The sequence below is a fragment of the Pedobacter ginsengiterrae genome, assembly GCF_039537385.1.
Taxonomy (GTDB): Bacteria; Bacteroidota; Bacteroidia; order Sphingobacteriales; family Sphingobacteriaceae; genus Pedobacter; species Pedobacter ginsengiterrae.
In genome coordinates, this window is record NZ_BAABAK010000001.1 from 230687 (window position 1) to 288357 (window position 57671).

The window sequence follows — 57671 nt, forward strand, 5'->3', positions numbered from 1 at the left end:
ATCAATTACTTTTAAATTATTACCTCCAGGTAAGTTTACATCTATAATAATTAAACTTGGAGATTTTTCAACTTCGGTTAAAGCTTGCTCCATAGTGGAAGCGTTAAGAACCTGAACACCAGTCCAGTAGTCTGAAATAAGATTTTTCAAACCTCGGCGAATGATCTCATGATCATCAGCAATAAGTACAGAGAATGTACTTACAGTATTTTTTGTCTTCATTGTTTGGATATTGGGGATGAAATAGGCAATAGTTACATTATTACGACGCAGTAGTTTTCAATTTCGTAATCGGACTTTTTAGTTTCTTAAGTTTGTATTTGTAAATGTACATATATAATTAAATATGTTAAAAGCAATATCACTTTTTTAACATATAGAATATTAGAAAAGTTTTGACATTTGTCATAAAAAACAGCGTATAATCTATATCGAGATAGTCTCAGTTTTTGTAAAATCAAAGTAAGTTCTCTGATTATTTAAATTTCAATTGTAATATCGAGGATAACGCTAATATTTAGATTTATAAATGATTAATTCGCAATAAAAATCGTATTTACGATACTAAAACTCATATGCTCCGATTTTTAGAATAGCTTAAAAAGACAAAATGCAACAATTCTAACAAGATAGCCGATTAAAGAAAAAGAAGCTTACAGTTTAGCACGAATGCGACTTAAAGTTTCTAATCTTATAGCCAGAAAAGATGCAATATATTTTAAAGACACTCGATTGACCAAACCAGGAAAAGAAATTAAAAATCTTTTATACCTTTTCTCGGCAGAAGATATTCGACACAAATAAGCTCGTTCTTCAGCAGTTCTATAATATAATTCCATCATTTTACGCCCTACAATATTGGCCTCAGGGAAATTATCATACAAATAATCAGAAAGTGTATGTGGAATAGCAATTAAATCGACATCCTCTATTGCCTGAAGATATTCTTCTGATCCTCCTTCAAGCCACAAGTTTCGAATTGTACCTACAACCTCGTTCTCTTTGGCCATCCAGGTGGTGATTTCTGTTTTATCATCTTTAATATAGCTGCGCACAACACCTTTCACAATTAAAAAGAGATAATTATTACGATCGACGGGTGAAACAAGAAATTTATTTTTTTTAAAACTTACTGGAAAGGTCTGCTCGTTAATAAGACGTTCAATTTCTCGATTTAGGGGATGAAATTGTTTAAATATTGAAATTAGAGGAGAAAAATTATTATAGTCCTTCCATCGATTTTCATCAGATAAATTAACTAGAATCATATTATTAAAATAGGGAGTGATCTAAAGTATTACATGTAAATATACTTACAATGCAGAAATAACGAAATGTAAAATAATGATCTATAATATTTTTTCTACACCTAAACCAAAAAGGGCAAAATCATATTTTACTGGATCACTATTATCAAATGACTTTAGATTATTAGTTAATTCTATAGCCGTAAGCCAATCAGTTTGCTTGCGGTTAATTAAGCCGAGCAAACGGCCTACCCGATCTACATGCACATCGCAAGGACAAATTAAATCGGATGGTTTTAAAATATTCCAAATACCAAAATCAACGCCTTTATCATCGGCTCGAACCATCCACCGTAAAAACATATTTAAACGTTTGCAGGTAGATTTTTGCTGTGGAGATGAAATATGTTTTTTTGTACGATGTGGAAAATCTTCAAGAGCGAAAAAATATTGCCTAAAATGATTTAACGCCTGTTCGATAGTAAAACTAAACCCGGAAGACAAACAAACTTCAGAAGCAGCGACCATTGCATTAACACTCGAAGCAGACTCATAATAATCATTCAAAAAAACGCCGTTATTTGGAAGAAAGGCATTTTCCAAACTATCGTAATTTGTATAATGATATTTAAAAAAAGATATAAAGTACAGTAAATCTGTATCGTTAAAGGTTCTGTGTTTAAAATTCAATAACCGTTTTAAATCGTCATCTTTATGGTTCAGAACAAAATCGTAAGGTGCATTATCCATACGATTTAATAGCTCTTTACATTTATTAATGATGGTTTTACGCTGTCCCCAAGCTAAAATTGAAGCAAAGAAACCAGCTATTTCGATATCTTGTTTCTGGGTAAATAAATGTGGAATACAAATGGGATCGTTTTCAATAAAGTTGGGCTTATTATATTGCTCAACTTTAGCATCAAGAAAATTTTTAAGGTCTAAAAAGTCCATTTGTATTGAAAAAAATAATCCGATAATTAAACAGTAAAAACCATTTAATCATCGGATTTTAAGAAATTAATATTTTTATTTTAAAGCGTTTTCTAAATCTTCAAGCAAATCGTCGATATCTTCAACACCAACGCTTAAACGCAATAAGTTATCAGTAACACCAACTTTTTCACGTTCTTCTTTCGGAATAGAACCATGAGTCATTGTTGCGGGGTGATTAATTAACGACTCTACGCCACCTAAAGATTCGGCCAAAGTGAAAACTTTAAAATTTGATGAAATTCTAAAAGTTTCTTGTAAATCAGCTCCTTTTAAGGTAATCGAAATCATTCCACCGAAGCCACGCATTTGCTTTTTAGCAACATCGTGATTAGGGTGATCTTCAAAACCAGGCCAGTAAATTTTATCGACTTTTGGATGATTTTTTAAATAATGAGCTATTTTTTCTCCGTTTTCGCAATGTGCTTTCATACGAAGGTGCAATGTTTTAATACCTCTTAAAACCAAGAATGAATCTTGTGGCCCTGGCGTTGCGCCACACGCGTTGTAAATAAACCAAAGGTCTTTATACAATTGCTCATCGCTGGTAACTAAAGCACCCATAACCACGTCCGAATGCCCGCCAATGTATTTTGTAACCGAATGCATTACAATGTCTGCACCTAAATCTATAGGGTTTTGCAAATATGGAGAAGCAAAAGTATTATCAACGGTTAAAATTAAATTTTTCTCTTTTGTGATTTTAGCAATACCTTCTATATCAATAATCTGCATGGTTGGGTTTGTTGGGGTTTCAATCCAAACCAATTTAGTTTTATCATTGATATATGGAAGCATATTTTCGGGCTTAGATAAATCTAAGAAATGAAATTTTATGCCGTATTTCGTGAAGATTTTAGTAAAAATCCTGTAAGAACCTCCATATAAATCGTTTCCAGTAATTACTTCATCGCCAGGTTGCAATAATTTTAAAACCGCATCTGTAGCACCCATTCCACTAGAAAATGCTAAACCATATTTTGCATTTTCAAGAGCAGCCAAACAATCTTCTAACGCTTTACGAGTTGGGTTTGTACCTCTTGAATACTCATAACCTTTATTATCGCCTGGCGATTTTTGCCAATAAGTAGAAGTTTGATATATCGGTGTCATTACTGCACCAGTTGTTGGATCAGGTTCCTGACCCGCGTGTATAGCTTTTGTTGCAAATTTCATTTTAATAAAATCAATGTGTGAATGTCAAGTATCGAGATAAGATTTTAAATCCTTTACCTTATCTCGACCTTTTTACATTAATATTTCAATTTATAGATCTAAAAAAACCAGCTCTTTTTTAGCGAAAGATGGTTAAAAATTATACTAATGCTTTTCTAAAATCTAGTAAGCTCGGGCAAATAATACGCGTTGAATTGAAGGTTTACCTGAATAAATGCAAACACCATCTTCCAGTTTATTATCTAACGGAATACAACGAATGGTAGCCTTAGTTTCTTCTTTTATTTTTTGCTCGGTTTCTGGCGTTCCATCCCAATGGGCAGATATGAAACCTGCTTTTTCATCAAGCAAAGTTTTAAACTCTTCATAACTATTTGCCTCAGTGATATGTTCATCTCTATAAGCTAAAGCTTTATTAAACATCGCTGTTTGAATATCTTCCAACAATTTAACAATGTAAATATCCAATCCCTCTTGTGGTACGGTTTGTTTTAATTTTGTGTCTCTACGAGCTATTTCTACTGTTTTATTTTCTAAATCTCGGCCTCCAATAGCAATACGAACAGGAACACCTTTTAATTCATAATCTGCAAACTTAAATCCAGGGCGTTGTGTATCTCTATCATCATATTTAACCGAAACGCCTAAGCCTTTCAACCTCATCGTTAATTCGTTAACATAAGCTGTAATTTTGGCTAAATCCTCATCTCCTTTGTAAATAGGAACAATTACAACTTGTATTGGCGCTAATTTAGGTGGGATAATTAAACCAGAATCATCGCTGTGCGCCATAATTAAAGCCCCCATTAAACGAGTAGAAACGCCCCATGAAGAAGCCCAAACATGATCTAATTTTCCATCCTTACCTGTAAATTTAACATCAAATGCTTTAGCAAAATTTTGACCTAAAAAGTGTGAAGTTCCAGCTTGTAATGCTTTACCGTCTTGCATTAAAGCTTCAATACAATAAGTATCTAATGCACCAGCAAAACGTTCGTTAGCAGTTTTTTTACCGCGAATTACAGGAACTGCTAGCCAATTTTCGGCAAAATCTGCATAAATATGAAGCATACGTTCCGTTTCTTCAATAGCCTCTTGAGAGGTGGCATGGGCAGTATGTCCTTCCTGCCATAAAAACTCAGCAGTACGTAGAAATAATCGTGTACGCATTTCCCAACGAACAACATTAGCCCACTGATTAATTAAAATTGGCAAATCGCGATACGACTGAATCCACCCTCTATAAGTATTCCATATAATGGTTTCAGAAGTTGGACGAACAATTAGCTCTTCTTCCAATTTTGCAGCTTCATCAACAACAATATTACCATTTCCATCATTTTTTAAACGATAGTGTGTTACAACTGCACATTCTGTTGCAAAGCCCTCTACATGAGATGCTTCTTTAGAAAAAAATGACTTAGGGATGAACAAAGGAAAGTAAGCATTTTGATGACCAGTATCTTTAAACATTTTATCTAAAACGGCCTGCATTTTTTCCCATATTGCGTAACCATTCGGCTTTATAACCATACAACCACGTACGGCAGAATGCTCTGCTAAATCGGCCTTTATTACGATATCATTGTACCATTGTGAATAATCTGCTGCTCTGCTTGTAATTTCTTTGCTCATGTTATGTATTTGGAACGTAAATTGTATGTTAAATAATGTGAAATTAAGCCACAAATTTATAAATTTATGCCTACAAAACGATTATCAACTCAAGTCATTAATTTGAAAATGATAATTATTAAAGGTTTTAACATTTTTTGAAAATGTTTTTATTAAAATTTAACACACACAACTAATTATAAACACAATGAAACCAATTAAATTTTTACCCATCGTAATGATAGCAGCCGCTGGGTTGGTTGCTTCATGTTCGACATCAAAATTGGCTCAAAGCAATGCTAATGATGATGTTTACAACACTGTGGCTAAAGCAAGGGAAGTAGAATACCGTGCTCCTGCCCCACAGCAACAACAATATGCCCAAAACGACCAGGAATATGACGAATATTATGGAACCAGTAATCCATATTACGATATGGACTATTCTTCCAGGATAAGTCGCTTTTCTAATGGATATAGTTGGAGAGGGTATTACGATCCTTACTACGATAATTATTATTACGGCAATAGCTACGGAAATACAAACTTTTTAGGTTACGGCGCAGGTGGCTGGAATAACGGATACGGCTTAGGATGGAATAGTGGTTTTGGTTGGGGAGGTGGATTCGGTTGGGGCGGTGGCTTTGGCTATGGTAGCATCTGGAACAACCCATACAACTATGGATATTTTGGGTATAATCCTTGGTATTCTGGATGGGGAATAAATTCATACTACGACCGTTTTGGTTGGGGCGGTGGATTTTATGGTGGCGGTTATGGATACGGAGGTGGTTACTACGGTGGCGGCTTTGGTGGTTCATATACCAATAGAAACAGCAGACCAAGACCAAACAGAGATGGCGATAATCGTGGTTCTTATGGAAATAATGGATCCAGACCTTCTGGTATAAGTGGAAACTATGGAAGACCAGCAGTATCTACTAACAATTCTGGTAGACCAGAAAGATGGTCGAATGGTAATAATGGTGCTCCAGTTAATAATGGACAAGGCCGTGTAGGCGCAAGACCATCCAGAGATGATAGTTACAGACCACAACCTCAAACGCAACAGGTACAACCTTCTAGCAGACCTGATCGTGGTAGCTATAGCCCTCCTCCTCAATCATCAGGAAGTAGCGGTGGCGGTAGCTCTAGTGGCGGCGGAGGCGGCGGTGGAAGACCAACAAGAGGCGGCGGAAGATAATTTAGCACATACACACATTCTATAAAATGAAACTCAGATCAATTTTTATTGTGGCAGGGATAGTTCTTGCCAGCAATTCTTTATATGCCCAATATACCAGCGATGTATTACGTTTCTCGCAGCCTGAACAAGGAACAACAGCCCGTTTTAGAGGCTTAGGTGGGGCACAAACAGCATTAGGAGGAGATATTAGTTCTTTGTCTGGTAATCCTGCAGGATTAGGTTTTTTCACAAAATCTGAATTTACTTTTACGCCAGAATTCAACAACTTTAAAGTTGGATCTGAATATTTAGGCAACAGCTTATCTGATAAAAAAAGTAAAGCGGGCATAAACCAAGTTGGTGCCGTTTTTTATTCGCCAGTAAATAAAGCAAAGGGTTCTAACCTTAATGATGGATGGGTAAGCGTAAATTTTGGTATCGGTTATAACAAAACTAATAACTTTAACCAGAACATTACTTACGGAGGAAAAAATGCCAGCAGTTCGATGGCTGATTACTTTGCTAATATTGCAGGCAATACCGCGCCAGCTAATCTTATTCAAGGTTCGCTAGAAGATATGGCTTATAGCAATTTTTTGATAGAGTATGATCCTGCTGGTTATTTTCCTACGACCGCTACAAATAACTCTCAACAGAACACGATTACTCGTTCAGGATCTCAATCTGAAGTAAACATTGGTATGGCTGGCAATTATGGCAACAAATTATATCTTGGTGTTTCATTAGGGCTAACCAATATCAATTATACTTCTGATATTGCTTTTACTGAAAGTGGAAATAATAGAACTTTTCCAGCACAAGACCCTACTTTTTTAAATGGTACTTATAGTTTTGGCTATAACTCTATACAACAAACAAAAGGTAATGGTGTTAATGCTAAGCTTGGTTTAATCTATAAACCAGTTAACGAGTTGAGATTAGGATTAAATTTCACTACACCAACCTGGTATAGTTTAACTGATAATTTCTCTGAAAACTTAAATACTAAATTTAAAAGAGCAGATGGGACGAACATTCCTGAATACACCAACCCATTATCAAATTACAATTCAGAATATAGCCTAAGAACACCATACAAAGTGAGTGGCGGTGCAGCTTACATTTTGGGTAACAGTGGTTTAATTACGGCTGATGTTGAGTATGTAGATTACAGTAGTATTCATTTCTCGTCTAATTTTACGAGCGAGGAAACTAACACCAATCGCGATATTGCTGCTCTTTATAAAGGAAACTTTAACTACAGAGCTGGTTTGGAATTAAAGGTTGTAGATCAATTTATGGTTAGAGGTGGATATTCATATTCAGGTTCTCCATATAAAAATTTAGATTTTACTACACAATCATATAGTGGGGGTTTAGGCTACCGTTTTGATAATTATTCTTTGGATGTTACTTACAGACACACAAAGTGGGATTCTACAAATTCTCCTTATACCATTTCTTCAGATTATCCTGATTTTAATTTTACAGGTGCTGGACCAACAGCCAATTTAAAAAATAGCGCAGATAATGTGTTTTTAACTTTTGGTGTTAGGTTTTAAAGAAAATCATATTAGTAAAAAGCTCTGATGAAAATCAGAGCTTTTTTTATGGCTTTTTAATACTGATTGTCTTTTCTCCATAAACTACACCATTTCCTGAAATACCTTGTATAATTAGACTGAAATCACCTGTTAAATCTCCTGTGGTAAATTTTAAAGGAACTTTTTCTTTCTTGTTTATTTGAAATTGATAATTCCAATATACAGTTGCAAAGTTTATAGGTTCATTTTTATTCGTTAAATCTGAAACGTAAAATTCTTTTGGCACATTAATGTTTTTTAAAACAACAAAATTTGGTTTACTTTCAACTTCACTACAACCCGCATAAACAACCGTCCTTCCATTTGAAAAATAGCTTTTACCCTTAATGGGCATAGTTCCGATTCCGTGATTTTGACAATTTAATATATTAGCTACGCAAACATAATCTCCACATCGGTTAACACCAAAGGTTCCTTTTGCGAATCCAATATCATTATCCTTAGTTTTTTTAATTATTACTTCATTCAATTTTATGCCAGCCAAAGAATTAATGCCCTCCGAAATAGAAGGCATTACATTCATTTTAACCGAGTTTTCTTTATAACTCAGATTCTTTTGATATAATTTTATTTCTACTGAAGGATCATTTAACTTAACAGTATAATCGAGATAATTTTTCTCACCCACATTAAGCCAAATCTTAACTTTATCTTCAGTTAAAAGCGCATGTGCGGGTAATGAAAAATGTCCAACGCTGTCGGTTTCAAAAGAATTGATGTTATTTGCAGCAATGGTATTAATTGAAACTGCTTTATTTAAAAGCTTTTTATTTTTGCTGATCTGACCAGAATATTCGTATTCAGAAATTTGCCTTTCATAATCTGAATTTGAGTCCCTTTCTTCAGGCCATTTATATTTACGCCATCCTTTTATTAACAAAACATCTTCCAGGTAATTTACATCGCTATATTTTACGCCCAACAAATTTGGAGGCAGTGCATTTAATTCGTTTTCTAAAAACGTATAATCAATAATATTTCTTTTATTGACAAGCGTTAATCTATTTCCCTGCACCAACGCAATAGAAACTAGCCCATTAAACAGTTGGCCATCTTTTCCAAGAATCTTTAATTCCAGATTAACACTATCTCTGGTTGTATATTCATCCTTATCAGCATTAATTTGCAAATGACTTATATCATCGTAATGAGCAAAAAATATACGTTCGGCAATTGGTTTATATGTACTATCTAAAATTGTTATCGCGTTCAGCCCCTTAGGCACCGAGTCTAATTTCAACAATACTCTTGTCGCTTTTTTATCTTCTAAATTTAATTCAGATGACAAAAAAACAGTTTCAAAGTTATGTACAACAACAAATACCTTGTTCTCAAAATTACTTTCTACAAGCATTCTTAATTCATCTGTCGCTAAAGCAGTATTTAATTTAAGATTTGTTCCTCTAATTAACGGCTTAGGTAGTTCGTAACGACCGATCAAATTATTAGTCTCGATTAATCTTACACTATAATTTAAGCCTTGTAAAGGTTTAATTGAAAAGCTTCCTATACCTGAAGAATTTGTGCTAATTGTATCCAAAATCTTATCGTTAGCAAATAAAACAGCCTTAACACTGGTTGGAATTCCTTCAAGGTTTTTAACCTCCCACCCTATTTTATTTTTAATTGCTGAAATTAAATATCCACCTTCAGGATAAAATTTAACGGTGTAACGATTAGTATTTTTTAATGGAATTTCGAATTTAGCGTATCTAACTTCATTGTTCTTTTTTATAATTGCTGAAACTTCATTATTATCCTCATTAATTTTACCTGCTGGATAATCAATCATCAGTTCGCCAATTATGCTCGTTTTGGCTTTCCCAGTTTTTAAAATATTAGTATTTCGGCCAATAGTATAAGTTACATCTGCATCAGAAATAAAACGATTATCGCTTGATAAAGCTTTTAGTAGAATAGAACCATTTCCTGTTTGCTCGTCGTTTGCTTTAAATAACGATAAATTTGCAACTAATGGATTTATTGTTGTTGACTTAATCGTTACTGGCTGAAAAAATTCGACATCGGGTTTCCCATTTAACTTAATGTTTGTACTGGCAACAAACCTGTAATTTCCACTTTGAATAGAATCTGGCAAAGTCATGCTTCCAAAAACATAACCTTTATCAATTAGGAATTTTTGATGAACAACTACTGCGCTATCCTGGTTACTAATTAAAGATAAATATAAGGTGTTATATCGCTCTAAGCTTGTAATGGTTTTAAGCATATAGCCCGTAAACCAAACCTGATCGTTATTGGTGTAAATATTCTTATCGAAATGAATAAAGAGTTCGGAAGATTTATTTTTAGAAGCATAGTTAGTTAAGTTATTTGCAACACTATCCATTTTCGTAATCTGAGCTTTCAGATTAGTTGAATAGACAATCAGCAAAAATAAATTAAAAACAAACTTCAGTTTTGGTCGGGACATTTTGATATAGATGTCCTTAAAAATCAAAATATTATTTCAAATATCAAACTAAATCAAACCGAACAACGATCCACCCTCCTTTTTCATTTCATCAATTTTTTGTTCGACTGCTTCATTTTTAATCAATTCTGGCGCATGATGGGGCTTTTTCCTTGCATCAATGATTAAAGAACCTTTACATCCCCAGTGTTTGTTGTTTGTAAAATCATTAATACCATATATATCAGCCGCTGGATTACTTCTCGTGAAAGTTACCCAAACTAAATTGTTAATATTCTGTGCTGTAAAACTCGAATCATCACAAAGTATTATTAATGGCAAACCTGATAAATCAGAATCCATCAATGATATATTTAATGATGCAATTTCTGCAGCAGTTTTTTCAGCGTTTTTATAAGGCTCGGCTTGTAAAGTAAATATACCAGATATGGCTATTTGGGGGTTTGTAAATCCATCAGGAAAGTTTAAATTTTCTGGTAGTTTATCCCAAAGTGTTCTCTTTTTTTCTCCTGCTGCAGCTACCACAACTTTAGAACCACTGTTTAATCCATCACCACTGTAATCTAAAGTATCAATTGTTGTGTTGGTATAAAAATGTAAATCCGTTTTAAAATCTATTCTTTCTAAAACATGTTGTAAAAAGTTTTCAATATTATGAGTACTTAAATTTTCATCATCCTCCTTAGCTGCGATAAATAGATACTTAGCTAAGCTCAGTTGATTTTTACCCAAAATATGATTGGCGATTGTTAAAATTTCTTGTGGTCTGCGTTCTTTTAGATACGGAGTATAACGCTCGCTACCTATTGCAAACAGCAAAGGATGTACGCCAGCCGCATCAACCGCGTGAACTTCTTTTAACCCATGTATTTCCTGCGGAATTGCAGAACCTGTAATTTCATGAATTAAAGCACCAAAACTGGTATCTTCTTGCGGTGGGCGGCCAACCACTGTGAAAGACCAGATTGCATCTTTTTTATGATAGACGTTATGAACCTTCATCAACGGAAAAGGATGCGTTAAACTATAATAACCTAAATGGTCGCCAAATGGTCCTTCTGGTTTATTTTCATTAGGATGGACTGTACCCGTAATAATAAAATCGGCATCAGCAGAGATGCAGAAACCTTCATCATCATAAAAATACCTAAACCTTCTATCGCCCAAAGCCCCTGCAAAAGTCATTTCAGATAATCCTTCAGGCAATGGCATAACTGCTGCTAAAGGATGTGACGGGGGACCGCCAACAAAAATACTCACTTTTAAAGGAATGCCTAAAGCATTTGCTTTTGATTGATGAACGCCTATTCCACGATGAATTTGGTAATGCAATCCAACTTCTTTATCCTGTACATATTCATTTCCGCCAAGCTGAATTCTGTACATTCCCAGGTTCGCATTTAAAACACCTGGTTTATCTACATCTTCGGTGTAAACTTGTGGCATTGTTACAAAAGGGCCACCATCCATTGGCCAGTTTACAATTTGAGGGAGTTTACTAATCGAAGTTTTTAAAAAATTATTTTTTGCTGACGGTGTTTTTAATGGCAAAGCCGATAAGGCAGACATTGCTGAGCCAACATATTTAAACGGGTTCTTTAAGGCTTTCATTGGGTCGTTACGCAACGAAACCAATTGTTGTACTTTTGGTAAAGTATCTCGAAAAATGAATTTAGACCGTTCTAATGTTCCAAACAGATTTGAAACTGCTGGAAAAGGACTTCCTTGTACATTTTCGAAAAGTATGGCAGGCCCGTTATTTTCATAAATACGTAAATGAATTGCAGCCATTTCAAGGTATGGATCTACCTCTTCTTTTATACGAATCAAATGACCATGCTTTTCTAAATCACTTACACACTCTGCTAAACTTTTATATGCCATGCTCAAAGATATATATTTACTTAATTTGTAAAACAAAAAAGCCGCAGATATGCAGATTTAAAATCTGCATATCTGCGGCTTTTTACATTTTGTAGATGATTATTTCTTCCCTGCAAAAGAACGCAACATCCAGGTATTTTTTTCTTTAAACTGCATAAAGCGATTAACCATATCGTTTGTACCATCATCGCCTGCTTTATCTGTAGCTTCTAAAAGGTCTCTTTCTAGTTCGATTAGTGTAGCCATGTCATCTAAAATGGCATCAACCATATCTAAATCTTTTAACCCAATTGTATCAATTTCTTTAATCTGAGATTCTTTAATATAATCAGCAAAACGGCTATGTGGTGGTTTACCAAGAGTTAAAACACGCTCAGCAATTTCATCAATAGTTAATTGTGCATTTGTGTATAATTCTTCAAACTTTATGTGAAGTGTAAAAAAGTTTTGTCCTTTAATATTCCAATGACAGCCTCTTAATTTTTGATAGTGAATATGATAGTTAGCCAAATAATCATTTAACAGATCTACAACTGGTTTAACTTCTTTCTCATTTAAGCTTATTTCTTTAGCGTCCATTTTTATTTGTTTTAGTAAATTAATATGCCTTCTAAACAACTATATAGCATAAAAGTTTTCCCAAAAAATCAATTTAAACAATACCTTATTTATCTATCCGTTTAATAGGGGTAGCTGTATAAATTAACATAATTGCAACTATTTGTTAACTAACAAAATATGGATAGCTTTTTACCAAAATCATCTTATAAAATTTAGTCTCCCTCATTCTGAGATTAAAAATTTTTATAATATTATTCGTATAATTGCTACCCCTCATAAAAAATTTAGATAAAAATAAATGTATAAAATAGGCTTAACTGCTGTTCTTCTACTTGCTTTAAACGTAGCAAGTGCTAAAGCTAACGCAGTAATCGACTCAATCGGAGTTGAAAATAATAACGGTAAAAAACTAATCTTTCATCAAACAGCTGCAAAAGACACTTACTATTCTATAGGAAGAAGGTATAATGTTCCTCCTAAGGAAATTATGGCATATAACGACAATAAGTACCTTCAAATTGGTGTAATTGTTAAAGTACCAACAAACCTACCTTTTGCATCTTCAGGTAATACTACAACTACACAAACTGTTTCTACAGCAAATGTTACTGAGCATGTTGTTAAACCGAAAGACAATTTGAATATGCTTGCTGAGAAATATGGTACAACAATTAATGAATTAAAAGCATTAAATAATTTAACAAGTATTAATTTAAGCATTGGTCAGGTTTTAAAAATCCCTGTAAAAAGCGGTGAAATTGCTCAAAATACACCACAGGTAAGTACACCTGCAAATCCACCTGCTAAAGAAAAAGTAGTTCCTGTTACCGAATCTGTAGCATCGGCTAGCGAAACTATGATTGAACATACTGTTGAGCCAAAACAATTTTTAGGTAAAATTGCCGAGAAATACGGAACAACTGTTGAAGAGATAAAAAAAGCAAATAATCTTTCGGGAAATAATCTTCGAATTGGCCAGAAATTAAAAATTCCTGCTACTAAAAATATCGATCACGATAAAATAGTATCTGATACAGAAACGGCAGCAAGCACAACAGCTATAAAAGATGCAGTTGGAACACATACTGTAAAAAAAGGTGAAAGCATTTTTAATATTGCAAAACAATATAGTATAACTGCTTATCAAATTAGAAAAATGAATAACCTTTCGGATAACACTTTATCCACAGGTCAGCTTTTAAAAATCCCTACTGACATTACGACTGAAATACCTGTTGTAAATGAAAAAGTTGCCGAGAAAATTGTTAAAGAAACTCAAAAAGAAGAAAGCCAGATTTATACTGTTAATTCGGGTGAATCGATTTTTAGTATTGCAAAGAAATTTAATTTAACCGCTTATCAAATAAGAACAGCAAATAAATTAAACGATAATACCATTACAAATGGACAAAAACTTATTATTCCAAAAGCTCCTGAACCTAAATCGGTTGCAGAATTAGCAAGGCAAGATCAAGAAGGAGAAACAGATAGTACTTCGTTTAAAGATCCGAAACTTCGTGGTGCACCAAGTCGCTATGGTTTGAGCCAGGTGGAAGAGAAAGGAACTGCAGTTTCTATTACTGATGCAGATTTAGATGCTTCAAAAATGCTCGTTTTACATCGTACTGCACCTATTGGAACCATTATTAAATTAACCAATCCAATGACCAACCGTACCGCATTGGCTAAAGTTGTTGGTAAATTTACTGAGAACGAATCCACAAAAGATGTTATAATTGTAATGACTAAAGCTGTAGCCGATTCATTGGGTGCTTTAGACAAAAGATTTTTTTGCAATTTAACGTACGGTGTGCATGAGCTTGAATAAAAAACCATTTATAATTGGAATTGCTGGGGGAAGTGGCTCGGGCAAGACTTTTTTTTTAAACTGTTTCCTTCATCATTTTAAACAAGATGAGGTAACACTTGTTTCTCAGGATGATTATTACATCCCAGCTGGCGAAATGTCGCAGGAGGAAAACAAGCTTTACAATTTTGATTTACCTTCTACAATTGATAGTCAGCAATTTTTAAAAGACATTAAGCAACTACTTGACGGAGAGGTTGTTTACAAAAAAGAATACAACTTCAATAACCCTTTGGCAGTTGTTAAAATTCTGGAGATTAAATCGGCTCCGATTATTATTGTTGAAGGACTTTTCATTCTTCACTTTAAAGAAATTGCCGCACTTCTAGATCACATGATTTTTGTTGATGCTGATGAGGAAATAGCTTTAGACAGACGTATAAAACGTGATGGTTTAGAACGTGGCTATCCTGAAGAAGATGTTTTATACAAATGGCATAATCATGTTTTGCCTGCGTATAAAGAATATCTATTGCCTTATAAAGAACAATGCCATAAAATTGTTGTCAACAATACAAACGAGGCAGAAGAAATTATCGCGATAACAGAAGAAATTTCAGTAGAACTAAGAAATACAGTTTTAAAAGATATATAAGAAAAAAGGAAGGCTTAAGTCTTCCTTTTTTCTTATTGACCCTTAATCTAGTCGCATTTCTGGAATATCACCTTCTACAACTAATCTTCCGAGCGTAGATTGTTTAATAAATTCGACACTTACTCCAGGCGCACGTTCTAGCAATTTAAAACCACCTTCAGGCAAAACATCTAAAACTGCTAATTCAGTAACTATTTTCTTGATACAATTAACACCTGTTAAAGGCAAAGTACATTTTGGCAATAACTTACTTTCGCCAGCTTTATTAACGTGCTGCATTGCTACAATTATATTTTTTGCTGATGCAACTAAATCCATTGCACCGCCCATCCCCTTCACCATTTTACCAGGAATTTTCCAATTGGCGATATCCCCGTTTTCTGAAACTTCCATTGCACCTAGAATAGTCAGATCCACCTTTTGTGCTCTAATCATCCCAAAACTCATGGCCGAATCGAAAATCGACGAACCTGGTAATGTGGTTATAGTTTGCTTTCCTGCATTAATTAAATCGGCATCTTCTTCTCCCTCAAAAGGGAAAGGTCCCATACCAAGCAAACCATTTTCAGATTGTAAAACAATATTTATTCCCTTTGGGATGTAATTAGCGACTAATGTTGGTATACCGATACCCAGGTTAACATAATAACCATCTTTTATTTCTTTAGCAATACGTTGTGCTATTTCTTCTTTTGAAAATGCCATAAATTAAAATGATCGCATTAATGAATTTTGTGTGATTGAATTGTGATGAATTCGGGAACTAATCAGCTTTTCTTACTGTTCGTTGTTCGATTCGCTTTTCATAATCTTTTCCCTGAAAAATTCGATGTACATAAATTCCAGGTGTATGAATATGGTCTGGGTCTAATGAGCCAGCTTCAACCAATTCCTCAACTTCTGCAATTGTTACTTTTCCCGCCATTGCCATTATTGGATTAAAATTCCGACTGGTAGAACGGAACACAAGATTTCCAGCGGTATCCCCTTTCCAGGCTTTTACGATAGCAAAATCTGCATCGAAAGCATACTCCATTAAATAGTCTTTTCCGTCAAAATTGCGAACTTCTTTTCCCTCGGCCACTTCTGTGCCCACACCCGCAGGTGTAAAAATAGCTGGCATTCCATATCCTGCTGCCAGGCATCGGGTTGCTAATGTACCTTGCGGAATTAAATCAACTTCCAGTTCACCACTTAAAAGCTGTCTTTCAAATTCAGCATTTTCGCCAACATAAGAAGAAATCATTTTTTTTACCTGGCGTTGTTTTAACATTAAGCCAATACCAAAATCATCTACTCCAGCATTATTAGAAATGCAGGTTAAATTTTTGGCTTTCTTATCAACCAAAGCATTTATACAATTTTCGGGAATGCCACAAAGACCGAAACCGCCTAACATAATCGTAGCGCCATCAGATATATCTCGGATAGCTTCTTCGGCTCCTGATACAACTTTATTTATCATTTTATGAATTTTTGGTTAGGATGCTAAAATACATAAAGCATATAGCTTTATAAAACTTTAGCCAGATTTAAGCGTTATCTAATTGAAAAAAAACCTTTCAAGAATATTTATTTGAAATTGATCTAAATAACATTACCTTTGTAATCAGATGTTTAACGAAAGAGATAACGAGGATTTTATTATTCCGACAGACCCAGAATTTCAAAAAGGAATGGGTTTTATTTTAAGCTGTACAGCAGAACACAAAAAATGTTGCGAAAAATATAAAAAAGGCAAACGTTGTAAAAAATGTCCTGGACGGAGTAAAAAATAACTATTTAGATATCTCTATAATTTTATCGTCACTTCCGTTACTGGTACAAACAAATATTTTACCTTCGGGCGAAATACAAACATCTCTCATTCTGCCATAGGTATTTACATAAAAATCTTTGGTTCCTTCAATTTTCGTTTGTGCAGCATCCAGCTTTAGCTGCATTAATTTAGTATTCTTTAATACAGCAAGTAATAACGAATTTTTAAATTGAGGGATGTAATCTGAGTTGTAAAAGGCCATTCCGCTTGGTGCAATTGTTGGTGTCCAAACAATTAAAGGAACAGCAATATTATTTGCCGAACAAAAAGATTGTTCACCAGCTTCATCACAAAAACCTTTAATGTTTGGCCAGCCGTAATTTCTGCCTTTTTCAATAATGTTGATTTCGTCATCAGAGTCTGGTCCATGTTCTGAGGAAAAAATCTTATTTCCCACTTGAACCAATCCTTGCGGATTGCGGTGTCCGTAAGACCATAAAGGATTATTTGGATATGGGTTATCAGTAGGAATCGTTCCATCTAAATTTACTCTTAAAATTTTACCCGAGGTAGAATTTATATTCTGTGGAGTAGTTTGATCAGAAGCATCTCCTGTTGAAACAAAAAGTTTGCCACCGCTAATGAGCAATCTCGAGCCATTATGGACTGAAGATGCACCTATTTGATCTAAAATTATTATAGGGCTATTTAGTGTGCCTCCAGAATAAGTGTAACGCACAATTTTTTCTCTGTAATTACTTCCATAATTATAAGCAACATAAACCCATGGATTGGCAGAAAAATCAGGATTTAAAGCAATTCCTAATAATCCTCCTTCTCCATTAACACGTACTTCTGATATTGTTAAAAGAGGTGTTATTTGTCCAGATGTTGGATTTAATCGACTTATTTTTCCACTCTTTTCGGTAAACCAAATAAAGTTATCTGGACCGTAAACCATTCCCCATGGAAGAGTTAAGCCTGCCACAACTACTCTATTCTTTAATTCAACATCAGGCAAATTCCCTGTGCCATCACCATTATCATCACTTTTATTTTTCTTGCAGGTTGTAAACATTAACAACACAAAAATGCCTGTAATAATTGCTTTCATAATCGTAAGGTTTTCTAAATAACAATGTTACAGCTATTTAGTTTTATAGCGAATGAGAATATTATGTTTTTTTTAATTCAAATAAACATAAGTTATTCCATCTCCTCCCCGATCTGCATGTTCATCTTCCATCCTGTTAACCTGACTGTATTTGCGCAAATACTCTCGAATCATTTTTCTTAAGATTCCATCGCCCTTACCATGAATTAATTTTATTGACGGAAAACCAAGCATTATGGCTTTGTCTAAATATTTTTCCACTTCAAATAAAGCATCTTCAGTACGTTTTCCTCTTAAATCCAGCTCTGCCTTAAAACCTGAAACAGCTTCATTCATACGCCCAGCAAACGAACTGCTTGTACTTTGAGCAACTTTTTTAGCCTCTTTATTACTGATTTTCTGTACTCGGTTCTTTTTCACATTCGAACGCAAATCGCCAATTGCCAGAACCAGCTCATTGCGATTTATTTCCAATACCAAAGCTGTTGTTTCGCTATCGGTAAACTTAACCCAATCGCCAATGGCTATTTCGCCACCTACCACAACCGGTACTGGTTTAGGTTTCTCTTTTGGGATTGTATTTTTGACTAATTCTTGCTGAAGATTTTGTCTAAGCTCTTTTGTAACTGCTTTATCGGCTTGTTTCTCTTTAATTTCTGCAATTGTATTTTCTACCAGTTTATTCGCATTTTTTATAATGGCTTGTGCTTCTTGCTTAGCTTCCTTTATTAAAACTCTACGATTTTCATCTAAAAAGGCTCGTAATTTTTCATTTTCAGCAACCAAATTTTTGGCTTTATTTTGCTGGTCTGCCAAACTAACTTTAGTGTCGTAAATAGTCTTTTTTTCACGTTCTAAATCAACAAGCATTGTATCAACCCGATTTTGGTTAGAACCAGTTTTCTTTCGGGCCAATTCGATAACTTCTTTAGGCAAACCAATATTCTGAGCAATTTCAAAAGCATAAGAACTACCTGGCTTACCCATCTCTAAAATGTAAAGTGGCTTCATTTTCGAGTTATCAAAAAGCATAGAGGCATTTTCCAAACCTTCGGTATTACCAGCAAAAAGCTTAAGGTTCGAATAGTGCGTAGTAATTACACCTCTAACTTTTTTGTTATTCAAAACTTCTAAAACAGCTTCAGCCATGGGGCCACCAAATTGCGGATCGGTTCCAGTACCAAACTCATCAATTAAAACCATAGTTTTTGGAGAAGCATGTTCAACAAAATATCGCATTTTTTTTAAATGTGCACTGTAAGTACTTAAATCGCTCTCAATAGACTGATCATCGCCGATATCTGCAAAAATATTTTCAAAAATACCAACCTCGCTATTTGCATCAACAGGAATTAATAATCCCGTTTGTAGCATAATCTGAAGTAAACCAACTGTTTTCATACAAACGGATTTACCGCCAGCATTTGGACCAGACACTAAAACTACCCTGGTTGAAGCATCAATATGAATATTTAATGGCGTAACGGTTTTCTTTTCTGCAGCAAATGAAAGTAATAATAATGGATGCCTTGCATTAATCAACTTTGTTTTTGGCTCTTTAAGCAAACCTGGCATTTCTGCCTCGATATCAATCGCAAACATAGCTTTGGCTCTTACAAAATCTAACTTTGTAAGGAAACCGTGATAAGACAATAATAGAGGAGAATATGGTCTTAATTCATCCGTTAAAGCAATCAGAATTTTAATAATCTCCCTTCGTTTATCAAATTCCAAATCGCGAAGCTTATTGTTTAAGGTAAAAACTTCTTCGGGCTCTATATAAACAGTTTGGCCAGTTGCCGATTCATCATGAACAAATCCTTTCAGTTTACGCTTATTTTCTGCTAAAACAGGGATACACATCCTTCCATCACGAATAGTTAAGCTACCATCGGCAACCCAGTTATTTGCAATTGCCTGCTTGTAAATAGAATCCATCCGCTTACGTACATCTTGTTCCGTTTTTGAAATAGAAGCCGTAATTTCTTGTAATTCTTTTGATGCGTTTGGTTTAATTTTACCTTTAGCATCTATAACATTTTCAATTTTCCTGAGGATATTTTTTTCAATCGGTAAGTGTTCAAATAAAGCTTCAAGCGTTGGATAAACCTCTGCTCTTTCTTCGAAAAACCTTAAAACAGAAAAAACTGTTTGTAAAGAAGTATAAATCTGAAACCATTCGTCTTCCAATAAATAAGTACCTTCTACTCTAATTTTTTCAATTAAAGATTTGAGGTCAAAAAAAGTATTAATTTGTAATGGTTCCTGATTTTGAATAATACTCTTAAACTCATTTGTTTGTTTAAGAAATTTATCAATCTGATCGAAACGATTCATCACCTGCATTTTCTGCACCATGTTTTGCCCCATCGGACTTAAACAATGCTTACTAATTAGCTGCCTGATTTCTATAAAGCCTAAACGCTCTAAACAATTTTCGGGATATAACATATTATTAAATTGTAGGAGCTTGTTTTAATCCTACAGGAGCCTGCTTTAATTTTGCTGGATTTTTTTTTAATGAATCTTTAGTTTTCTTCAACTTCTCTTTGTCTGCTTTAACTTTTTCTATTTTTGCCTTTTGTAGAGAATCAACTTTTTCAAGCGTCTTTTTCTGCGATTCTAATGTTTTAGATATGTTTTTGTAAATCTTATCTAAATCTTTAGGATGTGCATAATAGTAATCCATACTCTTATTGTATTGAATAGAATCTATTTCAAATTTCTTGTAAATACCTTTATAGTAAGCAGCAGCAACTTTTTTTGATGAATCTGGCAGTAATATCGTCGAAATATAACCATCAGCAACATGTATGTCGTATAAAATTTTCTGCATTTTATCAGGTGCAATTATGTCTTTAGGTATTTTAGGCTTACAACCAAACAACATTATTGTTGCTGCTAAAGCCCATATTAATCTTCTCATTATTAATTAAAATATTATTTTTTGCCCAAATTGCGACAAGGTTATTAATTTTACGCAAAAATAGTTATAAATGAGCATAGCTGATAATCTTAAACAATATAAAAGCGAAGTAGAATCTGATGGAGTTAAATTAATTGCGGTTTCTAAAACGCAAACTAACGAAGCCATTTTAGAAGCCTATAACGCAGGACAACGAATTTTTGGAGAAAATCATGTTCAAGAATTGGTTGATAAACATGCCGAACTCCCAAACGACATCGAATGGCACATGATTGGTCATTTACAAACCAATAAAGTTAAATATATAGCACCTTTCGTTTCTTTAATTCATGGCGTTGATAGCCTGAAATTACTACAGGAAATTAACAAGCAAGCAGCAAAAAACAAACGCATTATTGATTGTTTAATACAGGTTTATATTGCCGAAGAAGATACTAAATTTGGATTAGGCTTTGATGAAGTGATAGAGCTTTTGCGCTCAGAGGAATACGAATCGTTAAATAATATTCGCATTGTAGGTTTAATGGCCATAGCTACAAATACTAAAAACGAAAAGCAAATAACCATCGAATTTAAAGAATTACAAGTTCTTTTCGATGGCATTAAAGCTAGTTTTTTCCCTAACGATGAAAACTTTAAAGAAATCTCGACAGGCATGAGCGCTGATTATAAATTGGCGATTGAAGAAGGCAGTACCATGGTTAGAATTGGTAGTGGAATTTTCGGAAAAAGAGTTATCAAACATTTCAAAGCCAATATTACGGCTAATTAATTAACAAAAAATGAACTTAGAAATAAGAACTGCAACTGCCGCAGATTGCCCAAGAATATTAGAATTAATTAATGAACTTGCTGTTTACGAACGTGCTCCAGAAGAAGTTACCGTAACGCTAGCACACTTCATTGATGCTGGTTTTGGCGAAAATCCCGTTTGGAAAGCATTTGTAGCAGAAGTTGATCAAAATATCGTGGGTTTTGCGCTTTATTATACACGTTATTCTACATGGAAAGGCTGTAGATTATACCTCGAAGATTTCATCGTAACAGAGGAATATAGAGGAAGAGGCGTTGGCAAAGTACTTTTCGAAAAAGTAATAGAAGAAACCAAAAAAGGAAATTATAGTGGTATGGTTTGGCAGGTTTTGGATTGGAATGAACCAGCAATTAACTTTTATAACAAATACAAAGCACAATTAGAAAAAGGCTGGCTAAATGCATCTTTTTCAAAAGAGCAGATTAAGGCATTTTAGATATGGATATTTTTAAGTTTGGTGGTGCTTCTGTTAAAGATGCTGATGGGGTAAAAAATCTTGCCAATATTGTTCGTGATTACAAGAAAGGCGAATTGCTGATTGTGATTTCGGCAATGGGCAAAATAACAAATAAATTAGAAGAGCTTACAAAAGCATATCTTTCACAAAGCGATGATACTCATGCTATTTTCGATGAGATAAAACACTTTCACTTTAACATTATCGAAGAATTATTTCAAGGTAATGCAAACCCAGTTTATAATGAGGTTGCTAATACCTTTGTCGAAATTGATTGGTTAATTGAAGATGAACCCGATAGTAACTCAGATTATATTTATGATCAAATTGTTTCGATCGGCGAAGTTGTATCCACTAAAATTGTCGCTGCCTGGCTAAACGAAACCAACAACAAAGCACTTTGGGTTGATGCAAGAAATTACATCCAAACTGATAACACGTATCGCGAAGGAAAAGTAGATTGGGAAAAAACCAATCAAATTATCCAAAAAGAAATGGTGCCCTTGATAGCTAAAAATATTATCGTAACACAAGGTTTTATCGGTGGAACGAGTGAGAACTACACTACAACTTTAGGAAGAGAAGGCTCTGATTATTCTGCAGCAATATTTGCATCATGCCTAAATGCTGCTGCCTTAACCATTTGGAAAGATGTTCCTGGTGTTTTAAACGCAGACCCAAAATGGTTTGATGAAACTGAAAAAATACCTCAATTATCTTATCATGATGCTATTGAACTTACTTATTACGGTGCAACGGTTATTCATCCAAAAACAATAAAACCGCTTCAAAACAAAGGCATTCCGCTTTTTGTACGTTCTTTTATCCAACCAGAAGGCAGCGGAACCGCCATTACCAAAGATAGTAATCCATTACCTGTCCCATCATTTATCTTTAAGGTTAATCAAGCCCTGATCTCTATTTTCCCAAAAGATTATTCTTTTATTATTGAAGAAAATCTGAGCAATATATTCGAGCTTTTTCATCAGCATCGCATTAAAATCAATACGATGTTAAATTCTGCCATCAGTTTTTCAGTAAGTGTGGATGATAATGAAGAAAAAGTTAAAAAACTTATCGAATCATTATCAAATCAGTTTACAGTTAAATACAATAAAGGTTTGGAACTGGTAACAATTCGCTACTACAACCAGCAGACAATAGATCGAGTTACGGTTGATAAAGATATCTTGCTGGAAGTAAAAAGCCGACATACTTGCCAAATGGTGATGAAAAACAAAGCATAAAAGTTTTCATACAATTAGATTTTAGGATGAACAAAAGTATTTTAGATCAAGCTGTACAAGATTATATTGTTACGCATTTAAATACCGATTCGAATGAAATTGCTTTGGCTAAAAGTCCATTTTCTACTGTAAGCTCCGCTGAATTGGCAAATCAAATTTCAGCTAAAAAGAAATCAGAAAAAAAACTACCTACCTGGTATAACGCAGAAGGAATTTATTTCCCTCCTACTTTGTCTATTGAACAAACTTCATCAGAAGTTACAGCAAAATACAAATCTCAATTAACTAAAGGTAAAAATCTAGTCGATTTAACTGGCGGATTTGGAATAGATTCTTTCTACTTCGCTAAAGTTTTAGATCAGGTTATACATTGCGAAATTAATGCCGAATTGTCTGAAATCGCCAGATCAAATGCTCAGGTTCTAAAAGCAAAGAATATTGATTTTAAAGCTATAGATGGCTTAGAGTATATCAAAAAAAGTAAAATTAAATTTGACAATATTTTCATCGATCCAGCCCGAAGAGCAGCAAAAGGAAAGGTTTTCATGCTTAAAGATTGTACGCCTGATGTGGTTAGTAGCCTTGATGAGCTGCTTGATAAATCAGATCGAATTATTATTAAAACGGCACCTCTACTCGATTTAACTGCTGGTTTACAAGAATTAAAATTTGTTAGCGAAATCCATATTGTTAGTGTAAAAAACGAATGCAAAGAATTACTTTGGATAATTGACAAAGATTTTTCTGGAGAACTTAAAATTACCGCTGCAGCAATTAACGAAGAAACGAAGCTTTTCAGCTTTTTAAAATCAGAAATAAATTCATCCCCTTATTTAGCTCAAGAAATTAATTCCTGTAACTACTTATACGAGCCTGATGCAGCGCTATTAAAATCTGGGGCTTTCAATTTAATCGGAAACAGATATCGTTTGCAAAAGCTTCATCACCAAACCCAACTTTATATCTCCGAAAATATTGATGTAAAGTTTCCTGGGAGAATATTTAAAATTAATGAAATAGTATCATCTGGAGATTTGAAGAAACAAAAATCTTTGGTTGGTAATGTTATCGTCAGAAATTATCCTGGTAAAGCAGAAGAACTGGTCAAAAAATTTAAAATTAAAAGTGATAATACACAGTTTTTAATTTTCACTAAAAATAGCAAGGAAGAAAATATTATAATAAGGGCTGAAATTTTGCAGCATTATTAAAAAAGCTTTCTGATATATAACCAGAAAGCTTTTTTAGGGATGTACAATAATATCAATATCGCTTAAACTTTCTTAACGTTTACTGCTTGTAAACCTTTTTTGCCTTCAGCTACTTCAAATTCAACCTGATCGTTTTCTTTTAGACTATCAATTCCGCCTAAAACGTCTTTAAAATGTACAAATAAATCTTTATTGTCTTCTTGAACAATAAATCCAAAGCCCTTTTCTGTGTTAAACCACTTAACTTTTCCCGTAGCCATAAAAAAAATAAAAATATATAAAAAATTAAACCCTTATCGCTCTGTTTCTAACTTTTCTACAACCAATTGAAAATTTAATCAACTAAACAATCAGAATAAGCGCTAATTCAGAAACAAAACTATCAAATATAATAATTTACAGATATATTACAATTGATTTAGCCATAAACTACTGTAATATATTTGTTTTTATCACTTATTTATTCGGCTGAGGAGTAGTTCTCAAATATGGCTTAATAATTTTATGTCCTTTCGGAAATTTCGAAGGTATATCTTCAGTTTTAATACTATTTACAACGATAACATCTTCACCATCTTTCCAATCAGCTGGAGTTGCAACGCTATAGTTTGCTGTTAATTGTAGCGAATCTATAACCCTTAACACTTCGTTAAAATTTCTTCCTGTTGAGGCTGGATAAGTTATAATTAACTTAACCTTTTTGTCTGGACTAATCACGAACAAAGATCTTACAGTTAATGTTTCTGATGCATTTGGATGAATCATATCGTAAAGGTTTGCAACAGTTTTATCGGGATCTGCAATAATCGGAAACTCAACAGAAGTGTTTTGAGTTTCATTAATATCGTTTATCCAGCCCTTGTGCGATTCAGCAGAATCTACACTTATTGCTAATACTTTTACATTGCGTTTTTCAAATTCGCCTTTTAACGCAGCTGTACGCCCAAGTTCGGTTGTACAAACTGGAGTATAATCTGCAGGGTGAGAAAAAAGTACACCCCAGCTATCGCCTAAGTATTCATAAAAATCAATCTCGCCAATTGAGGTATTCGACTGGAAATTTGGTGCGGTATCACCTAATCTTATGCTCATAATAATATTTCTAATTTAAGTTGATTAAAACAAATTTAATAAATTGTATAGTAAATACATAGACAATATATTATTTAGACCTAGATATTATAAAAACATAAAAAAAACCTTGAAGGTTTTGGCCAACAAGGTTTTTAGCATATTAATTTGTTTGGGTAAATTAATTATAAACTTTAATCATGAATACGTAATCCTGAAGTTTTTCGATTTGTTTAGCACGTTTCATACCTGAGAGAACACTTTTCTTATTTACAGATAATTTCTTACCCATCGAATCTTGAGGAATTGCTCTCATGGCTTCTAAAATATATTTCGATTTAATAGCGAACGAAGCACCTTCTGCAGAAGTTTCCTTCCCACTAATGATCCCAACTATATTACCGTTATTATCTAGCAAAGGGCCACCACTATTACCTGGGTTTAAAGGAATAGCAACTTGATATTGAGTTGTATCACCAATAAAACCACTTTTCGAACTTACATAACCTTCACCTAAAACAGCATCATCTTTCGGATAACCCCAAGTGTAAACGTTTTCGCCCACACCAGTGCTGTTTCTTTTAATTGTATAAGGTAATGCAGCTAAATTTTTAAAATTCTTGTCGTCGATTTTCAAAATAGCAATATCATATTCAGGATCTTTCAATACAACTTTAACTTTAAAAGATTCTCCTGTAGAATTTTGAATAAATACAGAATCTGCATCATTAATAACATGCAAATTGGTTGCGATATATCCGTTTGTAGAAACAGCAAAACCCGTACCGCCAAAATTACCAGGATTAGATTGCTTATTTGATGGTAAATTATTGGTACTTATTTTCCTGATTAAATTATTTTGTGTTTTTACCGCATTTGTTACGTTTTTACTTAACTGCACAAATTTATCGGCCTGTTGGCTATTATGTTGTATCGAATAAATAGATACAAACGATAAAACTATAAATGAAGCCGCTACAGCGATTGCAGATCTATGTCTACGCCATAACTGCACAACACGAGAAGGGTGTGGCCCCAACTCAGAAGCTAAAGTTTCAACATCTATCTCAGCATGAATACTTTCTAACTGCTCTTTTAAAAGCAATTGTTGAGCGTATTCCTCCATAGTGTGTAGAAAAACCTTGTGAGAAACCACTTTATGATCTATAGCTGCATCATTACGACGTAACTGTTCAAAAGCCTCAGTTTCTTGCGGGTTAAGTTTACCTAACAGATAATCTTCAATAATTGCATCTAACTCTAAATCGTTTCTCATTTCAATTATTAGTGTTGAAAAAATATTTTCTTTAACCTTTGCAGGCACTTATATTTTTGTGTTTTTGCGTTATCCGTATTGGTGTAACCAAACTTTTCACAAATATCCTGCATGGATAAATTATTAATATAAAAATCCTGAATAATGGTTTTGCATGGCTCTCCGAGATGTTCTAAAGCAGACTGCATTTTAACAAACGCTGCATCTTTCTCTTCATGATGCTCTACATCTTCATCTACAATAAGTATATCTTCATAATCCGTTATATTTCCAGTCTTCTTACTGTTATGCGTTAATTTCTTTAACCAAATTCGCCGACAAACTGAATATATATACGTTTTTAACTTACTGCTCAGTTCAAAATTTCCTTCTTTAACTTTATTATATAAAATAATTATAGCTTCTTGATAAACGTCTTTCGCATCATCTTCATTACCATTATTATTAAGGATAAATTGCAAAACCATCGCAAAATATTCTTTATATAACTTATTAAGTGTATCACTGGAGTTATTTAGAATACCTAAAATAAACTCTCTATCTGTTGTAACTGAACTCTTTAAACCGTTATTCACCAATTAATACGTTTTTCTGTAAATAGTAACCCAATATTAGATAAAAAAAATATTTATAGCTATTAACAATCCATTAATACTATCCACATTAAAACAGTAACCCAATTAGCCAAAAAATATTTTTTATTTTTTTTCAAAATAATCGGGTTACCTTTTTACCTTTGCGGCATTAACAGTAAATTAATTAATACTTAAAAAAATTCAAAATGAAAAATGCATTCAAATTAGGCTTTTTAGCTTTAGCTTTATCTTTATCAGTTGTTGCTTGTAACTCAGAAAAAAAAGCTGAAGGTGCTGATTCAACAGCTGCTGATACTACATTAGCTGCTACTGCTGATTCTGCTGCTGCAACTGTTGATTCAGCTGCTGCTAAAGTTGATTCTGCTGCTGCTAAAGTTGATTCTGCTGCTAAAGCTCACTAGTCAATATTTTAGACACATAAAAAAGGCTTTTGAGTTTTCTCAAAGGCCTTTTTTAATTTTATAACTTTTTAAAATCATTAATTAAAATAATTTGTGTTATGAAAAATGTATTCAAATTTAGTTTTTTGGCCCTGGTCATCTCTATTTCATTCATGGCTTGTAGTTCCGATAAAAAATCAGACGATATCGATACTACATTAGTTGATTCGTCAACAATTGCACCTGTAGCTCCAAAACCAGTCGATACAAACATTGCCGATTCTGTTAAAAAAGACACCACAATAAAATCATTAAATTAATTTTTTAATTATTTTTAAAATAACTGGGTTACCTTTTTAAATTACTGGTATTAACAGGTAATTAATTAATTAAAAAACTCAAAACGAAATTTAAAATGAAAAATGCATTCAAATTAGGCTTTTTAGCTTTAGCTTTATCTTTATCAGTTGTTGCTTGTTCAGAGAAAAAAGCTGAAGGTGCTGATTCTACAGCTGTTGATACTACAGTATCTGCTACAGCTGATTCTGCTGCTGCAACTATGGATTCTGCTGCTAAAACTGTTGATTCTGCTGCTGCTAAAGTTGACTCTGCTGCTAAAGCTCACTAGTTAATATTAAAAAAATCAAAAGGCCTTGAAATTATTTTCAAGGCCTTTTTTGTTTCCATACAATTCTTTACTTAACAAAGTCCTTAAAATCCATCAATTGTAGTAAATTTGCGGCAAAAATATATTCCGCATAATGAATTTAACCTCACTACAAGCAATTTCTCCTGTTGATGGTCGTTACAGAAAAACAACCGAAAGTTTAGCTGCTTATTTTTCAGAAGAAGCATTAATAAAATACCGTGTTTTTGTTGAAATAGAATACTTTATTGCGCTCTGCGAAATTAACCTTCCAGGTTTGGAAAAGTTTGATAGAAAGCTTTATACCGAATTAAGAAAAATCCATGAAAATTTCTCGGAAACAGATGCTTTAGAAATCAAGGAAACGGAAAAAGTAACCAATCATGATGTTAAAGCTGTAGAATATTTTATCAAAAATAAATTTGATGTTTTATCTCTTCAAGATTATAAGGAATTTATTCACTTCGGTTTAACCTCTCAGGATATTAACAATACCGCAATTCCTTATTCTATCAAACTGGCGCTCAACAGGAGCTATTATCCAGCAATTGAATCATTAATCGAAAAAATTAACGCTTTAGCTACAGAATGGAAAGATATTCCAATGTTAGCGCATACTCATGGGCAACCCGCCTCTCCTACTAAATTGGGTAAAGAATTTTTGGTATTTGCAGAACGATTAAGCATCCAGCTTGAAGCACTAAAAGCTGTACCGAATAGTGCTAAATTTGGTGGTGCAACTGGAAATTTCAACGCACATCATATTGCTTATCCGCAGGTTAATTGGATTAATTTCTCTAACGAATTTGTGAATAAAACCTTAGGCTTAACACGTGCACAACATACCACACAAATTGAACATTACGATCAATTTGCGGCTCAATGTGATGCTTTAAAACGTATTAACAACATTATTATTGATTTAGATAGAGATATCTGGACCTATATTTCTAAAAATTATTTCAAACAAAAAATAAAAGCAGGTGAAATAGGCTCTTCTGCTATGCCTCATAAAGTTAATCCGATCGATTTTGAAAATGCAGAAGGAAACGCAGGAATTGCAAATGCTTTGTTTGAATTTTTTGCAGCTAAATTACCAATTTCTCGATTACAGCGAGATTTAACAGACTCAACTGTATTGAGAAATGTTGGAGTTCCGTTTGGTCATACTTTAATTGCTATTAACGCTACTTTGCGTGGCTTGAATAAGATTTTATTAAATGAAGCAGCTTTGCACGCAGATTTAGATGATAACTGGGCAGTGGTTGCAGAAGCAATTCAGACCGTTTTACGTAGAGAAAATTTTCCAAATCCTTACGAAGCTTTGAAAGAGTTGACCAGAACAAATACTAAAATTAATGCAACTAGTATCGCTGATTTTATAGATGGTTTAGCTGTTGCAGAAAATGTTAAATTTCAATTAAGAACAATTACACCATTTAATTACACTGGTGTTTTTTAATCAAATTAAATTGACGATAAACAGACAGCATAGAAAAGCTTTATTAATCAGTATTTGTTAATTTTGTTTATTCAAAAAGATTAAGACATGACCATTAACGTATATACAGAACAAACTCCTAATCCAGCTACCATGAAATTTATGGTTAACAAGCTGTTAATTAATGGAAGTGAAGATTTTGCAACCAAAGAAAGTGCAGATCATTCACCTTTTGCAAAAGAGTTATTCAAATTCAATTTTGTTTCTGGTGTATTTTTCGCCAGTAACTTTGTTACAGTAACTAAAACAGACGATGCAGAATGGGCAGATATTGAAGCCATTTTGAAGGAATTTGTAAAAGGTGCTGTTGAATCAGAATTAAAAATTAAAGAAGATACTTCGGAAGAAGCGCCTAACTTTGAAGGTTCTGAGACTGAAATAAAGATTCAACAAATACTTCACGACTATGTTCGTCCTGCAGTTGAGCAAGATGGCGGTGCGATTACCTACAAATCTTTTGATGAAGGCGTTGTAACCGTTGAGCTTCGTGGCTCTTGCAGTGGTTGTCCTTCTTCTACAATTACATTAAAATCAGGCATTCAGAATTTATTACAAAGAATGGTTCCTGAAGTTACAGATGTAGTTTCGGAAGCATTATAATTGCGCATTTTTCAATTTAAATATAAAATGGCTAACCGATTTGGTTGGCCATTTTTCGTTTACGATATTTGTGTTATTTAATTCTCCCTGCTAATTACGGAGATTATCGCAGATATAATCATGCTCAGAGTGATAATTATGCTGAAATTATACCCGCATCGCTAATGGATAGCCGTCAGTTTTTCTGCATTCGATAATGCAATGCGTTAGAGATTTAAGCAAAATGCCTTTTAATAGCTTCTATTAATTCGGCACTAAGTTTTCCGTTGGTTGCAACAATTTCTCGTGTATTAAAAAAATCGTCACCACCAGAGAAGTTATAAACCTCTCCCCCAGCTTGCTGAACAATAAAACAACCTCCTGCAAAATCCCAAGGTTGCAAATTATATTCAAAAAAAGCATCAAAGCGCCCGCATGCTACGTAAATTAAATCAGTCGCCGCCGAACCCATTCTACGTAAACCATGGGTTTTTTGCATCATTTCTGACAATAATTGTAAGTATTGATCCTGTTTATCAAATTGATAATAAGGAAAACCAGTTGCCAATAAGCTCGATTTCAAATCAGGATTAACAGAAACCTGGATCTCTTTCTTATTCATAAAAGCAGGACCACCTTTATAAGAATAAAACATCTCACCCCGATTTAACTCATAAACCACGCCCAACACGGCCTTATCATCCTCGTATAGGGCAACACTAATTGCATAAGTAGGCAAACCATGAATAAAATTAGTTGTGCCATCTAAAGGATCAATTATCCACTTGTAGGTTTTACCTTCGCGATTAATCGTTTTTTCTTCAGTTAAAAACCCCACATCAGGGATCAGTTTTTCCAGGTTTTGAACAAGTTTCTGTTCTGCAGTTTTATCTACATACGAAACCATATCATTTAAACCTTTGTACTCTATTTTATTAGCATCAAATTGCATGGCTTCCTTACGGATAAAATTTCCTGTAAGCCTAACTATTGATATCACTTTATTGCATAGTAATTCGTAATTCATGGTTATTTAACAACAAAATATATTTTTGCTGACGTTTTAAAATGAATTTATTAAAAAATTAGGCTAACTTATTCTTATTCCTCAAAGCATAAATACTCAATGCAATGCCGCCAACTACAAGGAAAGTAGAAATCATTTCTGCCTGTGTAAATGGCGGTAAGCCAAGAACGTGATATTTTGAGTTTACACGAATTAATTCGATACAGAAACGTTCTACACCATTTAAGATCATATAAATACCAAACATTAATCCTGGCGCATTAATTCTATCTCTTATCTTCCAAAGGAAAGCGAATAAAATTAAGCAAACGATAACTTCATAAATTGGAGTTGGATAAACGCCCTGAGCAAGTTCATTACAAAATTTTCCAGCACCACATCCTGGAATAGGAATTCCCTCACCCACTACATTATTAGGATATTTATAAGACCAAAGCCAATCTGGCAACCATGAAAACGGTTTCGGATTAGAATTTACAATTCCCCAATCGCCATCACCTGATAAATGACAACCAATGCGACCAACAGCGTACGCTAACATCATTCCTGGACCACCAACATCTAACATATGCAATGGCTTAATTCCGTTTCGTTTAGCAATGATTAATACTGCCGCGCCTCCACAAATTAATCCGCCGTAAAAGGTTAAACCGCTGAAAGATAAAAGCCTTTCTATTGGATGTTGAACAAAATCATCCCAGTATTCTAAATTATCGAAAAACTTAGCGCCTAAAAAGCCCCAAACAGCAGCCCAAACAATTAAGTTACTCATTAATTGATATGGATGAACAGTTACCATAGTTTCTTTTGGGGATGCTAATTTATGCTTATCCTTTTCTTTGTAATCCCAGTATGCAAATAAACAACCCAGTAAAATACCGCCAATAACATTTCCTTTTGCAGACATTAGAACGGATTGCGCATCATTAACAAAAAGTTTATAGTTTAAAAGCGCATAAATTAATTTGTAGCCAATTATAAAACCAAATAGTCCGTTTAACAGCATTTCGGACGTAGTTGCTTGCTTCCCAATTATAATTTTTTTCTTAAAAGGATGAAGAATGCCTAAAGCTTCTTTTCGTTTTAATTCTTGAGTAAATGCCCAGTAACCTGCAACAAATGCAAGCGCTACAAAAACACCGAAAGTATTAAAAGGAAGTGGCAAATTAATACCAAAAAGATATTCTAAAAAGTGCGAAACGGTAGGAAACATACAAATAATTTGAAGCGAAGATAGTAAAGAAAGCGTAAAGCAGAAAGCATTTTGGTGAAAGCTGGAAGACTAAAGATAAAAGGCCCTAGCTAAAATTGGATTAACCAGAATCTCTTTTATTTCAAAATGAATTCTTTTGAATTTTATTTATAATCCGCCTTATTACTCAATAATAATAAATATTAATGATGAGCATAAGTTGTTTCTAATTCAGCTACCTCAACCTCTCCATCGGCAGTCATCTCTAAAAGCTTAACTGCTTTAAGTTCGTTTACCATAATTGGGTCGTATTTTGCACGAACTTTTACATAATTTTTAGTAAAACCGTGCATATAACCCATTTTTTGATCAGCTTCGAAAAGTACTTCAGCTTCGCTACCAATTTGTGATTGATAAAAAGCTCTTCGTTTTTTATCAGATAAAATATGAAGCATTTTACTTCGCTCGTTGCGTTCGCTACCTGCAACAACGCCTTTCATTTCTGCAGCTGCTGTTAATTCGCGTTCAGAGTAAGTAAATACATGTAAATAGGAAATATCCAGTTGATTTAGGAATTGATAAGTATCTAAGAAATCTTCTTTCGTTTCGCCAGGGAAGCCCACAATAACATCTACACCAATGCAGCAATTTGGCATTACTTCTTTAATTTTGGCAACACGCTCTACATATAAATCTCTGCGGTAACGACGACGCATTAAACCTAGAATTTTATCAGAACCAGATTGTAAAGGAATATGAAAATGAGGTACAAATCTTTTTGAAGTTGAGATAAATTCAATGATTTCGTTACTTAGAAGATTTGGCTCTATTGATGAAATACGGATTCTTTCAATACCTTCCACCTCATCAAGCGCTTTAACTAAATCGAAAAATTTATCTTCACGCTGACCGTTTCTTAGACCGAAATCGCCAAGATTAACACCTGTTAGCACAATTTCTTTAACCCCGCCTTCGGCTATCATTTTAGCCCGATTAACAACATTTTCAATTGTATCGCTACGGCTTGCCCCGCGAGCTAAAGGAATGGTACAATAAGTACACGGATAATCGCAACCATCTTGAACTTTTAAGAAAGTCCGGGTTCTATCTCCAATTGAGTAAGAAGCAATAAAATTATGGTTAACCTTTTCTATATTTTGCTGATGAACAATAGCTTTAGGGTTTTTAGTTAAATCAGAAATATACTCAACAATTCTGAATTTTTCTGCGGCTCCCAAAACCATATCAACGCCTTCTATCTCGGCAATTTCTTGTGGTTTTAATTGTGCATAACAACCTACAATGGTTACGTAAGCATTTGGAGAATGCTTTAAAGCTTCTTTAACAACTTTACGGCACTTTTTATCGGCATGGTCGGTTACAGAACATGTATTAATAACATATACATCAGCAGCATCCTGAAATTCGACAACGGCATAACCTGCATCGGTGAATAAACGACCAATGGTAGATGTTTCAGAGAAATTTAATTTACAACCAAGTGTATAAAATGCGACCTTTTTCATTAGCCTGCAAAGATACAATTTTCACTTTAGATTGTTGATTTACGATTTTAGATTAAAATATACTTACAGTAAGATAACAATTGCGCTTTCGAAAACGCTAATTTTCATTCCAGCGATAGCTATCCTGCTCAAAACCTGCTAAATCTAAAACTCTGCTAACAACAGTTTTGGCTACTTCTTCTATCGATTTTGGTAAACTATAAAATGATGGATTAGCAGGACAAATAATTCCGCCAGCTTCCGTTACCGTTTTCATATTATTAATATGAATTAAACTAAAAGGTGTATCACGAACTACGGCAATTAACTTCCTGCGTTCTTTCAAAACAACATCTGCAGCTCTCGAAATTAAATCGTTAGAAATTCCATGGGCAATTCTACCTAAAGTACCCATAGAACAAGGCGCAATAATCATAGTATCATATTTTGCAGAACCAGAAGCAAATGGCGCATTAAAATCGTTTTTATTGTAAAACGTAAAGGCATTATAATCGAGATAGTTTTGGTTACCCAATTCGAACTGCCAAACTTCCTTGGCGTTATCGCTCATTACAACTCCAACGGCTTCTATTTGATCAGAAAGTTTAACCAGCTCATCAAACAAAACCTTTGCATAAACCGAGCCGCTGGCACCTGTAATAGCAACAATTATTTTTTTCTTAATCATAACAAGCAAAAGTAAGATTAATTGAGCAGACAAAACAAAAAAGGGCCAGAACAAAGTTCTGACCCTACATCTACCTATGAAAAACATACCCTCGAAAGGGTAAGAACAAATATATATATTTTTTTAAAAAAAGATAATTGTTAAGTGTTAAATTGAGTAAAAGACACATTGAATGTTAAAATAACATTATAATACACTGTATATGAGCATTATAAAAACACCAAGACACACAATAGTTAAGCGGTAAAACAGCTAAAATTACACTAAGCGTATAGTATATGTAATTAAAAACACTTGTAAAAGTCTGCGTAGATATACTTTAAAAATAAAATCAAATCAATATTGAAATCTATAAACTTAATTTTTGAGGGCTTCGAAAGTAAAACTGAGGGTTTTAGTAGCTTTTCTGACTAAATTAGAATTAACTATTTCTTGTGGATTTGACTAATTAACACTCGATCAGATCATTCATCACCTTATCATTTTCGTATTCCGTGGGTAATCTTCCATTAACATACTCATTATAAAGCCAAGGGTGACCAATTGCTAAACATGTAAGATATTATCCTAATAAATTTTAGTCCAAATTTACTGCGTAGAATATTTAAATGTTTTAAATCTGTATTTGCGCTATCTTTCGCCATAACAGAAATTACAGCCTAACTTAACTCAATTCGCTCATTTTAAGGGATATTAAAATATTCAAACTCATTTACAAAATTGGATACTTATTGCGTCAAAAAATATATTTCAAAATCATTAAAATTAACATCTTGTACCAATAATTTTAGAAATGTCAAAAAAAAGCCTCGATTTAAATGAGGGCACTGAAAAACTAGCCATTTAAAAAGGGCTTATGGAATAAAACATTCATAAGCCCTTTTCTTTATGATATTCGCAATCTCTTAAATTCTATTTTCCATTTAGAGGATTCTAAGAGGCCTTATCTACCATTTTTTCTGAATATTTAATACGACATTTTTAACAAGGACTTTTTCAGTGCCCTCATTTAAATCGAGGCTTTTTTTGATTAATAATAACTATTGTTTCGGAGCATCAGTAGTTTTAGGTGCTTTACCGATTAAATCCATAAATTGATCTAATTTCGGAGTGATGATAATCTGAGTTCTTCTGTTTTTTGTTTTGCCTGCAGTCGTACTATTGTCTGCGATTGGATTAAACTCTCCTCTACCTCCTGCTGTCAATCTTTTCGGATCGACACCATACTTTGATTGCAGTGCCTGAACGACAGATGACGCTCTTAAAGCACTTAAATCCCAGTTGTTTCTAATATTAACCTGGGTAATTGGTACATTATCTGTATTACCTTCAATTAATACATCATAAGTATCGTAATCTTTAATGATTTTGGCAATTTTGTTAAGTGTTTCATTTGCTTTATCAGAAACTTCGTAACTACCTGATTTATAAAGCATATTATCGGCTAATGAAATATAAACAACTCCCTTAAGCACCTGAACGTCAACATCGCCCAGCTCTTCTCTACTTAAAGAACGTGTTAAATTATTTGTTAACACCATATTAAGCGAATCGCTTTTGCTTTTGGTATTTATTAATTGTTTGATGTACTGGTTAGAACTATTAATTTCATCAACTAACTTAGATATATTAACATTTCCTTGATTACTAGAACTTAAACATTTGTTTAATGCCTCTTGAAGGGCAACTCTGTTTGCCTTTTCAGAAGCTATTTGCTCTTCTAAACTTTTAGAACGGCTGTTTGCTCCAGAAAGCTCTCTTTGACTATCCTGATATTTATTACTAAGTTCCTGATTGCGCTCACGCAGCTTATCAAATGTTGATTGCAGTTCTGTGTATTTTTTATTACTTACACAACTTGAAATCAAAAGTATCGAGAGAAACATTAATGGGATTGATTTGTAAAGTTTCATAACTTCTTATTTATTTTAAGATTATAAATTTTTATATAATCAATTACAACAATCGGTCCCTTTTAAAGTTTTGATTAAAAAATTAAGCATTATTAACTTTAAATCAATCCATTAGTTAAAAAAAGTTAATTGTTATGAAAGGTTTTAATTTAGAAAGTTAATGTGATGCCCGAAAACTTAACACGCTTAACTACAAAACAATTAAGTTATTTATAGGCTTGATTTATCTCCTTAAAAAAATTAACTTGCAGAATTTTACAACCTAAAACAAATTTACCTCTAATGACGAAACTCTTTGTCGGCGGGCTTAGGCCTGATGTAAGTGAAATGGACTTGGCAATGCTTATTGGCTTGTATTGCACTATTGAAACGATAAAAGTTGTTCGTGATCGGGCTACTCACAAATGTAAAGGATATGCTTTTGTAGAAATGCTGAAAGTTGAAGACGCACAAAAGGTTATTTCGAATCTTAATGGCGAAACATTTAAAGGAAATGTTCTAAATATTAAAATTTCGGAAGAAGAACCTCCCAAAAAACCTGGCTTCCAAAAATTTGCTGCAAAGAGAACATCTAAGTAATTTTACATCTGCTACAATATTAAATACACAATAACCATCTGTAATCTAATTATCTAGTTATAAAACATAAAAATTCAGAATAAAACTTGTTCTGGATTTTTTTTGCCTACTCTTAAATAGAATTAAAAATACTTTTGACGTAAGAAAATAAATACCTAAACTTACAATTCATTAATTATTGTTGAGAGACTCTGATTAATTGTTTGTTAAATGCAGGATATTAATTTATCCTGCATTTGTTGTTTATACCTTATCAATAGTATTCTTAATTTCCACTTAGAGAAAATAGAATGAATTAGTTTCTGCAGATTTTTTTTTGCAAATACCGCAATTTAATATGGCTGTATTAACGGATACTGTTTACGTTAGATTGAAAAAAAAACTTGACAAAGGCATTCATCATTCAGATCTTTAAACATTAAAATTATTTGGTAAGGGATTAAAAAAAATGTTTTGAAGAAAACATTTAAGGTAATTTATATCGAAGGATAAGCACGTAAGATACAGGAAGCTTTATACTTCCTGCAGATATCATTTTGCTATTATTTGCTTAGAGAAGAGTACCAGTTTATTGGATGGGAGCGTAAATTCATTCCATCACTTTCAATATGATAAAGAATAATTGGAATCGTAAAATCAACAAGTTTTTCTACCTTTTTAGACAAACTGCCTAAAAAATCGATACTCGAAATACCTTCTTTAAGATGTATATAAATAACAGTTGCTGTTTTAAATTCAAATCTTTCGATTTTCCCTGGCCATTCAGATTTAATTTTATTCAAGAAGGCCGTAATTTTCTTTTCGTCTTTCAAGTTTTCCATAAGCTTTAGGTTATTTTTAACGCTTTAAATTAGCAAAATATTTTGCGCTTGCGTAACCTGTAACAGATAGAATACAAAAAGTTTACAGATGGCTTATTTACTTAATTTCTATCCAAACTGGGCCATGATCGCTGCTTTTCTCCCAACCACGAACGTTTTTATCTACACCAGCAGAAACTAATCTATCTTTTAGTAAAGGACTCAACAAGAAATGATCAATACGTAAACCAGCATCTCTTCCATACGCATTGCGGAAGTAATCCCAAAAAGTGTAAATCGTTTCTGTCGGATAAATTTTTCGTATGGCATCCGTCCAACCTTGAGCAATCAAACTATTAAAAGCAGCCCTAACTTCTGGGCGAAAAAGCGCATCATCAACCCAACGCTCGGGCTTGTAAGCATCCAATTCTGTTGGAATTACATTGTAATCGCCACAAATAACAACTGGCAAGTTATATGTTAAAAGTTTGGCGGCGTGTGCGGTTAAACGCTCAAACCATGCAAGTTTATATTCTAACTTTGGCCCTGGCGCAGGATTACCGTTCGGCAGATACAGGCAAGCAACGACAACGTCATCAATCATAGCTTCTATATATCGGCTTTGTAAATCCTCATCATCGCCAGAAAGTCCGCGTTTCAATTCTTTAATTTCTTTGTTCTTCGCTAAAATAGCAACCCCGTTCCAGCTTTTCTGCCCGTGCCAAATGGCATTATACCCTGCAGCATTAATCGCTTCTATTGGAAATTTTTCATCTGGCGCTTTAAGTTCCTGTAAACAGGCAACATCGGGTTGAGTTTCGGCCAACCAACGAAGTAATACTGGAAGGCGACCATTAATTCCATTAACATTATAAGTTGCAATTTTCATTAGAATAAGCTTTAAAATTCAATACTTATAATGATAAAGAAATCGAAACAGAATGCAAAGAAATTCCCAGTTATATTTTTCAGAAAAACACAATTAATGCTGTAGCATTATTTCTTTACGTATCGTTTTATATAAAAAACTGAATATGAAAAAGAAAACCATATTTGTACTTCAGGCAATTGTTTGCGTATTAATCATTGCTACAATTTTTCATGCCTTTAAAAATTAAGGCTTAGTTTTTTAAAAAACTAAGCCTTAATTTTATCCTCCCGATTTACTTCCACTACTTTTCACATCATCGTTACTGATGCTTCTCTGACTCTTTTTAATGGAATCTTTCAGTTTTCCAAACTTCCAGTTTAAGCTCACATTAATCGAACGATTATAATTCTGTCCTCTGTAAGTTTGAGTAAAATTTGGGCCTTCTAAAAAGGTTTCATAATATCTGTATTTAGCAAATGGGTTATTAACGCCTGCTGATAAAGTCAGCTTATCCTTAATAATTTCTTTACTTCCGCTAAACGACATAAAATAATACTCGCCCGATTTTCCTTGCAACAATACATCTGGAGCACTATAATTAAAACTTGCATTTGCCCTCCACTGGTGCTCGAATTTGTAACCCGTGTTTACATAAAAGTAACCAGTTACACCCTCGTTTTTGGTTAAAGCGCCATTAATTGCCCCTTCTAACCATTTGTAACCTATATTGCCACTTAAGCTTAAATTCCATTTTGGCGTTAGCGGATAATTAATATTTAAATTGGCTATTAAGGTTTTGTCTTTACCAATGTTTGCAAAAGTGCTTCGGGTTATTTTATCTACATCGTTGTAAACTGCAATATTTTGAATTGTGTTATTCGCAAAATTATAACTTACGCCTACGTTAATCGAACCTTTTTTAAACTTGCTGTAAGTAAGTTCAAAGTTATTGCTTAAAACTGCTTCCAGGTCAGGATTTCCTGTTGATTCGTAATTTGGAGTAGATCGATCTACAAAAGGGTTCAAATTATCAATTCCCGGCCTTTCGATGCGTTGTGTATAACCAAAGTTTAAATTACTCTGATCTTTAAATTTACGATTTACAGAAAATGATGGGATAATATTAAAATAATTGTTGTTTACATTTGACGAGTTACTGATAAAGTCGGCTTTTACAAAAGTTTCTTCGATTCTAACGCCAGCCTTAAATCCCCAATTGGTTAAGTTGTAAGAATATGAATTGTAAGCACTAATCACATCTTGATTGTTGTTAAAAATATTTGTTCTAGTCGGATCTATTTCATAATTCCCAGCAATGTTATTGAACCTACGATATTCAAAATTACTATTGTTATCTCTTAAAATCCCCTTAACACCACCTTCTATATTTAATTTTTTAACTGGATGAACATAATCTAATTGAATGGTTTGTTCTCTCGATCGACTATCATTTTGCTGAATGTAATTTGGATCGTTATAATTTTGGCGATTACTAAAACTCAAATCGTTTTTTTGAGGATTATTGCCGTTACTATATTTGTAAGAGAAAGTTAATAACCTTTCTTTATTACTTTTAAAGCCTAGCTGGTAATTCAGCGTCATATCTAAACCACTCCAATCGAATCGGTTTTGACTAAGTAAATCGTAAGCAGTAACTGAAGCAGGACTTGCCAACCTAAATATTTGAGTATTGGTCGATTTATTATAGCCACTGTAAGGGTTAATTTCGGCAGTAATTAAATTTAAAGTATCAATTTCGAAACTCAATTCAGCACCACCATAACGATAATTATTATCGAATTTTCGGCGGCCTATATTTAATAATTCTGATGGATTTGCACCAGTCGTTAATCTGGAGTTTATATTTTCAGTTTCAGGCGAACTGTAAAACCCTGTCCCTCCGTAAGCTGTAATACCAAATTTACCCTGTTTTACAGTTACAAAACCACCAATACCTGGTCCGCCTACAGGAAATTGATGACGAAGATTTAAGCTTCCATTATAGCCATTATCAATCTTTTTATTGGTAATAATATTGATAATGCCAGCAAGTCCTTCGCTATCATACTTAGCTGGTGGCGTTGTAATTACTTCAATTTTTTGAATAGATGAAGCAGGCATACTGCGAAGAACATCTTTTGGACTTCTGGCAACCATGCTGGATGGTTTTCCATTGATTAAGATTTTGTAATTACCACTTCCTTTTAGCTTAATATTATCGTCAGCATCAAGAGAGAGCAAAGGAACCTTACGCATCATATCTAATGCCGTTAAAACTTTGCTTTCAGGATCTGCCTGAATATCATAACTAATCCGATCAACTTCTTGCTTTATAATCGGTCGTAAAGCTGAAACAGAAACATCTGCCAAGTTATTGGTTTGAGAAGCAAGTGCAATTTGGCCAACATTAACAGCAACATTCCCCTCCTTAAGTTCGGCAGCAATTGTTTTCGAGGTATAACCAACTGCGATTGCTGTTAAAGTATACTTACCAAAAGGGATTTTTTCGAAAGTAAATTGTCCGTTTTCGGGTGTAATCGTGGTTTTAAATACCACACCATCCTTTTTCACCGCAACAGTAATAAATTCGATGGGTTTTTTAGAGGCTGAATCAATTACGCTTCCCTTAATTATGCCTGATGGCACCTGGGCTAGCGAAATAAATGGAAGAATACTTAAAAATAACAGCGTTGAGAACGTGTAGTAGATGGTTTTTCTCATAAAGAATAGGATTAGCAAATAATTTATTTTTTGTTTTTCATTGAGATGTAAGTAGCACTCATTTTCTATAAGACGAAAAACTATAGAATTAGTTGCACGATGAAATAAAGAATTCTAAATAAATTTATATCAACTTGATAATCAAAAAGAAACGAAAAGTAACAAAAGCAGGATAAAGGAAAAAGCTGGAAAAAGTAATTTTTGTCAACCTAAAAAGTGACCGCTGTCACATCTTAAAACTTAGACTATACGTTATTTTGTTTCTAAAAATATCATGCCACATACTTTTCATATACCAGTTCTGGGTCTCGCCTACTCCATAGATACACCTTTAAAAGTTGCCAGATTTGGAATTTCATCAGTTGTATCAATCGTTGATGATGAACTTTGCGAACGAATGCGAAAATATCATTCAGACTTAAATAACGAACCTTATGTTGACATTCATAAATCTGAAACCAATAGCCGAGCGAGAAGAATTACCGCCTACCTTAACCTGTTAAAAAAACTAATCGATAATCAAATTGAATTTATTAAAAAGCAAAGCTTTGAAGCTGGAACAGAATTAACCAAATATTTTGAGTTACTTGACGAAAACACCATTCAAAAAAAATTCTATAACAATATGCTCAAATTGCCGATCGGCAAAAAGCGAGAAAATTTAGAAAACCAGTTAAGAAACGAGGTAAAAGCTGGAAGTATTGATGTAAATATTATGGCAAAAGTAGATAAAGTAAATTTTGCTAACCACATCAATTTAGGAAATGAAAACACAGATGCACTTGCCGCTTTAAGAGGTTTTGCAAATAGCGAACTTCAATCCGCGGTAGTTATTTCTGCTGGACTAAATCCACGGCTTTATAGCTACATAGAAGATTTTACAGATTTCTATCCAAATGCAGATTCCAATTTCTCAAAAAAAATAATTTTAAAAGTTAGCGATTACCGTTCTGCATTGATACAGGCAAAAATGCTTGCAAAAAAAGGATTATGGGTTTCAGAATTTAGAATCGAATCGGGCTTAAATTGTGGCGGCCATGCCTTTGCGACCGAAGGCTTTTTATTAGGACCTATTTTGCAGGAATTCAAAGAAAACCGCAGCTTATTAGTTGAAGAATTATGGTCAATTTATGCTTCAGCCCTGCAACAAAAAAACATCAACATCAACGCAAAACCAAAACAGAAAATAACAGCACAAGGTGGAATTGGAACATCTGATGAGCATGATTATCTAATGCAGGCCTATGGACTTGATGCAACTGGCTGGGGAAGTCCGTTTTTATTGGTGGAAGAAGCTACAAATGTTGACGAAGAGACACTAAATAATTTAGCAGAAGCCACCGAAATTGACTTTTATCTAAGTAACTCTTCTCCGCTTGGTGTACCTTTTAACAACTTTAAAAAGAGTACCGCCGAAAAAGAAAGACTTTACCGAATTTCGAAAAATCGACCTGGAAGTCCTTGTACAAAGAAATACCTTTGCACCAATACCGAATTTACCGAACAACCAATTTGTACTGCTTCAAGGCAATATCAAAATCTTAAAATTAAAGCGCTAAAAGCCTTATCACTAACTGATGGAGAACTGAATAAACAAATTGATTTGGTTACCGAGAAAGTTTGTCTTTGCGAAGGCTTATGTGCCTCAATATATATTAAAGATAAAATTTTAAAACCTAAAGAAAGTGTGGCGGTTAGCATTTGTCCTGGCCCAAACCTCGCTTATTTTTCAAAAAAGTACAGTTTAAAAGAAATGGTAGACCATATTTATGGAAAAACAAATTTGCTTGAAGGTGTTAATCGTCCTAATTTATTTGTAAAAGAACTTGGTCTTTATATTGATTACCTAAAAAAGGAATTGCAGAATTTCAGCGATGAATTAAAAATAAATGTGGAGAACCTGAATCAGAAGAAACAGAATTATCTGAATAAATTTTATAATCAGCTGATGACTGGAATAGATTATTATCTTACAAATATTAAAGGAATTGATGTTAATTTAAAAATCTGGAGTGATGAACAAATCATACTTTTTGAAAAAGCAGTGCTAAATATTAAAGGTATAAACCCACAATTATTAAATTTGAGCCAATTGAAATAAAATTTGGTTGAATACCCTACTCAATTTGATCAATATTACGTAACTGGTTATGGAAAGAGCAAAATTACTTAGTGCTATTATCGAAAATGCTATAGATGGCATCATCACTATTGATGATAAAGGCATCATTGAGCATGTAAATCCCGCAGCGCTAAAACTTTTTGGCTTCGAAATTAAAGAACTTGTTGGTAAAAATGTTTCGGCATTAATGCCGCAGCCAGATAAGGAACGACATGATGGCTACATTAAAAATTACGATAATACAGGGCAAAAAAGAATTATAGGAATTGGTCGAGAGGTTATTGGACAAAGAAAAGATGGATCAACCTTCCCTTTCAGACTTGGTGTAAGTGAAGTAAAATTTAGCGATAGAAAGATCTATACTGGTTTTATACACGATTTGAGTAAACATAAGGAAGATGAAGCCAGAATTAAAAGTTATACTGAAGAACTTGAAGATAAAATTAGAGATCGAACAAGAGATTTGGTAAAACTTGTAGCAGAATTAGAATCGGCGAAAGAACACGTAAATGCACTTTTCATAAAAGAAAAAGAACTAAATCAACTTAAAACAAGATTTGTTTCAATGGCATCACACGAATTTAGAACACCATTAAGTTCGATACAACTATCGGCTACTTTAATCGATAAGTACACGCCAAAACAAGATATCGAAAACATCGAAAAACATACTGGTAAAATTAAAAACGCAGTTGGTAATTTAACCACAATACTAAACGATTTTCTTTCTCTCGAAAAACTGGAAGCAGGAAAGGTTGAAGTTCATCCGACATGGTTTAGCATTATTAATTTTGCTGAAGAAATTGTTGAGGAAATGCAGCTTATAAGCAAACAAGATCAGCATATTATATATGAACATAAAGGTATTTCTGCACAAGTCTTCCTTGATATTAATTTATTAAAAAACAGCGTAATCAATTTAATTTCTAATGCTATAAAATACTCTGGCGAAAACACAATGATTCAGTTTAACAGCATTTTGAAAGATGATGAACTTTTAATCGAAATAAAAGATAATGGCATTGGAATACCAGAAACCGATCTCCATAATCTTTTTGAGCCCTTTTTCAGAGCACATAATACAGGAAGCATTCCTGGAACAGGATTAGGTTTAAATATTGTGAAACGTTACGTAAGATTAATGAACGGAAATGTTGCCTGCGAGAGTGCACAAAATATAGGTACAACCATAACTTTAAAATTCCCATTTACCAATAACTAATCCCCTTACCTCGCATGAGCAAGAAGATCTTAATTATAGAAGACAACGATGACATTAGAGAAAGCACTGCCGAAATTTTAGAGCTTGCAGGTTACGAAACATTTACAGCCAATAATGGAAAAATTGGAGTCGAACAGGCTACAAAACATCATCCTGATTTGATTCTTTGCGATATTATGATGCCAGAACTTGATGGTTATGGAGTGCTTTACTTATTACATAAAAATCCACAAACAGCAACTATTCCTTTTATTTTCATTACTGCAAAAAGCGAAAGAGCAGACATGCGTAAGGGAATGGAAATGGGTGCTGATGATTATTTAACTAAACCTTTTGATGATATAGAACTACTTAACGCCATTGAAGGCAGGCTTAAAAAAAACAAAACCAGTGGTAATTTTATCGGTAATGAAGTTGACACAAAATCTTTATTTATAGAGTTGGTAAAAAAAGGAAAAAGTCGTGTTTTAGCCAATAAGCAAATTATTTATGTAGAAGAAGATGAGCCCACACATGTATACTATGTAAAAAAAGGACAAGTAAAAACCTACAAAAGATTTAAAGATGGTAGAGAACTTTCCTCTGCACTATATCATGCGGGCGATTTTTTTGGTTACGAAAGTCTCTTTACGGAATCTGATTACGAAGATAATGCTGCAACACTGGCAGATTGTGAATTGGTTTTAATTCCAAAAGCTGATTTTACCGATTACCTATACCAGCATCAACCGCTATCAGCGGCTTTTATCAGATTATTATCTGGGAGCATAAGAGATAAGGAAAATCAAATGCTTCAACTGGCCTACTTCTCCGTTAGAAAGCGTGTAGCCGATGCTTTGATTCAAGTTGCAGAAAAATTCGGAAACATTGAAAATGATAGTTCAACCATAAAAATTTCACGAGACGATCTTGCCGCGATGGTAGGTACAGCAAGCGAAACAGTGAGTAGAATGCTTGCCGATTTTAAGGAAGAAAAACTTATCGAAAAAACTGGTAATGCAATTAAGATTTGTGCAATTTCAAAAATGAAAAACATTAAACAATAAGTCGATTTTGCATGAAAAAATACTTTAATCTGCATCAATAAGAAATTGATAACCAATAATATTACCGTAATAAATTAAAGTCACACCTCTACATTAGCTAATCTATCTAGTATTACAATATTTGATTAAGCAAAGTAATACATTACTTAAAATTCTAAGCTAAAATATTCTATTCCAAAATTTCCAGATAATAATCAAGTCCGACTCAAATCCGTGTGCAATACATGCTCGCTTTAGGTTTGCTAGCTGGATACTCCCGCTATGACCCTAATCTACTGCTCTAGTACTTCTTTTCATGAGAGCGCATACTTAAAAAGGTACAAAGCTCTAGGAGCAGTAAATTGATGGAAACAATGTTAAGTTATAACCATTATTAACTTTTCTCAGCGTTTAAATAGTTTATCTGCTAGGGAAACAGATCTCTGACGAAAATCACTTTTTCAACTGATTAACCTCACGACACAGACTACCAACAAATTATAGTTTTGAGAACTAAAAATTTGTTTATGAAAGCAATTGCCTACAATATTAAGCCCGAAGAAAAAGAATGCCTGGTTCTGGCAAATCACAAAAAACACGATATCACAATTATTGCTAATAGTCTTTCTGCTGAAACCATTGCTTTTGCTGAAGGCAAAGAAACTCTACTTGTTTTCAACAACGATTCTGTTAACCAGGAGCTCATTAATAAACTTAAAGAACTGGGGATAAAATATATTGCAACCTCCTCTTTCGAAACCAGTCATCTCGATTTAAAATCGGCTGCTACAGCAGGATTTAAAATTGCAAATGTACCCTTCAAGGATGGGCAAAGTGCATTAGACAGAATGTTGCAGGTAGTTAAAAATTTAGATAATTGGGCAGCTGGTAAATGCGTTGGAACCGCTTGCTGTTGTCAAAATAACTGTTCAGTTACCAAAACATTAAACAAAGCATAATGGATACCTTAGCACTGCTTAAGAAGTATAATGTTGCCGCACCACGCTACACCAGTTACCCTACCGTACCTTTTTGGGAAACAGATAAATTTAATCAGGAGCAATGGTTAATTTCTGTAAAAAACACTTTTGAAGATTATAAAGCAGAGGGTATAAGTTTATATATTCACCTACCTTTTTGCGAAAATCTTTGTACTTATTGTGGCTGCAATACCCGAATCACCAAAAACCATGGGGTAGAACAGCCGTACATAAATGCCTTATTAAAGGAATGGGATATGTATCTGAATGTTTTAGGTACTAAACCTAAACTTAAAGAATTGCATCTTGGTGGTGGAACACCGACATTTTTCAGCGCTGCTAATCTTCAGAAACTAATTAATGGAATATTAGAACAATGTGAAATTGCTCCTGATCCCGAGTTTTCTTTTGAAGCACATCCAGATAATACAACAAAGGAGCATCTAGTTACGCTTCATCAATTAGGTTTTAACCGATTAAGCTTCGGCATACAAGATTTTGATCCAAAAGTACAGTTAATGATCAATCGTTTTCAAACACCACAACAGGTTGAAAACATTACTGCTTTAGCAAGAAACATCGGTTATACTTCAGTTAACTTCGATCTAATTTACGGCCTTCCTTTTCAAACGGTTGATGGTTTAACAGAAACCTTAAAAAAAGTTATTAAAATGAATGCTGATCGGATTGCATTTTACAGTTATGCACATGTGCCCTGGTTAAAACCAGGACAACGCCGTTATACTGAAAAGGATTTGCCAGATAGTGAATCCAAATTCAATTTATGCAATTTGGGTAAAAATGCATTAATCGAAGCTGGGTACGAAGATATTGGCATGGACCATTTCGCCAGAAGACACGATAGTCTATTTACTGCTGCTCAAAAAAATGAACTGCACAGAAACTTTATGGGTTATACCCATCAACATACGCAATTACTTATCGGCCTTGGTGTTTCTTCAATAAGTGATAGTTATACGGCATTCGCCCAAAATACTAAAACTGTAGAATCCTATTTGGAATATATAGAAAAAGGCAATTTTCCTTTAGAAAAAGGCCATATTTTATCTCGTAAAGATTTAAAAATCCGCCAGCATATTCGAAATATTATGTGCGATGGTAAAAGCCTTTTTTACGATGGAATACCGAAAATGGCACATTATAAGCTAGTTCCTTTAATTGAAGATGGATTGATTTCTCTAAAAGAAAATTTATTGAATGTAAATCCCAAAGGGAAACCCTTTTTAAGAAACATCTGCATGGCGCTTGATGACCGCCTTTGGACAAAGGAGCCAAAAAGTCAAATGTTCAGCTATTCTATCTAAAACCTTCGTGCTATGCAAAATCAAAATAAAATTGCTACAAAAGAACTTTGTTACCATTGCGGCGAACCTTTGGATGATATTAAGCTTAGTTTAGATGGTTACGATTTTTGCTGTACTGGCTGTAAAAGTGTTTATAAAATTCTATCTGAAAATAATCTATGCAATTACTACAGTTACAATGATTCGCCTGGAAAAAGAATCCAAAATGCTAATCATTTTGAATATTTAGATGAACCTGGAATTATCAATCAGCTGCTGGATTACAAACACGACAAAGCCAGTATTGTAACGTTTTACATCCCTGCCATTCATTGTAGCTCCTGCATATGGCTTTTAGAACACCTATATAAAATAAACGAAGCCATATTTTCTTCTAGGATAGACTTTCTTAAACGTCAGGTAACCATAAGTTTTAAACATGAAGAAATCTCGCTACGTAAACTAGTCGAAATCCTGAGCAATATCGGCTATGAGCCTTTAATCAGCTTGCAGGATGTGGTTAAAGAAAATAGCCACTCTATTAATAAATCGCTCATACAAAAAATTGCGGTTGCAGGTTTTTTAATGGGCAACGTAATGTTATTCAGCTTTCCCGAATATTTCGGATTAAACAGTTTAGAAAAACAATTTCAGCATCTTTTTGGCTGGCTTAATCTTGCATTTTCAATACCAGCAGCATTTTATTGCGGTAAAGATTATTTTATTTCTGCCGCAACAAGTTTAAAACATAGGCAAATTAACCTCGATACACCTTTGGCGCTAATTATTGCCATGTTATTTTTCAGAACTGCGTATGATGTAATTTTCACCAATGAACCTGGGTTTGCCGACACCTTAACAGGACTTGTTTTCCTTTTATTAATGGGCAAATGGGTTAAGCAGCGCACTTATCACCACATTTCATTCGATCGGGATTACCGCTCCTATTTTCCAATTGCAGTTACCACAATTAATAATGGTATAGAAAAACCAATCGCCATTGAAGAAATTACTATTGGAGATCGGCTTTGGATTAGAAATGGCGAAATCATTCCTGCCGACGCAATTTTAATGAAAGGCGATGCATGGATGGATATGAGTTTTGTAACTGGCGAAGCAGAACCTCTACATAAGGTACTGGGTGAAATTATTTACGCTGGTGGTCGTCAAACCGCCGAAGCAATAGAATTGGAAGTGGTTAAACCTGTATCACAAAGTTATCTTACAGGGCTATGGAATAACGAAAATTATCAAACCGATTTAAAAAAGCAAAATTTTAACGATCGTAATGCAAAATATTTCAGCCTTGGTGTGTTCATCATTGCATTTTCAGCTACCATTTATTGGCTGTTTAACAACGATAATCATAAAGCATGGGCTGCATTTACAGCGGTTATTATTGTGGCTTGCCCATGTGTTCTGTCTTTAAGCACACCATTTACGCTTTCTGCCATTTTATCAATTTTTGATAAAAAAGGATTTTATGTAAAGAATACAGATGCTGTCGAAGCCTTGGCAGCCAGCGATACCATTATTTTTGATAAGACAGGAACGCTAACCTGCACAGAAAATGCGACACTCTCTTATACTGGCATTCTTGATTATTATGAACAAACACTGGTTGCATCTCTGGTAAGAAACTCATCGCATCCACTAAGTCGCCAAATATTAAAGCATTTACACTACGAGGAGTTTTTACCTGTTACAACCTATACCGAAATCCCAGGAAAAGGGATATCAGGCACAATTCATCATCAAAAAATTTATTTAGGAAACAGTTCAATCCTACCAAAAAATACTGCGATTAAAGAAAGTAATGGTACGCATATCGTTATCGATAATCAATATAAAGGAAGTTTTCAGGCGGTACAGCAATGGCGAAGCGGGTTGCCTCAGTTCATACAAAAACTGGCTAAAAAATTTCAGCTTCATGTTTTGTCTGGCGATACCGATCAGGAATATGCAGCACTAAAAAATATTTTTCCGACTAAAACCAAAATAAACTTTAGGCAAAGCCCGCATCAAAAGTTAGATTATATACTTCAGGAGCAAAGAAAAAACCGCAAGGTGATGATGCTTGGTGATGGGTTAAACGATGCAGGCGCTTTAAAACAAAGTGACTTCGGTGTTGCGATAACGGATAACATCAACAATTTCACTCCAGGATGCGATGCCATTCTAACTGGAAACAGCCTTAATCTGCTTCCAAATTTTATAGCGTTAAGTCGAGATGGCTTGAAAGTTGTAAAAATCAGTTTCGCCATAGCCATTATCTACAATTGCGTTGGAATTTATTTTGCTGTCCAGGGAACACTTTATCCTTTAATTGCAGCTGTGCTGATGCCTATTAGCACCATAACCATTATCTCTTTCACCTCAATTGCTACTCATTATTTTGCTAAAAAAAACAAGCTATGAACATTTTATATTTTTTAGTGGGCTGCAGTGTATTAATGGCCTTAGTTTTTCTTGCAGCATTTTTCTGGGCTTCGAAAACAGGACAACACGACGATGTTTACACACCTGGATTTAGAATACTTTTCGATGATGAAGAAAATAAAAGTGACGAAAATCACATTTCAAACAAACCACAATCATAATTACGTCTGGCATCCAGAGATACATTTGCCTTACAAAAACTAACAAATCCTTTCTTAATTATTATGCAGTTAGAGAAATTTACTTACGACAATAAGATTGTTCGAAACTTTGGTATTGCAACCATTGTTTGGGGTGTAATCGGTATGACGGTTGGCCTCATCGTAGCCATGCAGCTGATTAAACCAGGGATGAACATGGGTAATCAATACACCACTTTTGGCCGTATCCGTCCTTTACACACCAATGCTGTAATTTTTGCCTTCGTTGGAAATGCCATTTTCATGGGGGTTTATTATTCGCTTCAGCGTTTGCTAAAAGCCCGAATGTTTAGCGATCTTTTAAGTGCTATTCACTTTTGGGGTTGGCAGCTAATAATCTTATCGGCAGTAATTACGCTTCCGTTAGGCTTTACAACCTCACACGAATATGCCGAACTCGAATGGCCAATTGATATTGCCATAACCTTAATCTGGGTAGTTTTCGGTATTAATATGTTTGGTACCATTTTTAAAAGAAGAGAACGCCATTTATACGTTGCCATTTGGTTTTACATTGCCACGTTTGTAACCATTGCGGTTTTACACATTGTTAATTCGGTAGAATTGCCAATATCTTTTATGAAAAGCTATTATGTATATGCGGGCGTTCAAGATGCTTTGGTACAATGGTGGTATGGACATAATGCTGTAGCTTTTTTCTTAACCACGCCCTATTTAGGAATGATGTATTATTTCCTTCCAAAAATGGCAGGCAGGCCTGTTTATTCTTATAAATTAAGTATTCTGCATTTCTGGTCGTTAATATTCATTTACATTTGGGCTGGCCCTCACCATCTGCTTTACTCCTCTTTGCCAGGTTGGGCACAATCTTTAGGTATTGTATTTTCTATCATGCTTATTGCACCAAGTTGGGGCGGGATGATTAATGGTTTGTTAACTTTAAGAGGTGCATGGGATAAAGTTCGCGATGATGTTACCTTAAAATTTATGGTTGTTGCCTTAACCTGTTACGGCATGGCTACTTTCGAAGGTCCGTTACTTTCTATAAAACAAATTAATGGTATTGCCCACTTTACCGATTGGATCGTGGCTCACGTACACGTTGGCGCATTAGGATGGAATGGATTTTTAACCTTTGGCGTTTTATACTGGATCATTCCTAAAATTTATAAAACCGAGCTTTACTCTAAAAAGCTGGCTGGTTTCCATTTTTGGATTGGCACTTTAGGAATTCTTTTTTATGCAATTCCGATGTATTGGGCTGGTTTTACCCAAGGTTTGATGTGGAAAGAATTTACCGAGGAAGGCTTATTAAAATACCCTAACTTTTTAGCGGTTACCCTACAAATAATTCCAATGCATGTTTTCCGTGCCGTTGGTGGTGCTTTCTATCTTATAGGCGCAATTGCGATGACCTTTAACCTGGCTAAGACCATGATAAAAGGGCGTTTAGTGGCAAACGAAGCTGCAGAAGCAATGCCATTGCCAGCGATGATTGTAGAAACCAATCCAATGGATAAAAAATGGCACAGAGTATTAGAACGCAAGCCAATGAAATTCATGGTGCTTTCGCTAATCATCATACTAATTGGCGGAATGGTAGAAATGATGCCAACTTTTACTATTAAATCAAACGTACCTACCATAAAAAGTGTAAAACCATACACTGCCCTCGAATTGCAAGGACGTGATTTATACATTCGTGAAGGCTGCGTAAACTGCCACTCGCAAATGGTTAGGCCATTTCGCTCAGAAACAGAACGTTATGGCGAATATAGTAAAGCAGGAGAATTTGTTTACGATCATCCGTTTTTATGGGGAAGTAAACGTACAGGACCAGATTTACACCGAGAAGGCGGAAAATATTCTGACGCCTGGCACTTTAATCACATGTTAGATCCTACATCAATGTCGCCAGGAAGTATTATGCCTCCATACCCATGGTTAATTGATCAGCAGCTTGACATCAGCACCACACCTAAAAAAATCAGGGCTATGCAAGCCTTAGGCGTTCCTTATCCAGATGGATTTGATAAAACGGCTAATGATGAATTAAAATCGCAAGCCAATAAAATTGCCGCAGAGTTAAAGCAAAACAATATAACCGTAAAAAGCGACCGTGAAATTGTAGCCCTAATTGCCTATCTACAACGTCTGGGGACTGATATTAAAGCAAACAAAGAAATAATTCCATCAAACCAATAGCCATGTTCGAACAACTTAAAAATTTAGCGGGCCGCGAATATTACCTGATTAGTTCGCTGCTATTGTTCCTAATATTCTTCATTATCGTAAGTATTTACCTAATCAAACTCAACAAAAATCATGTAAATGTGATGAGTGAATTACCATTAAAAGACTAGGAGATCATCATGAAAAAATTAAAAACGACACTCCTGTTTATTTGCTTAGCGATAACAGCATTTGCGGCTGATGAAAAAGTAGCTTCACCAATAGTAAGTTCAGAACCAAGTTTGCTTGGCACAAGCCAATCAGAAACTTTAATTCTAATATTACTTCTATTTGTATTAGTGTTACTTTTCGTATCCATCACTTTATTAAATGCTTTTAAAGTAATGTACAGGGAGCAAATTAATCCAACACCTTATATAATCCCTAAAAAGGAAGAAGTTTTAGATTATGATAGTTGGCTAAAAACAAAGAAAACCAAGCCATCAATTTGGAATAAGCTTCTGGGATTAAAACCAATTGAGGAAGAAAAAGATTTAATTATCGAACACGCTTATGACGGCATTCACGAACTTAACAATCCAGTTCCTGGTTGGTTTAACTTTCTTTTTTATGGAACCATTCTATTCGGCATTGGCTACCTTTTTTATTATTACATAGGTGGCTATGGCTTAAACCAAGACCAGCTTTACCAGGCAGAAGTAACTAAATCAATTGAAGATAAAGCCATTTATTTAAAAAAATCGGCAAATGCTGTTGATGAAAGCAACGTAAAACTAGATAATTCTGCCCCAGTTATAGAATCGGGGAAAAGCATTTTTACAGGAAATTGTGTGGTTTGCCATGGCCCCACTGGTGGTGGTTTAATTGGGCCAAATTTAACCGACGAATTTTGGCTACATGGTGGTAGCATCAACAACGTTTTTAAAACTATAAAATATGGTGTTCCGGAAAAAGGAATGGTTAGCTGGGAGAAAACCTTAAGCCCTAAACAAATAAGTGATGTAACCAACTATATTCTCTCACTTCAGGGTACAAAACCTGCTGGTGCAAAGGCTTCACAAGGTGTAAAATACGAGCCTGCAAACCCGAATGATCAAGAGGTAAAAGAAGATGTTACCAAAAAATAAAACTGAGCAAAAAAGTAAAGGCCGTAATTTTCTTTATCCAAAGAAACCCTCTGGGAAATTATATACCTATCGAAAATGGGTAAGTTATGGCCTTTTAATAAGCTTATTTAGCGCTCCGTTTTTAAGGTATAAAGGCGAACAACTGGTTCTGCTTAATTTCCTCGAACGCAAATTTGTTTTCTTCGGATTAATCTTTACCCCACAAGATTTTTATCTCTTCGCTTTTGCGATGTTGATTTTCATCTTATTTGTAATTTGCTTTACTGTGGTTTTGGGCAGGCTTTGGTGCGGTTGGGCTTGCCCGCAAACCATATTTATGGAAATGATTTTCCGCCGAATTGAATATTGGATTGAAGGTGATGCGGTTAGACAAAAAAAGTTAGACGCTCAAAGTTGGAATGCTGAAAAATTTATTAAAAAATCGAGTAAGCATTTCCTATTTATTCTAATCTCGTTTGCTATTGCAAATACTTTTTTAGCCTACCTGATTGGTTCTGACGTCCTTTACAAAATTATTACAGAACCCGTAGGCCAACACATTTCTGGCTTTATATCCATTTGCATATTTACTGCAATTTTCTACATCGTTTTTGCTTACGTACGTGAAGTAGTATGTACAGTTATTTGTCCGTATGGCAGATTGCAAGGTGTTTTACTAGATAATCAAAGTTTAATTGTTGCTTATGATGAAAAACGCGGAGAACCTCGGGGTAAAATCTCAAAAGATTTTAAAGATAGTTTAAAAGGCGATTGTGTGGATTGTGGACTTTGTGTACAAGTTTGTCCGACTGGAATTGATATAAGAAAAGGAACGCAGTTAGAATGTGTTAATTGTACAGCATGTATTGATGCCTGTGATGAAGTTATGCTAAAGTTAAGCAAACCAAAAAGGCTTATCGGATTTTACAATAATGATTATATAAAAGACGGGAAACCTTTTAAAGTGGGTTTAAAAGGTTATGGTTACGCTATTGTTCTATTTATCGCTGTCGTATTGTTTTCATCGCTCATTTATAAAAGACAAAATGTAGAAACTACTGTGTTAAGGGCCAGCGGAACTCTATTTCAAACCAGAACAGACGGCACTGTAAGCAATTTATACAATGCAGAGCTAATCAACAAAACAAATAAAGCCATATACTTTAAGTTCAGGTCTGAAAACAAGGCTGATAGCGTTTTATTTATCCAAAGCCAAAAAGTACTCCCTAAAGAAGGTACAATCCATTTAACATTTTTCCTGATTAGAAAATCAGATAATATTAATAGTTATAAGAGCGAAGTAAAATTTGAAGTTATTGCTGATGGAGAAATTATCAGCACGGCAAGCACAAGCTTTTTTGCAAATCCAAAATAAGATATGAATATGAACTGGGGAAAGAAAATCGTGTTGACAATGGCTGTATTTATGCTTTTTATTTTAGGCTTGGGTGCATATATGTTGAGTAAACAAGGCAACGATACTTTGGTAGAAAGCAATTATTATGAAAAAGGGCTCATTTATGATGAAGAGTATGATGCACGGGAAAATACTTTTTTAGAACACGCTGAACCTGTAATTACCATCAATCCGAACCAGTTGGTTCTTCAATTAAAAGATAGTGCAAATTATTCGTTGGTATTAATGCGGCCATCAAATGCAAAAGCAGATCAACACTTCAGCGGAAAAACAATAGGCCTAAGCCATTTGATTTTACTGGAACGAAAAGCAAAAGATAAAGGCATTTGGTTGTTGGATCTGAAATGGAAAACCCACAACAAAAGTTATCAGTTTAAAAAAAGTATCACTTTGTGATGAATTATTTACCACTTGCTTTTTTAATGGGTTTATTCGGAAGTTTGCATTGTGCGGTAATGTGCGGGCCGCTAATGCTATCGTTACCAATTGAAAAAAGAAACATTTGGAATGCAGGTTTAAGTTTATTGCTTTATCAAACGGGCAGAATTTTAAGCTATACTTTAATGGGTGGTATTGCAGGTTGGTTTGGCAGTACATTTAGCCTCATTGCCAATCAAAAAACATTAAGCATAGTTATTGGCATTTTATTAATTGTTTTTACCCTATTACAGTTCAGTTCTTATTACAGTAAAAAGCTGAGTACATTTCAATTTAAGCTTATAAATCCGATAAGTAAATTAATGGGGAAACTTTTCGGCTTACCTTTATGGGAGTTTTTTGCGGGCATGTTAAATGGAATAATTCCCTGCGGGATGGTTTATCTCTCATTGGCTACGGCAGTTAATTCTGCTTCGGCAATAAATGGCTTCCAGTTTATGTTTCTTTTTGGCCTAGGCACTTTACCGCTGTTAATGATGATTTCGCTTGGAGGGATTTACTTAAAGAAATACATTCGTTTTAATACGAAAAAACTGATTCCCTGGTTTATGCTATTTATGGGGATATTACTTTTACTTCGATCAGCAGAACTTGGCATTCCCTTTCTATCGCCAAATAGCGGTTTAAATTTCGGCTCTACGGTTGATTGCAGATAATGATTGTAGTATGGTAATGCTGAATAAATTCAGTATTTTAATAGCTTGCGAACTCCTGCAATAAAAGTTAATGAAGTTGCAGCATAAATTAAAGCTTAATAAACAGGAGAAATAAAAAATCGCATGGAATTTATCAAACACAAATCCCATGCGATTTTAAATGATTATCTATGCCGCATCAATTGCTTCGCGTAGTGCTTTTGCAGCTGCCGCTGGATCTTCAGCGCCATAAATTGCTGCCCCAACTACGGCAACTTGTGCACCTGCCTTAATTACGGCAGTAACATTATCAATGTTTACACCACCAGCAATCGATACTGGAACACCAGCTCTTGCAGCTTCATCAATTAAAACCTGAATGGAATAACCAGCAGTCCACTGCTCGTCTAATCCTGCGTGTAATTCTACAAATTCCACTCCTAACTCGATAACTTCTTGCGCCCTTTTAACACGATCAGGATAGCCAATTGTATCTACAACCACGCCCTTTCCATGTGCTTTTGCAGCCTTAACTGCACCAATTATTGTTGCATTACCTGCAGCACCCATTACGGTAACTAAATCTGCGCCAGCT

Annotated in this window: 52 protein-coding genes (2 of these 52 running past the window's edge); 26 read left to right on the top strand and 26 right to left on the bottom strand. The window is 34.2% G+C overall.

Annotated elements, in window-relative coordinates; translation table 11 throughout:
* From ABD692_RS00885 to proS, 5 genes are all read right to left on the bottom strand, one after another.
* Positions 1-222: the start of a response regulator transcription factor gene (locus tag ABD692_RS00885; RefSeq protein WP_316758448.1), read on the bottom strand. The gene continues 426 nt to the left of window position 1, outside the view; 222 of the gene's 648 nt are visible here — the first part of the coding sequence; the start codon lies at positions 220-222; the stop codon falls past the left edge of the window.
* Between the two features lie 431 nt (positions 223-653).
* Positions 654-1268 (bottom strand): Crp/Fnr family transcriptional regulator, encoded by a 615-nt coding sequence (locus tag ABD692_RS00890; RefSeq protein ID WP_344764208.1) that lies wholly within the window; start codon positions 1266-1268, stop codon positions 654-656.
* An 81-nt stretch (positions 1269-1349) separates the two neighbouring features.
* Positions 1350-2201 (bottom strand): TIGR02757 family protein, encoded by an 852-nt coding sequence (locus ABD692_RS00895; protein ID WP_344764210.1) that lies wholly within the window; start codon positions 2199-2201, stop codon positions 1350-1352.
* 75 nt (positions 2202-2276) lie between these two features.
* Positions 2277-3416: a cystathionine gamma-synthase gene (locus ABD692_RS00900; protein WP_344764213.1), complete on the bottom strand. Its 1140-nt coding sequence runs from the start codon at positions 3414-3416 to the stop codon at positions 2277-2279.
* Between the two features lie 162 nt (positions 3417-3578).
* Positions 3579-5051: a proline--tRNA ligase gene (gene proS / locus ABD692_RS00905; RefSeq protein ID WP_344764214.1), complete on the bottom strand. Its 1473-nt coding sequence runs from the start codon at positions 5049-5051 to the stop codon at positions 3579-3581.
* A gap of 187 nt (positions 5052-5238) precedes the next feature.
* Between proS and ABD692_RS00910 the strand changes: the two genes are divergently transcribed.
* Together ABD692_RS00910 and ABD692_RS00915 are read left to right on the top strand one after the other, a co-directional pair.
* Positions 5239-6234 carry a hypothetical protein gene (locus tag ABD692_RS00910; protein WP_344764216.1) on the top strand — a complete coding sequence of 332 codons (996 nt, stop codon included), beginning with the start codon at positions 5239-5241 and terminating at the stop codon, positions 6232-6234.
* Between the two features lie 26 nt (positions 6235-6260).
* Positions 6261-7778 carry an OmpP1/FadL family transporter gene (locus ABD692_RS00915; protein WP_344764218.1) on the top strand — a complete coding sequence of 506 codons (1518 nt, stop codon included), beginning with the start codon at positions 6261-6263 and terminating at the stop codon, positions 7776-7778.
* Positions 7779-7824: 46 nt separating this feature from the next.
* Here the strand turns inward: ABD692_RS00915 and ABD692_RS00920 are convergent, their stop codons facing one another.
* From ABD692_RS00920 to ABD692_RS00930, 3 genes are all read right to left on the bottom strand, one after another.
* Positions 7825-10170: a hypothetical protein gene (locus tag ABD692_RS00920; protein WP_344764220.1), complete on the bottom strand. Its 2346-nt coding sequence runs from the start codon at positions 10168-10170 to the stop codon at positions 7825-7827.
* 132 nt (positions 10171-10302) lie between these two features.
* Entirely contained in the window at positions 10303-12138 is a 1836-nt protein-coding gene (locus ABD692_RS00925) for a UbiD family decarboxylase (RefSeq protein ID WP_344764222.1), read from the bottom strand.
* A gap of 99 nt (positions 12139-12237) precedes the next feature.
* Positions 12238-12717 carry a Dps family protein gene (locus ABD692_RS00930; protein ID WP_316758430.1) on the bottom strand — a complete coding sequence of 160 codons (480 nt, stop codon included), beginning with the start codon at positions 12715-12717 and terminating at the stop codon, positions 12238-12240.
* A gap of 280 nt (positions 12718-12997) precedes the next feature.
* On the opposite strand from ABD692_RS00930, the gene ABD692_RS00935 reads away from it, so the two are divergent.
* Both ABD692_RS00935 and ABD692_RS00940 read left to right on the top strand, forming a co-directional pair.
* Entirely contained in the window at positions 12998-14527 is a 1530-nt protein-coding gene (locus ABD692_RS00935) for a LysM peptidoglycan-binding domain-containing protein (RefSeq protein WP_344764224.1), read from the top strand.
* Positions 14520-15161: a uridine kinase family protein gene (locus ABD692_RS00940; protein ID WP_316758937.1), complete on the top strand. Its 642-nt coding sequence runs from the start codon at positions 14520-14522 to the stop codon at positions 15159-15161. Before ABD692_RS00935 ends, ABD692_RS00940 begins: the two co-directional genes overlap by 8 nt.
* A 42-nt stretch (positions 15162-15203) precedes the next feature.
* Here the strand turns inward: ABD692_RS00940 and ABD692_RS00945 are convergent, their stop codons facing one another.
* The 5 genes from ABD692_RS00945 to ABD692_RS00965 all read right to left on the bottom strand — a co-directional run bounded on the left by ABD692_RS00945 (position 15204) and on the right by ABD692_RS00965 (position 20960).
* Positions 15204-15866, bottom strand: a complete 663-nt coding sequence (locus ABD692_RS00945; protein ID WP_316758426.1) for a CoA transferase subunit B — start codon at positions 15864-15866, stop codon at positions 15204-15206.
* A 58-nt stretch (positions 15867-15924) separates the two neighbouring features.
* Positions 15925-16626 (bottom strand): CoA transferase subunit A, encoded by a 702-nt coding sequence (locus ABD692_RS00950; RefSeq protein ID WP_316758424.1) that lies wholly within the window; start codon positions 16624-16626, stop codon positions 15925-15927.
* A 313-nt stretch (positions 16627-16939) separates the two neighbouring features.
* Complete coding sequence (locus ABD692_RS00955) at positions 16940-18034, bottom strand: PQQ-dependent sugar dehydrogenase (protein WP_344764226.1); 1095 nt, start codon at positions 18032-18034, stop codon at positions 16940-16942.
* Between the two features lie 72 nt (positions 18035-18106).
* Positions 18107-20485, bottom strand: coding sequence for an endonuclease MutS2 (locus tag ABD692_RS00960; RefSeq protein WP_344764227.1), 2379 nt, complete (start codon positions 20483-20485; stop codon positions 18107-18109).
* Between the two features lie 4 nt (positions 20486-20489).
* Positions 20490-20960 carry a DUF4296 domain-containing protein gene (locus ABD692_RS00965; protein WP_316758415.1) on the bottom strand — a complete coding sequence of 157 codons (471 nt, stop codon included), beginning with the start codon at positions 20958-20960 and terminating at the stop codon, positions 20490-20492.
* Positions 20961-21030: 70 nt separating this feature from the next.
* Here ABD692_RS00965 and ABD692_RS00970 point away from each other — a divergent pair, with 70 nt between their 5' ends.
* From ABD692_RS00970 to ABD692_RS00985, 4 genes are read left to right on the top strand one after another with little or no spacing between them, the layout of a single operon-like run.
* Entirely contained in the window at positions 21031-21732 is a 702-nt protein-coding gene (locus ABD692_RS00970; RefSeq protein ID WP_316758413.1) for a YggS family pyridoxal phosphate-dependent enzyme, read from the top strand.
* Positions 21733-21742: 10 nt separating this feature from the next.
* Positions 21743-22210: a GNAT family N-acetyltransferase gene (locus tag ABD692_RS00975; protein WP_316758411.1), complete on the top strand. Its 468-nt coding sequence runs from the start codon at positions 21743-21745 to the stop codon at positions 22208-22210.
* A 2-nt stretch (positions 22211-22212) separates the two neighbouring features.
* Positions 22213-23478: an aspartate kinase gene (locus tag ABD692_RS00980; protein ID WP_316758410.1), complete on the top strand. Its 1266-nt coding sequence runs from the start codon at positions 22213-22215 to the stop codon at positions 23476-23478.
* Between the two features lie 26 nt (positions 23479-23504).
* A complete protein-coding gene (locus ABD692_RS00985; RefSeq protein WP_344764230.1) occupies positions 23505-24689 on the top strand; it encodes a THUMP-like domain-containing protein in 1185 nt (394 codons plus the stop codon).
* Between the two features lie 62 nt (positions 24690-24751).
* Here ABD692_RS00985 and ABD692_RS00990 read toward each other — a convergent pair whose 3' ends face one another.
* From ABD692_RS00990 to ABD692_RS01005, 4 genes are all read right to left on the bottom strand, one after another.
* Entirely contained in the window at positions 24752-24949 is a 198-nt protein-coding gene (locus tag ABD692_RS00990) for a cold-shock protein (protein WP_316758407.1), read from the bottom strand.
* Between the two features lie 196 nt (positions 24950-25145).
* On the bottom strand, positions 25146-25781 hold the full coding sequence (locus ABD692_RS00995; RefSeq protein WP_316758405.1) for a peroxiredoxin: 636 nt from the start codon (positions 25779-25781) through the stop codon (positions 25146-25148).
* Between the two features lie 160 nt (positions 25782-25941).
* On the bottom strand, positions 25942-27036 hold the full coding sequence (locus ABD692_RS01000; protein ID WP_344764232.1) for a trypsin-like peptidase domain-containing protein: 1095 nt from the start codon (positions 27034-27036) through the stop codon (positions 25942-25944).
* An 8-nt stretch (positions 27037-27044) separates the two neighbouring features.
* The gene (locus ABD692_RS01005) at positions 27045-27611 is read right to left on the bottom strand and encodes an RNA polymerase sigma factor (protein ID WP_316758401.1); all 567 of its coding nucleotides are present in this window, start codon (positions 27609-27611) and stop codon (positions 27045-27047) included.
* A 206-nt stretch (positions 27612-27817) separates the two neighbouring features.
* Here ABD692_RS01005 and ABD692_RS01010 point away from each other — a divergent pair, with 206 nt between their 5' ends.
* From ABD692_RS01010 to ABD692_RS01030, 5 genes are all read left to right on the top strand, one after another.
* Positions 27818-28033 (top strand): PG1828 family lipoprotein, encoded by a 216-nt coding sequence (locus ABD692_RS01010; RefSeq protein ID WP_316758399.1) that lies wholly within the window; start codon positions 27818-27820, stop codon positions 28031-28033.
* 98 nt (positions 28034-28131) lie between these two features.
* A complete protein-coding gene (locus ABD692_RS01015) occupies positions 28132-28332 on the top strand; it encodes a hypothetical protein (protein ID WP_316758398.1) in 201 nt (66 codons plus the stop codon).
* 95 nt (positions 28333-28427) lie between these two features.
* On the top strand, positions 28428-28640 hold the full coding sequence (locus ABD692_RS01020) for a hypothetical protein (RefSeq protein ID WP_316758396.1): 213 nt from the start codon (positions 28428-28430) through the stop codon (positions 28638-28640).
* A 133-nt stretch (positions 28641-28773) separates the two neighbouring features.
* Positions 28774-30120, top strand: coding sequence for an adenylosuccinate lyase (gene purB / locus ABD692_RS01025; protein ID WP_344764235.1), 1347 nt, complete (start codon positions 28774-28776; stop codon positions 30118-30120).
* Between the two features lie 87 nt (positions 30121-30207).
* Positions 30208-30759, top strand: coding sequence for a NifU family protein (locus ABD692_RS01030; protein WP_316758392.1), 552 nt, complete (start codon positions 30208-30210; stop codon positions 30757-30759).
* Between the two features lie 214 nt (positions 30760-30973).
* Here ABD692_RS01030 and ABD692_RS01035 read toward each other — a convergent pair whose 3' ends face one another.
* The 5 genes from ABD692_RS01035 to ABD692_RS01055 all read right to left on the bottom strand — a co-directional run bounded on the left by ABD692_RS01035 (position 30974) and on the right by ABD692_RS01055 (position 37063).
* Positions 30974-31765: an inositol monophosphatase family protein gene (locus tag ABD692_RS01035; RefSeq protein ID WP_316758390.1), complete on the bottom strand. Its 792-nt coding sequence runs from the start codon at positions 31763-31765 to the stop codon at positions 30974-30976.
* A gap of 58 nt (positions 31766-31823) precedes the next feature.
* Positions 31824-32978: a prolipoprotein diacylglyceryl transferase gene (locus tag ABD692_RS01040; protein ID WP_344764237.1), complete on the bottom strand. Its 1155-nt coding sequence runs from the start codon at positions 32976-32978 to the stop codon at positions 31824-31826.
* 182 nt (positions 32979-33160) lie between these two features.
* A complete protein-coding gene (gene mtaB / locus ABD692_RS01045) occupies positions 33161-34483 on the bottom strand; it encodes a tRNA (N(6)-L-threonylcarbamoyladenosine(37)-C(2))-methylthiotransferase MtaB (protein ID WP_316758385.1) in 1323 nt (440 codons plus the stop codon).
* A gap of 97 nt (positions 34484-34580) precedes the next feature.
* Complete coding sequence (locus ABD692_RS01050; RefSeq protein ID WP_316758384.1) at positions 34581-35150, bottom strand: UbiX family flavin prenyltransferase; 570 nt, start codon at positions 35148-35150, stop codon at positions 34581-34583.
* A gap of 1040 nt (positions 35151-36190) precedes the next feature.
* Complete coding sequence (locus ABD692_RS01055; RefSeq protein ID WP_344764239.1) at positions 36191-37063, bottom strand: OmpA family protein; 873 nt, start codon at positions 37061-37063, stop codon at positions 36191-36193.
* A 282-nt stretch (positions 37064-37345) separates the two neighbouring features.
* Here ABD692_RS01055 and ABD692_RS01060 point away from each other — a divergent pair, with 282 nt between their 5' ends.
* Positions 37346-37642, top strand: a complete 297-nt coding sequence (locus ABD692_RS01060) for an RNA recognition motif domain-containing protein (RefSeq protein WP_316758380.1) — start codon at positions 37346-37348, stop codon at positions 37640-37642.
* Positions 37643-38184: 542 nt separating this feature from the next.
* On the opposite strand, the gene ABD692_RS01065 is transcribed toward ABD692_RS01060, so the two are convergent.
* From ABD692_RS01065 to ABD692_RS01075, 3 genes are all read right to left on the bottom strand, one after another.
* Complete coding sequence (locus ABD692_RS01065; protein ID WP_316758378.1) at positions 38185-38463, bottom strand: hypothetical protein; 279 nt, start codon at positions 38461-38463, stop codon at positions 38185-38187.
* A gap of 97 nt (positions 38464-38560) precedes the next feature.
* On the bottom strand, positions 38561-39331 hold the full coding sequence (gene xth / locus ABD692_RS01070) for an exodeoxyribonuclease III (RefSeq protein ID WP_316758376.1): 771 nt from the start codon (positions 39329-39331) through the stop codon (positions 38561-38563).
* Between the two features lie 261 nt (positions 39332-39592).
* Positions 39593-42034 (bottom strand): outer membrane beta-barrel family protein, encoded by a 2442-nt coding sequence (locus ABD692_RS01075; protein WP_344764241.1) that lies wholly within the window; start codon positions 42032-42034, stop codon positions 39593-39595.
* 274 nt (positions 42035-42308) lie between these two features.
* Between ABD692_RS01075 and ABD692_RS01080 the strand changes: the two genes are divergently transcribed.
* From ABD692_RS01080 to ABD692_RS01135, 12 genes are all read left to right on the top strand, one after another.
* Positions 42309-44135 carry a hypothetical protein gene (locus ABD692_RS01080; protein WP_316758372.1) on the top strand — a complete coding sequence of 609 codons (1827 nt, stop codon included), beginning with the start codon at positions 42309-42311 and terminating at the stop codon, positions 44133-44135.
* Between the two features lie 49 nt (positions 44136-44184).
* Positions 44185-45378, top strand: a complete 1194-nt coding sequence (locus tag ABD692_RS01085; RefSeq protein WP_316758370.1) for a PAS domain-containing sensor histidine kinase — start codon at positions 44185-44187, stop codon at positions 45376-45378.
* Positions 45379-45392: 14 nt separating this feature from the next.
* On the top strand, positions 45393-46424 hold the full coding sequence (locus ABD692_RS01090) for a response regulator (protein ID WP_344764242.1): 1032 nt from the start codon (positions 45393-45395) through the stop codon (positions 46422-46424).
* Between the two features lie 506 nt (positions 46425-46930).
* A complete protein-coding gene (locus ABD692_RS01095) occupies positions 46931-47362 on the top strand; it encodes a Rossmann-fold NAD(P)-binding domain-containing protein (RefSeq protein WP_344764243.1) in 432 nt (143 codons plus the stop codon).
* The gene (gene hemN, locus ABD692_RS01100; protein ID WP_344764245.1) at positions 47362-48708 is read left to right on the top strand and encodes an oxygen-independent coproporphyrinogen III oxidase; all 1347 of its coding nucleotides are present in this window, start codon (positions 47362-47364) and stop codon (positions 48706-48708) included. The genes ABD692_RS01095 and hemN overlap by 1 nt, the downstream gene beginning before the upstream one ends.
* A gap of 12 nt (positions 48709-48720) precedes the next feature.
* Complete coding sequence (locus tag ABD692_RS01105; protein WP_344764246.1) at positions 48721-51105, top strand: heavy metal translocating P-type ATPase; 2385 nt, start codon at positions 48721-48723, stop codon at positions 51103-51105.
* On the top strand, positions 51102-51287 hold the full coding sequence (ccoS, locus tag ABD692_RS01110) for a cbb3-type cytochrome oxidase assembly protein CcoS (protein WP_316758360.1): 186 nt from the start codon (positions 51102-51104) through the stop codon (positions 51285-51287). Before ABD692_RS01105 ends, ccoS begins: the two co-directional genes overlap by 4 nt.
* A 63-nt stretch (positions 51288-51350) precedes the next feature.
* Positions 51351-53492, top strand: coding sequence for a cytochrome-c oxidase, cbb3-type subunit I (ccoN, locus tag ABD692_RS01115; RefSeq protein ID WP_316758357.1), 2142 nt, complete (start codon positions 51351-51353; stop codon positions 53490-53492).
* Positions 53493-53659: 167 nt separating this feature from the next.
* Complete coding sequence (locus tag ABD692_RS01120) at positions 53660-54607, top strand: cbb3-type cytochrome c oxidase N-terminal domain-containing protein (RefSeq protein ID WP_344764249.1); 948 nt, start codon at positions 53660-53662, stop codon at positions 54605-54607.
* Complete coding sequence (gene ccoG / locus ABD692_RS01125) at positions 54591-55961, top strand: cytochrome c oxidase accessory protein CcoG (RefSeq protein ID WP_344764251.1); 1371 nt, start codon at positions 54591-54593, stop codon at positions 55959-55961. The genes ABD692_RS01120 and ccoG overlap by 17 nt, the downstream gene beginning before the upstream one ends.
* Positions 55962-55964: 3 nt before the next feature.
* A complete protein-coding gene (locus ABD692_RS01130) occupies positions 55965-56399 on the top strand; it encodes a FixH family protein (protein ID WP_344764254.1) in 435 nt (144 codons plus the stop codon).
* Positions 56399-57097: a sulfite exporter TauE/SafE family protein gene (locus ABD692_RS01135; protein WP_316758936.1), complete on the top strand. Its 699-nt coding sequence runs from the start codon at positions 56399-56401 to the stop codon at positions 57095-57097. The genes ABD692_RS01130 and ABD692_RS01135 overlap by 1 nt, the downstream gene beginning before the upstream one ends.
* Positions 57098-57265: 168 nt before the next feature.
* Here ABD692_RS01135 and hxlA read toward each other — a convergent pair whose 3' ends face one another.
* Positions 57266-57671, bottom strand: partial view of a 3-hexulose-6-phosphate synthase gene (gene hxlA / locus ABD692_RS01140; protein WP_344764256.1) — the 3' portion only. 227 nt of this gene lie beyond the right edge of the window; 406 of the gene's 633 nt are visible here — the last part of the coding sequence; the start codon falls outside the window, past its right edge; its stop codon occupies positions 57266-57268.

Coding starts and splice junctions, on each gene's coding strand:
- ABD692_RS00890 (WP_344764208.1), bottom strand. CDS start 1,268: ATGATTCTAGTTAATTTATCTGATGAAAATCGATGGAAGGACTATAAT.
- ABD692_RS00895 (WP_344764210.1), bottom strand. CDS start 2,201: ATGGACTTTTTAGACCTTAAAAATTTTCTTGATGCTAAAGTTGAGCAA.
- ABD692_RS00900 (WP_344764213.1), bottom strand. CDS start 3,416: ATGAAATTTGCAACAAAAGCTATACACGCGGGTCAGGAACCTGATCCA.
- proS (WP_344764214.1), bottom strand. CDS start 5,051: ATGAGCAAAGAAATTACAAGCAGAGCAGCAGATTATTCACAATGGTAC.
- ABD692_RS00910 (WP_344764216.1), top strand. CDS start 5,239: ATGAAACCAATTAAATTTTTACCCATCGTAATGATAGCAGCCGCTGGG.
- ABD692_RS00915 (WP_344764218.1), top strand. CDS start 6,261: ATGAAACTCAGATCAATTTTTATTGTGGCAGGGATAGTTCTTGCCAGC.
- ABD692_RS00920 (WP_344764220.1), bottom strand. CDS start 10,170: ATGGATAGTGTTGCAAATAACTTAACTAACTATGCTTCTAAAAATAAA.
- ABD692_RS00925 (WP_344764222.1), bottom strand. CDS start 12,138: ATGGCATATAAAAGTTTAGCAGAGTGTGTAAGTGATTTAGAAAAGCAT.
- ABD692_RS00930 (WP_316758430.1), bottom strand. CDS start 12,717: ATGGACGCTAAAGAAATAAGCTTAAATGAGAAAGAAGTTAAACCAGTT.
- ABD692_RS00935 (WP_344764224.1), top strand. CDS start 12,998: ATGTATAAAATAGGCTTAACTGCTGTTCTTCTACTTGCTTTAAACGTA.
- ABD692_RS00945 (WP_316758426.1), bottom strand. CDS start 15,866: ATGGCATTTTCAAAAGAAGAAATAGCACAACGTATTGCTAAAGAAATA.
- ABD692_RS00950 (WP_316758424.1), bottom strand. CDS start 16,626: ATGATAAATAAAGTTGTATCAGGAGCCGAAGAAGCTATCCGAGATATA.
- ABD692_RS00955 (WP_344764226.1), bottom strand. CDS start 18,034: ATGAAAGCAATTATTACAGGCATTTTTGTGTTGTTAATGTTTACAACC.
- ABD692_RS00960 (WP_344764227.1), bottom strand. CDS start 20,485: ATGTTATATCCCGAAAATTGTTTAGAGCGTTTAGGCTTTATAGAAATC.
- ABD692_RS00965 (WP_316758415.1), bottom strand. CDS start 20,960: ATGAGAAGATTAATATGGGCTTTAGCAGCAACAATAATGTTGTTTGGT.
- ABD692_RS00970 (WP_316758413.1), top strand. CDS start 21,031: ATGAGCATAGCTGATAATCTTAAACAATATAAAAGCGAAGTAGAATCT.
- ABD692_RS00975 (WP_316758411.1), top strand. CDS start 21,743: ATGAACTTAGAAATAAGAACTGCAACTGCCGCAGATTGCCCAAGAATA.
- ABD692_RS00980 (WP_316758410.1), top strand. CDS start 22,213: ATGGATATTTTTAAGTTTGGTGGTGCTTCTGTTAAAGATGCTGATGGG.
- ABD692_RS00985 (WP_344764230.1), top strand. CDS start 23,505: ATGAACAAAAGTATTTTAGATCAAGCTGTACAAGATTATATTGTTACG.
- ABD692_RS00990 (WP_316758407.1), bottom strand. CDS start 24,949: ATGGCTACGGGAAAAGTTAAGTGGTTTAACACAGAAAAGGGCTTTGGA.
- ABD692_RS00995 (WP_316758405.1), bottom strand. CDS start 25,781: ATGAGCATAAGATTAGGTGATACCGCACCAAATTTCCAGTCGAATACC.
- ABD692_RS01000 (WP_344764232.1), bottom strand. CDS start 27,036: ATGAGAAACGATTTAGAGTTAGATGCAATTATTGAAGATTATCTGTTA.
- ABD692_RS01010 (WP_316758399.1), top strand. CDS start 27,818: ATGAAAAATGCATTCAAATTAGGCTTTTTAGCTTTAGCTTTATCTTTA.
- ABD692_RS01015 (WP_316758398.1), top strand. CDS start 28,132: ATGAAAAATGTATTCAAATTTAGTTTTTTGGCCCTGGTCATCTCTATT.
- ABD692_RS01020 (WP_316758396.1), top strand. CDS start 28,428: ATGAAAAATGCATTCAAATTAGGCTTTTTAGCTTTAGCTTTATCTTTA.
- purB (WP_344764235.1), top strand. CDS start 28,774: ATGAATTTAACCTCACTACAAGCAATTTCTCCTGTTGATGGTCGTTAC.
- ABD692_RS01030 (WP_316758392.1), top strand. CDS start 30,208: ATGACCATTAACGTATATACAGAACAAACTCCTAATCCAGCTACCATG.
- ABD692_RS01035 (WP_316758390.1), bottom strand. CDS start 31,765: ATGAATTACGAATTACTATGCAATAAAGTGATATCAATAGTTAGGCTT.
- ABD692_RS01040 (WP_344764237.1), bottom strand. CDS start 32,978: ATGTTTCCTACCGTTTCGCACTTTTTAGAATATCTTTTTGGTATTAAT.
- mtaB (WP_316758385.1), bottom strand. CDS start 34,483: ATGAAAAAGGTCGCATTTTATACACTTGGTTGTAAATTAAATTTCTCT.
- ABD692_RS01050 (WP_316758384.1), bottom strand. CDS start 35,150: ATGATTAAGAAAAAAATAATTGTTGCTATTACAGGTGCCAGCGGCTCG.
- ABD692_RS01055 (WP_344764239.1), bottom strand. CDS start 37,063: ATGAAACTTTACAAATCAATCCCATTAATGTTTCTCTCGATACTTTTG.
- ABD692_RS01060 (WP_316758380.1), top strand. CDS start 37,346: ATGACGAAACTCTTTGTCGGCGGGCTTAGGCCTGATGTAAGTGAAATG.
- ABD692_RS01065 (WP_316758378.1), bottom strand. CDS start 38,463: ATGGAAAACTTGAAAGACGAAAAGAAAATTACGGCCTTCTTGAATAAA.
- xth (WP_316758376.1), bottom strand. CDS start 39,331: ATGAAAATTGCAACTTATAATGTTAATGGAATTAATGGTCGCCTTCCA.
- ABD692_RS01075 (WP_344764241.1), bottom strand. CDS start 42,034: ATGAGAAAAACCATCTACTACACGTTCTCAACGCTGTTATTTTTAAGT.
- ABD692_RS01080 (WP_316758372.1), top strand. CDS start 42,309: ATGCCACATACTTTTCATATACCAGTTCTGGGTCTCGCCTACTCCATA.
- ABD692_RS01085 (WP_316758370.1), top strand. CDS start 44,185: ATGGAAAGAGCAAAATTACTTAGTGCTATTATCGAAAATGCTATAGAT.
- ABD692_RS01090 (WP_344764242.1), top strand. CDS start 45,393: ATGAGCAAGAAGATCTTAATTATAGAAGACAACGATGACATTAGAGAA.
- ABD692_RS01095 (WP_344764243.1), top strand. CDS start 46,931: ATGAAAGCAATTGCCTACAATATTAAGCCCGAAGAAAAAGAATGCCTG.
- hemN (WP_344764245.1), top strand. CDS start 47,362: ATGGATACCTTAGCACTGCTTAAGAAGTATAATGTTGCCGCACCACGC.
- ABD692_RS01105 (WP_344764246.1), top strand. CDS start 48,721: ATGCAAAATCAAAATAAAATTGCTACAAAAGAACTTTGTTACCATTGC.
- ccoS (WP_316758360.1), top strand. CDS start 51,102: ATGAACATTTTATATTTTTTAGTGGGCTGCAGTGTATTAATGGCCTTA.
- ccoN (WP_316758357.1), top strand. CDS start 51,351: ATGCAGTTAGAGAAATTTACTTACGACAATAAGATTGTTCGAAACTTT.
- ABD692_RS01120 (WP_344764249.1), top strand. CDS start 53,660: ATGAAAAAATTAAAAACGACACTCCTGTTTATTTGCTTAGCGATAACA.
- ccoG (WP_344764251.1), top strand. CDS start 54,591: ATGTTACCAAAAAATAAAACTGAGCAAAAAAGTAAAGGCCGTAATTTT.
- ABD692_RS01130 (WP_344764254.1), top strand. CDS start 55,965: ATGAATATGAACTGGGGAAAGAAAATCGTGTTGACAATGGCTGTATTT.
- ABD692_RS01135 (WP_316758936.1), top strand. CDS start 56,399: ATGAATTATTTACCACTTGCTTTTTTAATGGGTTTATTCGGAAGTTTG.